We start from the raw sequence: 56,292 nt of genomic DNA, 5'->3' as shown, positions 1-56,292 counted from the left end.
CCCGCATGGAAGGGGCGGTGCAGCACTTCGAGGTGCCGGTGCCGGACTTCACCTTCAGCGTCTACCCGGCGGGCGAGCACCAGCTCACCACCGCCAGCGCCGAGATCCTGTTTGCCATCGACGAGGCCGTGATCCTCAAGCGCGGTGACGACACCCTGCGTCTCGAGAAGGGTCAGTCCGCCTTCATCCCGGCCGCCACCGGCCGCTACCAGCTGCTGGCCGAGGGCCGGGTCGCCCGCGCCGGCAACCGCTGCTAAGCCGATTCAAATCGACTCATGACCACAAGGGCCATCCAGGATGGCCCTTGTTTTTTGGCGGTCTCGTCCACCGCGCCCCTCCCCTTTGCCGACAAATTTCTTGATGTGCGGCATAAATTCATCAGATCCTGCTGTCGTCCTCTGCCGGGTTGGCTATCATGCCCGTCTGGCTATCACTGTGCCTTGACCCTCGCCGGGGCCACCACAGTCACCCGCACCAGTTCAGGAAGAACATCATGAAAGGCTACTGCGGACTATCCGTTTTATTGCTGGCGCTGCTGGGCAGCCCGGTGCATGCCGCCTGTGACAAGGGGGTAGCGCTCAGGCTGGCCAAGGCATTCTGGAACGAGCACAAGGATTTCTATTACGCCGACCCGGCGCCGCTCAAGGCGCTGCTCACCCCCGACTTCTTCGCCGTCCTGAGCAGCGAGGCCGCCTGCAACGCCGACGGCGAGGTGTGCGCCATCGATGCCGATCCCTGGATCAACACCCAGGATGGCGAGGTGAGCGAACCCGTCAGCTTCACCCTGGCCAACCAGCAAGAGCAAGGGGTAACGGTCAGGATGCAGTATCTGTTCGCCCTCTCAGACACCCAGAAAGAGCCGCAGACGGTCAGCCTCCACTTTCAAAAGAGCGGCGACAACCGCTGCTACCTGATGGATGACTTCATCCCCCCCGGCGACGGTTCCCTCAAGCAGCGCCTGCGCCAATGGCAGAGCCACAACGCCATCGAACCGCAATAAAAAAACCCCCGCCGTGCTGGCGGGGGTTTTGCATTCTGCCGGGCCGCGTGCGCCTCAGCGCCGGGCTGGCCACGGGGTTACTCCTCCACGGCCTCCGGCTGAGGCTCTTCAGCGCGGATCTGCTGCAGCTCTTCGACCCTGGCCTGCCATTTGTCGTGGGCCTGTTTGCGCTCCTGTTGCTTGAACTCTTCGCGCATGGTGTCGATCTCTTGGACCAGTTTTTCCATCGGGATGTCTCCTTACATCTGGGTGAACATGACAAGTAAAACGGGTTGACGGCACACTCCGCATCAAGGGCGTTGGCCTGTCGGTTCATCAGGTTTGACTTCCGGTTTGCCAAAACTGTCCAACTAAATAAACGATTGGATATGCAAAAAGCAATCTAAAAAATGATTAAACGTCTCTCGACAAGCCATCAAAAGGGAAGCAATACCGCCTCTTTTCGCTCCGACCAAGAAAATACAAAACATTAATTATCAAATAGTTAAGTTCACACCACTACAAATCCGCACACCCTTTTCAATCGGCCGATTATGCACTGATTTTTCATCCCCCCTTCTTGCGTTTCCTGCCACCCCGCCATCATGAGCATCCTCCACGTCCAGGCCGCCGCTTTTGCCGACCGGCTCACAATTTTACCACCCGCTCAAGCGCACAAATCTCCATCCCGCCACCTACCAGCAGCATTCAGGCTCACCACTTATTGGTCATCAGTCGCACTCGGATTAAAAATAACCATCTGTTTTAAAATGTATTTTTATAAAAACTAGATCTCCAGTACAGGCAGGACAAAATGCGAGCAGGGTCACAGGCAGGCGCCATCGGCACAAAAATCCAGTAAAGGGCACATATCTCCGATTTCGGCCGAGGCACTTGGGAGAAACAATAGGCAGGTCAACCCGTTGCACCACCGTTTTCAACAGGACCACTTCCATTCGGACGGCACCAGCCAGGAGAGAACCATGCTCACCACCCTGATAGATGAAGGATTGATCTGCCTCGAACTTGCGGCCCGCGACAAGCAGGCGCTGTTTGTCGAACTGGCCGCCAGGCTCAAGGCCAGCGGCAAGATAGCCAGTCAGGATCAGTTTGTCCGCGACCTCTGGGCGCGAGAGGAGCTGGACAACACCGGCTTCGAGCAGGGGGTCGCCCTGCCCCACGCCAAGAGCGAGGCGGTGCGAGAGCCTGCCATCGTGGTCGGCATCAGCCGCCAGGGCATCGACTACGGCGCCGAAGATGGCGAGCCCTCCAGGCTGTTCTTCATGATTGCCTCCCCGGCGGGCGGCGCCAACCACCATATCGAGGTGCTGGCCGAGCTCTCCACCAAGCTGCTGGAACCCGGTTTCATCGCCAGCATGCAGGCGGCCACCAGCCACGCCGAGGTACTCGCCTTGCTGGCCGCACCTGGGCCGTCCGCTGCCCCTGTCGCCCCCGCCCGGGCGCAACCCGCCCAGCCGGCGGAGCCGCAGGAGCGCGGCATCAAGGCTCAGCTCAACACCCTCAAGCAGCATTTGCTGTTTGGTACCTCCCACATGATCCCCTTCATCGTCGCGGGGGGCGTGCTGCTGTCGCTGTCGGTGATGATCAGCGGCAAGGGCGCCGTGCCCGAGGCGGGCGTGCTCAAGGACATGGCCGACATGGGCATCGCCGGGCTCACCCTGTTTACCGCCGTGCTGGGCGGCTACATCGCCTACTCCATGGCAGACAAACCGGGCCTGGCCCCCGGCATGATCGGCTCCTGGATTGCAGTGCAGCAGTTTCACACCGGTTTTCTCGGCGCCATCCTGGTGGGCTTTATCGCCGGCCTCATCGTCAACCAGCTCAAACGGATCAAGCTGCCGGATTCCATGAGTTCGCTCGGCTCCATCTTCATCTATCCCCTCATCGGCACCTTCTTGGTGTGCGGCATCGTGATGTGGGTCATCGGCGCCCCCATCGCCGCCATGATGGAAGGGATGAACCACTGGCTCTCCAGCATGGCGGGCTCTGGCAAGGTGATGCTGGGGGCCATCCTCGGTGGCATGACCGCCTTTGACATGGGCGGCCCCATCAACAAGGTGGCCACCCTGTTCGCCCAGACCCAGGTCAACACCCAACCCTGGCTGATGGGCGGGGTCGGCATCGCCATCTGCGTGCCGCCGCTCGGCATGGCGCTGGCGACCCTGCTCTCGCCCAAGCGTTACAAGAAAGAGGAGCGTGAAGCGGGCAAGGCAGCCGCCATCATGGGCATGATCGGCATCAGCGAGGGGGCCATTCCGTTTGCCGCCGCCGACCCGGTGCGCGTCATCCCGGCCATCGTCGCAGGCGGCATCGTCGGCAACATCACCGGCTTCATGATGCACAGCATCAACCACGCCCCCTGGGGCGGCTGGATCGTGCTGCCGGTGGTGGAGGGCAAGATGGGTTATATCCTCGGCACCCTGCTCGGCGCCCTCACTACGGCCCTTATCGTCAACCTGCTGAAAAAGCCGGTCAGCGACACCGAAGAGAGCAACGAGCGCCTGGAGGAGTACCAGATCATCGAGGCGGAAGGGGAAGCCGAGGTGCTGGCCATCACCGCCTGCCCCTCCGGCGTGGCCCACACCTTCCTGGCCGCCAAGAGCCTGCAAAAAGCGGCCGCCAAGGCTGGCATCAAGCTCAAAGTGGAAACCCAGGGCGCCAACGGCATCATCAACCGCATCAGCGCCAAGGACGTGGCCAACGCCCGCTGCGTCATCCTGGCCCACGACGTGGCCATCAAGAACAAGGAGCGCTTCGCTAATATCGAGGTCATAGACGTCAAGACCCGGGAAGCCATCCACAACCCGGAAGGGCTGCTGGCCCGCACCCAGCCGGGGCGCCAGGTGGCCTGACAACGGCAGTTGAGAGAGATATGACAAAAGGGGCCCTGGGCCCCTTCTTTTATCTCGGCATCAGGCAACAGCAAACCCCCTTCGTCAGCCGCCCGAACGGGGATAGCGCCCTCCCCCTCAGGATCGATAAGATAGGAGCCATATTGTGCCTTCGCCTGCCAGCCGGCCTCGCGACCGCACCTGGACGGAGCCTTGCAAAACATGGAATTGACGGACGTACTGCTCACCCTGGCGGGTCTGGTGACCGCCGGCATCATTCTCAAGAATCGCGCGGTGACCCAGCCTGACTGGGACAAACTACCTACCCTGCCCGAGTACCTCGCCCGCCATCCCGAATGCGCCACCGACGACAGTGAAAACGCCAGTTGCTGTGCCTGCGGCTCCCACAAGGTGCTGTTCAGCCCGCTGACCGGCGCCGGCGATTACCGTTTGCGCCACACCTGCCTGGCCTGCGGCAAGGTGCTGTTTCGCAGCCGCGCCATTCTCTGACAGATTCATGTATCAACTAGATGAGTGAAGGGACGCCCAGTGAGTGACCGAACCGCCGCCGCCCGTTGGTGCTGGCTTCGCCAACATATAAAAACATTGCGCAATGCTGAGCTGGAACCCGAAGAAAAGGGGACGACTTGGCGCTTTGCGGGATTGGTCGTGGCAGCCATTCCTGCCCTGACAGCAGCGACCTACCTCCTGGGGATGGCCTATCACTATGGCTATACCCTGGCGTTTAACCTCGACTATGCCGAATTTTCTCCACCGGCGGATTATCTGCTGGCCCTCGGCCTTCTCACGACTCTCAATATGCTCAAACCCTGGATGTGGCCTGTATTGGGTAGCATCTTCACGATTTTTTCAGTGGCGATCACCCTACTCATCTGCGCTCGCTGGCGAATTCATCTCACATGGCTGTGGCAAAGCTCAATGTTCTATCGTTGGCTGATCAAAAGAGCCAAAAAGATTGGACGCTACCCCGCCCCCTCTCTTTTCAGAGCATTTGTTTGGATGGGGAATAACTATTACAAATTTGCCTTCTTGTCGTTATCCGTATTGATCCCCGTCATGGGTGCGCTCTGGTTCTTTGTGAAAGGTGTTGAAGAGGCACAAACACAGATCACCCGCCTCGAGCAAGACAAGTGGCCGCAGAGAGAGGCCCATAGTCAGTCGCTCCTGCTGGGAGATGAGCCCCATATTCGCATCGCCTGCAACGCTTCCCACTGCGCCTATCGCCTCAAGGGGGGCGATACCCTGATCCTGCGCTTTGATCAGATAGAAGAGACCCGCTATCGGCCTGACAAGGCTGCCTCGAAATAGCAACCGCCGCCTGAGGGCGGCGGCGTTCTATCTAACCAGCAGCTCTTGCAGTGCGCTGATAAGGGCGTCGAGGCCTTTATCTACTTTCGAGCGAGGGCAGCCGACGTTGAGGCGAAGATAGCCTTTGCCTTCTGGGCCGTAGGTGTCGCCGCGCATGATGGCGACCCGGTATTTTTCCACCAGCAAGGTTTGCAGCGCATCCATCCGCTCGGTGGAGTCGATGCCAAGGCCGCGCAGATCAATCCAGGCGAGATAGGTCCCCTCGGGCACCCGATAATCGATGGCGGGGAAGACTGCGTTGAGCCGCGCCGCCACCTGAGCGAGGTTGCCATGCAGATAGGATTTGAGCGCATCAAGCCAGGCCCCGCCATCCCGATAGGCGCTGATATGGGCCAGCACCCCGAGAATGGGGGGCGATGAGAGGCCATGGGCCGCCTTGAGCCGCAGCAGATAGCCGGCCCGCGCCTCGGCGTTGGCAATAAAGGCGTAGGCGCCGCCAAGGGCCGGAATATTAAAGGATTTCGAACCCGAGCTCACCAGCGCCCAGTGATTGTCCAGCGCTACCTCGCTCCACGGCAGGTAGCGGGCAAAGCTCACATCCATATGGATGTCGTCCGAGATGACCTTGACCCCGTGGCGCTGGCAGATGGCGGCCATCCGGCAGAGCTCATCCCGCGTCCAGACCCGGCCGGTGGGGTTGTGGGGGCTGCAGAGCAGCAGGATGCGGCAATCGGGGCGAGCCGCCTGTTGCTCGAAGCATTGCCAGTCGATCTGGTAGCTCCCCTCTGTTTTTTTGAGCGGGCAAGGCAGCAGCACCCTGTCGTTGGCGGCCAGCATATTGCCGAAGGCGTCGTAGGCGGGGGTATGCACCAGCACGCCTTCGCCGGGCGCCGACCAGAGGCTCACCAGCTGGGCGATGATGTAGATGACCGAAGGGCCGTAGACCAGGGTGTCAGGGTCGAGCTGCGCCCCGTAACGGCTGGCGAACCAGTCGCTCACCGCCCCCTTGAAGTCGTCGTGATTCCAGCGGCTGTAGCCAAAGACCCCGTGTTCGAGGCGCCTAGCCAGGGTCTGGCGAATGCAGGGGGCAGTCTCGAAGTCCATGTCGGAGATGGTAAAGGGGAGCAGGTCGGCGTGGCCGAAGCGGTCGGCCACATAGTCCCACTGGGTGCAGTAGGTGCCGTGGCGATCGACGACGCGATCAAAATCAAAGGATTCGGTATTGGGCATCACTTTCTCACCAGCAAAAACAGCAATGAACAAGGGGGCATGACGCCCCCCGAGGTAGGGTAACAGAGGGCAGACTCAGGCCCCCATCAAGCTCTGCAGCTGGTTTTTCACCAGATGGACCTGGGGCCCGATCACCACCTGCAAGTTGTGCTCGTCGAGCTTGATCACCCCGATGGCGCCGTTCGCCTTCAATACCTTGTCATCGACCCGGCTCATGTCCTGCACCGACATCCGCAGGCGAGTGATGCAGTTATCGAGCGCCAGGATATTGTCGGCGCCGCCCAAGGCGTTCAGGATCACCTCGCCGTTATAGCCGCTGTTGCCAGCCTTCTTGCCCGCGGGCTGGGCAGCCTCGCTGGCCTCAATCTCGCGGCTCTCTTTTTCACGGCCAGGGGTTTTGAGGTTGAAGCGCACGATGGCGAAGCGAAACACCCCGTAGTAGATGGCAAACCAGATGGCCGCAACGACCGGCACCAGATACCACTTGGTGGCGGTGCCTTGCAGCACGCCGAACACCAGAAAATCGATGAGGTTGCCGTCGGTGTTGCCGATGGTGACGCCGAGCAGCCCCATGGTCATAAAGCCGAGCCCGGTCAGGATGGCGTGAATGACGTAGAGCACCGGCGCCACGAACAGGAACAGGAACTCCAGCGGCTCTGTGATGCCACCGATGACGCAGGCCACCACACCGGAGACCAGCAGTGCCTTGATCTTGCCGCGATTTTCCGGGCGGGCGCAGTGATACATGGCGAGCGCCGCCCCCGGCAGACCGCCGAGGAAGGCCGGCATCTTGCCCTGAGAGAGGAAGGAGGTGGCCGACACCGAGAACTGGGTAGTATCGGCGCAAGAGAGCTCGGCGTAGAAGATGTTGAGGGCGCCGCTCACCTCGTTGCCGCACACCAGCGACGTGCCGCCCGCCTCGGTAAAGCGGATGAGCGCCACCAGTATGTGGTGCAGACCGAGCGGCAGCAGCAGCCGCTCACCGGTACCGAACAGGAAGGGACCGAAGGGGCCGGCGTGGGAGATGAGCGTCCCGATGCCGTTGATGCCGGCGGCAAACCAGGGCCAGACCAGAGGCACCACCAGACCGACCACCCCCAGCACGATGGCGGTAATGATGGGCACGAAGCGGGCGCCGCCAAAAAAGGCGAGCGCATCGGGCATCTGGTAGGTGTAGAAACGGGCGTGCAGTTTGGCGACGATCACCCCGACGATGATGGCCCCCAGAATGCCGGTGTCGATGGAGCTGATGCCGAGGATGGATTTCACCCCGTAGGCCTTCTCTGCCGCCCCGTCACCGATGACGTTGACCACCGTGAGGTAGAAGTTGATGGAGAGATTGAGCGCCGCATAGCCGACGAAACCGGCAAAAGCCGCCACCCCCTTCTCTTCGCGTGCCAGCCCGAGCGGAATGGCCACCGCGAACATCACCGGCAGGTAGATAAAGGCCACCAGCCCCACCTTGGTCATCCAGAGGAACAGCAGTTGCAGCACGGTATTGTCGAGGAAGGGCATGCTCTGCTTGACCGCATCGCTGGTGAGCGAGCTGCCGACACCGAGCAGAATGCCCGAGAAGGCCAGCAGGGCGACCGGCAGCATGAAGGTCTTGCCGAGGCTCTGCAGGAACTCCCAGATGGTGGATTTGGCGGGGGACTTGGCCATGTGTCAGATCCTTGTGAGGTGAGGGTCATTCGATACGCCTGCCCGGTAGCCTCCCTGACGGATGGCAACGGCGAGCCGTATCTGGTTTTGCTGGATGATAAAACGTTTTATCAACTCACAAGTGCCGACAGGATCACAGTTCAACCGCCCTGCTGGCCGCTGTTCCTCAAATTTGTGAGGCAGATCCATGGGCGTGGGATGTAACGTTTCACTCGGCAATCCAAGCGGGTATGCTGTGCACCTCGTCTCTTCGCCTTGATCGCCACCGCCTGCCTATGTCGCCCAAACCGCTGCTCGCCAACAACCCCAAGATCACCGACGTGGCCCGGCTGGCCGGGGTCTCGGTCACCACCGTCTCCATGGTGCTGCGCGGCAAGGGGCGCATCTCGCCGGCCACCGCCGAGCGGGTGCAGCAGGCGATAAAAGAGCTCGACTACGTGCCCAACAGCGCCGCCGCCAACCTGCGCAGCCAACAGTCCAACCTGGTGGGGCTGATCCTGCGCGACATCACCGACCCCTTCTACACCGAGGTGACCGCCGGGGTGAGCGAGGTGCTGGAGCAACAGGGCTATCTGCTGTTTCTGACCCAGTGCGGCCACAGCCCCGAGCGGTTGCAGCAGAGCATCCAGTCCCTGTCGCGCCAGGGGGTGGCGGGCATCATCTTCAACCCGGTGCGCGGCGCCGCCGCCAAGCCGCTGGAGAACCTGCTCGGCTCGGCGCTGCCGCTGGTGTGCGCCGCCCGTTCCTACTATCGGGACGACGTGGACTTTATCGGCCCCGACAACACCCACGCCGCCCAGCAGGCCACCACCTATCTCATCGAGCAGGGCCACCGCCATATCGCCTACGTCGGCGGGCGGGCCGACTCCCTCACCCGCGCCGAGCGCATCGGTGGCTACTGTGCCAGCCTGCTGCAATACGGGTTGCCCTTCAAACCGGAGTGGGTACTGGAGTGCGAGCGCACCCAGCGCAGCGCCGCCGACACCATCGCCCAGCTGCTGCACCGGCACCCCAAGGTGACTGCCGTGCTCTGTCACTACCCGGAGGTAGCCCTCGGCGCCATCTACGGCGTCGAGGCAAGCGGGCGCAGCGTGGGCAAGGACAACTACGTCGGCCAGCAGGTGGCCCTGCTCGGCTTTGACGACGTGGCGGAGGCCGAACTCACCTTCCCCGCCCTCACCTTCGTCAGCTCGCCGGCCCGCGACATCGGCCGCCAGGCCGCCCTGCGCCTGCTGACCCGATTGCAGCAACCCGAACTCGCCCCCAACCGCCATCTCATCATCCCCAGCCTGCAAAAGCGGGCATCGGCCTGAGTTGGCTGGGTGGCAAGCCCCCCTTCACTTTTCCTGCGCCTTGATCCAGCGTCTATAGCGGGCGTTGCCAAGCAGGGTCTGCCACTGCTGGCAGGCCAGCGCCAGGGCGGGCGCGATCTTGGGGCGGCTCGGCTGGCCGCGCCCTAGCCGCCGCAGCTGGTATTTCACCATCGCCATATAACCTACCGAGGCCAGCACCTTGTTGCGCCAGGGGATGGGCCTGAGCTCGGCACTTGCCGCCTGCTCACGGTGCCATCTGGCGGGCAGATCCGGGGCGATGGCCAGCGCAGTGGCCATGCCGGCGACCGCCACCCCGCTGCCAAGCACCTGCTCCACCACCGGGTAGCGGCGAATTCCCCCGGTCACCATCACGGGCATATGGGCAACAGAGACGATCTCCCGAGCGAACTCCAGAAAATAGGCCTCCCGCGCCAGAGTCCGACCATCGCGGGCCTGGCCGTGCATGGCGGGCGCCTCGTAACTGCCGCCGGAGAGCTCCACCAGATCCACCCCGATCGGGTTGAGCATCTCCACCACCGCCTTTGCATCCTCGGTGCTGAAGCCGCCACGCTGAAAGTCGGCGGAGTTGAGCTTGACCGACAGTGCGAAGCCGCTGCCCGCCTGCTGGCGGATCCCTTCAACTATCTCCAGCAGCAAGCGGGCGCGATTCTCAAGGCTGCCGCCCCAACGATCGCGGCGCTGGTTGGTAAGTGGCGAGAGGAACTGGCTCAGCAGATAGCCGTGCGCGGCATGGATCTGTACCCCGTCAAAACCGACACGCTGTGCCAGCAGCGCCGTGTTGATGAAGCGCGCCTTCACCTCGGCAATGTCGGCCTCGCTCATGGCTCTGGGCGGAGAGAACTGCCTCGAGAAACTGCCGAGCGCCATGGGTACGGCGGAAGGGGCCAGGGTGGGCTGCCCCAGCGCCGCCGGCATCTGGCGACCGGGGTGGTTGATCTGCATCCAGATCTGGGCGCCCCCGCTCTTGGCCGCCTCGGCCCAGGCACTGAAACGCTCGGCCAGCGCTGGGGAGAGATCGTGGGAATCTAGTACCACGCCCCCCGGCCCCGTCATGGCGTGGCCGTCCACCATCACATTGCCGGTGATGAGCAGGCCGGCGCCACCCTCTGCCCAAGTCCGATAAAGCTGGATCAGCGCCTCTGAGGGAGCATGGTCACGGTCGGCCATGTTCTCTTCCATGGCGGCCTTGGCGAGGCGGTTGATAAGCTGGCTGCCATTGGGCAGGGTCAGGGGAGTAAATGGGTTCATGGCGATCTCCTCGGTAATGAGGACCCCACCATAAGTTTGAAGCTGACTTGAAGGTCAAGCCCCCTTATCGGGATGCCGTCGCGATGGGAGAAATGGTATCCACCCGCACAGCCCATAGGACCGTTGACATTCAAGCGGGCTTTAACCCTAGAATTCCCCTTGAGCCCCCCTTTCGGCGGGCAGACCCGCCAACCCGCAGCCCAGGAGGCAAGATGAAGATCGGTGAACTGGCCAAACAGACCGGCATGGCGGCCTCGGCCATCCGCTTCTACGAAGCCAGAGGCCTGCTCAGCAAGGTACGGCGGGGTGCCAATGGCTATCGCGACTACCCGCCCGAGACGGTACCCTTGCTGACCATCATCGGCCAGGCGCAACAGGCGGGCTTCTCCCTCGACGAGATCAAGCAGTTGGTGCCCGCAGATATCAGTTCTTGGCAACACGCCCCGCTACTGGCGGCGCTCGAGGCCAAGGTGAGCGACATAGAAGCGCTGGAGGCAAGACTTGCCCACAGCAAGCAGCAATTGCAGGCCCTGATCCGGCTGGTGGAGTCCAAACCCGACGAGATGCCGTGTGAAGAGAACGCCGCCCGGGTATTGGCCAGCATGGGTATTCCCTCCCCCGAGGGCATCGCAAAAAAAACCATCGCAACCAAGCCCGTTACGCACCCCAAAAAGTGATCCCGCTCGCAACCAGCACACGCCCCCAGCATGGGGGATTGAGAGCCAACTGAAGAAGACTATGATGGGCGCGCCATCCATAACAGGTCATCATCATGACAACAGAGTGCACCGCCCAACCCCAAAGCGAACCACCAAGCGAAATCCATCGCTGTGACAAATGCCGGGAGCGCACCCGCCATATCGTGGTGCTGGTCGCCCGCGATCACACTCAGGACATCATGCCCAAGGACCCCCGCAAAGCCTTCTGGCAAGCCTTTACTTCCAGCAGCATCACCAACTGGGCGTTTGGCGAAACGCTGGCTTACCAGGCCACCCATGTAAAGCACCTGATTTGCGAGCGCTGCGGCGAGAAGTTTCTGGAGTATTGAGGCCCAGAGGACGGCGCGCCCCGGACCGTCACAGCGAGATAAAAGCGAGATAAAAGATGACGTTTGTCGAGATGGACCCCAACCAACTGCCGCTGGCACTGCTGCTGGAGGCAGATCCCGCAGAGCAGCGCATTGCCGCCTATCTGCCCGGCGCCTGGGGCTTTGCCGCCCTGGCGGGCAACGAGGTAGTTGGCGCCTGCGTGGCGGGTCTGGTGGGGGAGCAAACGGCCGAGCTCTTCAATATCGCCGTTGCCCCCAACCGCCAGCAGCAAGGCATCGGCTCCGGTCTGCTGCGCTTCGTACTGACCAGCTTGGCCGGGAAAGGGGTATGCCGCGTCGAGCTCGGTACCGGCAGCTTTGGCCACCAGCTCACCTATTACCAGCGCCACGGCTTTCGCGTCGATGCCGTCGTAAAGGATCACTTCCTTATCCACTACTCCGAGCCCCTGATAGAGCACGGCATCCAGCACAAGGATATGCTGCGGCTCTCGCTGGTGCTGGAGCCCAATCCCCCGCTCCATAGCGGTCAGTAACCCGTTGCTACCGGCAGGCGGCGGCCAATCAACGCCCTTCCTTATTAAGTAATTTGTTGATCTGCGGCTGATTTTTATCAGCTTCCTGTTTTGCTATCCAATCACCTTGGCCAAGATGCCCACTTGGCAACCATTCTTGCAGAGACACATCTGTGCAGCCGTTTCGCCATCCTCCACATCGCCGGATGACCACAGCAAGCTGGAGGCTGTAATCCACGGTCGGTAGCGTGGAATTCCGCCTCTTTATTCAACTCAATTTAAGACGCTCCGAGACAGTAAATAAACGACGCAAGCAACACTTTACAAAAGTTCAAGTGGCAGGATAAATCAACATGAAATTACTTATCATCATCACAACTTTATTACTATGCTTCTCCATTTCTGCAAAAGCAGACGCCACATTTATAATTGACGGAGTGAAAATAGACATTAAAAAAGAGGGTGAATGCTTTTACTTGATAACAGCAGGAAAAGAAAAGCAGCAACTTAAATGTATTGATGATAATTTGGAGTCTGATATTGTTATACAGGATTTCAACTTTGATGGTTATAAGGACATTGCCATTACCAACTATCTTGGCATGGTAAATAATATTTTTCATGTGTTCTTATATGATCATATGAATGCAACATTCAAAGAGCTAAAATTTGCAGACTCGAAGACGCCAAAATCTGCCTGTGGCGATATCTATAACCTTGTTGTTCAACTAGATTCTCTTTCTTTAGTTAGCTCTTGCCGCTCTGGCCCCGTCTGGTATTACGACTCTTACCGATATAACGCCCAAGGTGAACTCTGGCTATATAAAACAACAGAGTATCAGATCCAAAACTCCGAAATTGATACCTTCCCTCTTTACGAGCACACATTTAATCAGAAGGGAGAGAAACTGGACACAGTTGCGATTGATTTTGATGGCAAGAAAATTCTCTGGTCAGTCACATCCGAGAAAGCCTTCCTCTACTCATCACCTGAAAAAACATCAAAGACCAAAGCCTATCTTATTCATAACGACAAAGTAGAAATTCTCGAGCAGAAAGATGACTGGATTAAGATCCGATTTGCCTCCAGAAAAGGCCCCCTTGTCCGCTGGCTCTATCTTCCAGAAGCAATAGCCAAAAGTTAACCTAGAACTTTTAATACCCAAGCATACTTAGACATTCGCGTCATCAATTCGGTAGGGTGCAATAAGCGCTGCGCATTGCACCTCTACCTTTCCTGCCTCCAAACAAGCGGTGCAATTCACTTCGTTCATTGCACCCTACAGTGCCAATGCCTGTGGTTTCATTCGCCCGTTGTGGTGAGCTATCTGGCTCCAATGGCTCAATCCATTTCTCCACCTTTCCCCTCGCCAGCCTCCCCTTACCAAGCGCCCCACCACCGCCATTTATGTGCGACAGCTCACACCCCGCGCCCTCTTTTCACCTCACAAATTTACAGTTTCACACCGCTTCCTGGCCGGATAACATCACCCTCCATCATAAAAGCATGTTGAAAGAATCAACATCAAGATACTGATTTTTAAAAATAAAAAATAACTTATCGATTCAATCCAGACCCATTTTGTCAGCTGGTCTGCTGTGCGATCGGGGTCACACTCGGGGCGACTCTGCACAAAAATCCAGTATTTCGCAGTTTTGTCCGATAGGTGTGATGCCTAGTGGGCGGGATAATAGTCGGGTCACTTTTGTCTGCATGTCCTGGGCGATAGCCCAGGAAAAGATGCCAACAGGCTCCGGCCAGGAGCAGGGAGAACGCCATGATCACCACCCTTATCAACGAGCAACTGATCGCGCTCGATTTAAAGGCCACGCGCAAGGAGGAGGTCTTCACCGAGATGACCAGTCTGCTCGCGGCGCAAGGCAAGGTCAGCGACGAGCAGCAGTTCGTCAAGGATCTGTGGGCCCGTGAAGAGCTGGACAACACCGGCTTTGAAGAGGGCGTTGCCCTGCCCCACGCCAAGAGTGCGGCAGTAAGCACCCCGGCGGTGGCCATCGGCATCAGCCGCGCCGGTATCGAGTACGGCGCCGAGGATGGCAAGCCCTCCCGGCTGTTTTTTATGATTGCCTCCCCGGCCGGTGGCGCCAATCACCATATCGAGGTGCTGGCCGAGCTCTCCGCCAAGCTGATTGAAGAGGGCTTTATCGATGCCCTGCTGGCAGCCAAGACGTCTACCGATGCGCTGGCGCTGCTGCTCGAGAAGAAAGAGCCGCAAGTGGCCGCCCCGGCCGCCGACAAGGGGCTGATCATCGGCGTCACCGGCTGCCCGGCCGGCATCGCCCACACCTATCTGGCGGCAGAATCCCTGGAGCGCGCCGCCAAGGAGCTGGGCTTTGAGGTGAAGGTGGAGACCAACGGCTCCATCGGCGTCAAGAACAGCCCGACTGCGGCCGAGATCGCCCGCGCCAGCGCCATCGTGGTGGCCTGCGACAAGCAGGTGGACATGGCCCGCTTCAACGGCAAGCCGCTGATCAAAACCGGCGTGAAGGCCCCTATCAAGGATGGCAAAGGGCTGATCGAGCAGGCGCTGAAGGCCCCCGCCTATGTGGCGGACAAGGATGAGCGCAAGAGCGAGGAGAAGAGCTCAGGCGGCAGCTCGGATCTTTACCGTTATCTGATGAACGGCGTCTCCCACATGATCCCGTTTGTGGTCACGGGGGGTCTGCTGATCGCCCTGGCACTGGCCATCGGCGGTGATCCGACCCCAAGCGGTATGCAGATCCCGGCAGGGAGCATGTGGAACCAGATCCTCAACGTGGGCGTGGCCGCCTTCACCCTGATGATCCCCATTCTGGCGGGTTACATCGCCTACGCCATCGGTGATCGCCCTGCGCTGGCACCAGGCTTCATCGGCGGCTGGATCGCCAACAACGGCAGCTTCTACGGCGCCGACGCCGGCACCGGCTTTATCGGGGCCATCATCGCGGGCCTGCTGGTCGGTTACCTGGTGCGCTGGATTGCGACCCGCCACTACCACAAGATGGTGCAGCCGCTGGTGCCGATCCTGATCGCCCCCATCGTCGGGTCGCTCTTTATCGCTGCGGTCTTCATCTTCATCATCGGTGCCCCCATTGCCGACATGATGACGGGTCTGAACGCCATGCTGCTCTCCATGAGCGGCGGTAGCCTGGTGCTGCTGGGGATCGTGCTGGGCGGCATGGCCGGCTTTGACATGGGTGGCCCGGTCAACAAGGTGGCCTTCCTCTTCTCTGTCGGCATGATCGCCTCCGGCCAGACCCAGTTTATGGGTGCCATGGCCTGCGCCATCCCGGCCGCCCCCCTTGGCATGTCGCTGGCTACCGTGCTCGGTCGCAAGCTCGGCATCTTCGACGCCACCGAGATTGAAGCGGGCAAGGCTGCCGGTGCCATGGGTCTGGTCGGTATCTCAGAGGGCGCCATTCCGTTCGCCGCTCGCGACCCGCTCGCCGTCATTCCCGCCAACGTGCTGGGCAGCATGACCGCCGCCGTGATGGCCTTCCTGTTCGGCATCACCAACAGCGTCGCCCACGGTGGCCCCATCGTGGCCCTGCTCGGTGCCGTCAACAAGCCGCTGCTGGCCCTGCTCTGCATGATCTGCGGCGCCATCGTCACCGGCGTGGTCGCGGTTGCCCTGAAAAAGCTGCGAGTCAAAAAGAGTGATGAGGTGACCCTGGCCAAGGCCGCCTGATCCCCGTCCAATCAAGCCGCCCCCTACGGGGCGGTGACCAAACCGAACGAGGCCACCTGCGGGTGGTCTCGCCTTTGTCGGATTCGAGAGAGCCCGTTCACCTCTGCTGTACGACGCCGGCTTGTGATCCTCTTCACGCTTCGCGGCCGGATCCCGCCAAACTAGGAAATTTTCCTACCCCCCTAGGGATGGCTCTCACGCCATTTGCAGCGCGCCTCATTAAAGTCACGCTACCTGATGTCGTTACCCGACCCGCGCCATGGCGCAAGGGACGGGCATGGGTTCAATCGACAGGGGCTCGCCGCGCACCGCGCCCGCTTCCTGTTGTTCTTTCCGTGGCGTGACCTCCAACTCCAATCAAAAAGGGAGGAACGCGGCGGAAACAGCGTCTATCTCGCAGAGGATGAACGAAGATGTTTAAACTGCTCGAACAGGTCCGGGTCCCCACCCTGAACCTGCCGGTCGAAGCCCGGCGCAAGCTCTGGTTCAAACCGTTTATGCAATCCTATCTGGTTGTGTTCATCGGTTACCTGACCATGTATCTGATCCGCAAGAACTTCAACATTGCGCAGAACGACATGATCCAGGAGTACGGTCTCTCCATGACCGAGCTCGGCATGATCGGCCTTGGCTTCTCCATCACCTATGGGGTGGGCAAGACCATCGTCTCCTACTATGCCGATGGCAAGAACACCAAGCAGTTCCTGCCGCTGATGCTGATCCTCTCCTCCCTCTGCATGCTGGGCTTCAGTGCCAGCATGGGTGGCACCGGTTTCAGCCTCTACCTGATGATCTTCTTCTACGCGGCCAGCGGTTTCTTCCAGAGCTGCGGCGGCTCCTGCAGCTACTCCACCATCACCAAGTGGACGCCCCGCAACAAGCGCGGCACCTACCTCGGCATGTGGAACCTCTCCCACAACGTGGGCGGGGCCGGTGCGGCCGGTGTGGCGCTGTTCGGTGCCAACTACCTGTTCGATGGCAACGTGCTTGGCATGTTCATCTTCCCCTCCATCATCGCGCTGATCGTCGGCTTTATCGGCCTGCGCTTTGGTAGCGATTCGCCGGAAGCCTATGGCCTCGGCAAGGTGGAAGAGCTGTTTGACGAAGTGGCCAGCGAAGAAGATATCGCCACCGAAGAGCAGCAGCTGACCAAGTGGCAGATCTTCGTCAAGTACGTGCTGATGAACAAGGTGATCTGGCTGCTCTGCTTTGCCAACATCTTCCTCTACGTGGTGCGCATCGGCATCGACCAGTGGTCCACCGTCTATGCCCACCAGGAGCTGGGCTTCTCCAAGGAAATCGCCATCCAGGGCTTTACCTTCTTCGAAGTGGGCGCCCTGGTCGGTACCCTGATGTGGGGTTACCTCTCTGACCTGGCCAACGGTCGCCGTGGTCTGGTGGCCTGCGTGGCACTGGCGCTGATCATCGCCACCCTGGGGCTCTACCAGCACGCCACCACCCAGTTCATGTTCCTGGGCTCCCTGTTCCTGCTGGGCTTCCTGGTATTCGGTCCGCAGCTGCTGATCGGCGTGGCCGCCGTGGGCTTCGTGCCCAAGCAGGGCATCAGCGTGGCCGATGGCGTCAAGGGCACCTTCGCCTACCTCATCGGTGACAGCTTCGCCAAGCTGGGTCTGGGCATGATCGCCGACGGCACCCCCATCTTCGGCCTGACCGGCTGGACCGGTACCTTCGCGGCGCTGGACATGGCCGCCGCCGCCTGTCTGGTGCTGATGGCTTGCGTCGCGGTTGCCGAAGAGCGCAAGATCCGCCGCATCAAGCGGGAGCTGAAAGCTGCCACTTTGGCGACCCAGTCCGTCTGAGCCTCGGCTGACCGGGCAGTAGCTGCCCGGTAACACGATTTCACTCCGTAGTGTGCATTCGGCCCGCCCTCTGGCGGGCCGTTTTTTATCCCTCTTTTCGCCACTAGCCCCTTTTGGGGCCGCAAAGGCGCTCACCCCTTGCCCATCCCTTCAGCAGAGCGCAGTCGGGATCCCATTTTTGCCTTCGCCCCTTTGGCAAGGCCGTCCCTTGGCGCTATCTTGTTGCCCCACCCGAATTTGCCGTGAGAGCCCATGAAGATCCTCGCCGTCACCGCCTGCCCCACCGGCATCGCTCACACCTACATGGCCGCCGAGGCGCTGCAAAAAGCCGCCGACAAGCTGGGGCTCAAGATCAAGGTCGAAACCCAGGGGGCCATGGGGCTGGAGAATATCCTCACCGCCCGCGACATCGCCAGCGCCGATCTGGTGCTGATCGCCTCCGATATCGAGATTGAGCAAAAAGATCGCTTCCTCGGCTGCCCCATTCACCAGGTGGCGCTGGAGGCGGTGCTGCTCGATGCGATGGCCGTGCTCAAAACCGCCGCACCCGGCGTCTGAATGCTGATCCGCGAGATCTCCTTTCACTGCCGGCTGGGGCTCACCATCACCCAGGCCAAGCAGCTGAGTCGGCTGGCCGGGCTGTTCAAGTCCCATATCCAGTTCATCAACGTCACCCGCCGTCAGGCGGTAGAGGCGACCAACCAGCTCTCCCTGCTCACCCTGGCCACCCAGCCCGGCGATCTCTGTCTGCTGCTGATCGAGGGGCTGGATGCCGAGCTCGCCCACATGGCCTTCACCTGCTGGTGCGTGGAGCTGGGCCAGCCGCTGGGGCGCCCCGGCAGCGCCGCCCTGGCCGAGCAGCGCCTGGGCCAAACACTGCCCGACTATTGCTTCACCCTGGCTCAACTTGGCCATGCCACGGCGCCCCTCGACAAGGCCCAGGCACTGGCGGTGCTGGTGGATCTGCTGCCCGCCGCGCTGATAAGCGACAGGCCAGCGCTGGAGCAGGCCATCGCCGCGCGCGAGCAGCTGGCCGCCACCATCATCCGGCCCGGGCTCGCCATGCCCCACGTCATCTGCCCCGCCATTCGCCGACCCGCGCTCTCGCTGCTCAGCAGCAGCGAGCCCATCGAATGGGGCTCCGCACTCGGGCCGGTGCAGACCCTGATTTTGCTGGCGGTGCCCGCCGGCCTGGCTCCCGAGCAGTTGCGCCCCCTCACCCGGCTGGCCCGCGCACTGATGGACGAACAGGTGGGCACAGCGCTGCTGCACGCGAGCTCCGCCCCCGCCCGTCAGGCCATCGTCATCGACGGCCTGTTCGGCTGAGCGGCTGGCCTCCCGCCCCCGTCGTTCATGCCCGCGACAGCCCCCTGTGGTACACTCGCCCTTCCCCTGTTTTTGGTATGCATGCGATGAAATCAACCCGCCCCCGTCTCTCCCTCTCCGCCCGTCCTGACGCCGAGCGTTCGGCCAGCAGACCCGCCGCCACGGCGCGCCCAGCCCAACGCCGGGAGGCGCAGCACGCCATGAGAGACAAGGAGAGCGAGCGCAAACCGGCCCCCGCCCCGGCCGATCGCAAGCTGCTGCTCTTGAACAAGCCCTACATGGTGCTCTGTCAGTTCACCGACGAGGCGGGCCGCGAGACCCTCAAGGATTACATCACCGAGCCCGGCATCTATGCCGCGGGCCGGCTCGACCGCGACAGCGAGGGGCTGTTGCTGCTCACCAACGACGGCAAGCTGCAGGCACGCCTCACCCAGCCGGGAGAGAAGACCCCCAAGACCTACTGGGTACAGGTGGAAGGAGTGCCGAGCGAAGAAAAACTGGCTGCCCTGCGCGCCGGGGTCGAGCTCAACGACGGCATGACCCTGCCCGCCGGGGCGCGCATCATGGATGAACCGGCCGTGTGGCCACGCAACCCGCCCATTCGCGAGCGCAAGGAGATCCCCACCTGCTGGCTGGAGATCAAGATAGTGGAGGGGCGCAACCGCCAGGTGCGGCGGATGACTGCCCATATCGGCCACCCCACCCTGCGCCTTATCCGCTACGCCATCGGCGACTGGACCCTCGACGCGCTGGCACCGGGGGAGAGCCGCGCCCTGCCCGCTCCCGAGCTGGCCCCTGCGCCACGGCCAGCTGCCACGCAAGGGAAAGCACGGACATCCGCCAAGCCGCAAGGGACAGGCAGCCACAGCGCACCGCGAGCGGCTCGCCGCCCCCAGCATCAGGGCCAAGAGCAAGCACCCGGCCAAGGACGGGGCAGCCGCGAGGCCGAGCCGCGCCCCGGCCATCGCAGCGGCGGACGCGGCACCGCCCGTCGCCCGGCCCGCAGCAAGCCGTCGGAATAACACGCGTAAGCCATTTGGCCAGCGTGCCGTCACCTGAACAGCACACTTGCATCCAGCGCCCCACCGGGGCACCGCCAACCAGACAAGGAGTCCTTATGAGCGATCACCCACCGCTGCCCACCCGCCTCACCGTGGCCGCCCTGGTCCACTGGCAGGGCCGCTTCCTGCTGGTGGAAGAGGAGATCAAGGGCCAGCGCCGCTTCAACCAGCCCGCTGGCCATGTGGAGCCGGGAGAAGATCTCATCCAGGCGGCCTGCCGCGAGCTGAAGGAAGAGACCGGGCTCAGCGCCGCCCCCACCGGCTGGCTCGGGGTCTATCTCTACAAGCCGGCGGACAGCGAGGCCACCTTTGTGCGTACCGCCGTCATCTTCGACCTTGAAAAGGCACCGGGTCAGCACCATCCAGAGGATCCTGACGGCGACGTGCTGGCCTGCCACTGGCTCACCCTGGCGGAGATCGCCGAGTGCAAGCCGGCCCTGCGCAGCCCCCTGGTGTGGCAGTGCATTCAGGACTATCTGGCCGGCACCAGGCTGCCACTGTCGGCCCTCAAAGCCTTTATCTGAGAGCCTGCCCATGCTCTTACTGCGAGACCGTGATCAAGGCTCATGTGCTGCTCGGAATCCTCACGTATATCTATACGTTCCGGTTCCTGCGCTGCTCTTTACCTTGCTGACGGCCTCTCGTGACAGATCGTGAACAGGCTATACGGGACCGTTTGGCCCCACTTTTTCATCATGGCGCCGACAAATAGAAAAACGATTTCCTGCTGCCGGGTTCCTGATGGGAACGGCGGCATGGATATGTGACCGGGGGCGCGAAATTCTGGTAGAATACGCCCCGTTTAAACGAACTGGTAACTTCGACTAATGACAGACAACAGCCAAATCAAGGTGATCGTCGGCATGTCCGGCGGCGTGGATTCTTCCGTCTCGGCCTACCTGCTCCAGCAGCAGGGCTATCAGGTCGAAGGCTTGTTCATGAAGAACTGGGAAGAAGACGACACGGACGAGTACTGCTCTGCCGCCCAGGATTTGGCTGATGCCAAGGCTGTTTGCGACAAGCTGGGGATGAAACTCCACACCATCAACTTCGCCGCCGAGTACTGGGACAACGTGTTCGAGCACTTCCTCGAAGAGTACAAGGCTGGCCGTACGCCGAACCCGGATATCCTGTGCAACAAGGAGATCAAGTTCAAGGCGTTCCTGGAGTTTGCCGCCGAAGAGCTGGGAGCCACCTACATCGCCACCGGCCACTATGTGCGCCGTGACGACAGCACCGGCCGCCCGCGCCTGCTGCGCGGTCTCGATACCAACAAGGATCAGAGCTACTTCCTCTACACCTTGAGCGAAGCTCAGGTGGGTCAGAGCCTGTTCCCGGTCGGCTGCCTGGAAAAACCCGAGGTGCGCCGCATCGCCGAGCAGCTGGATCTCATCACCGCCAAGAAGAAAGACTCCACCGGTATCTGCTTTATCGGCGAGCGCAAATTCAAGGACTTCCTGGCCAAGTTCCTGCCCGCCCAGCCCGGCCCCATCGAAACCGTCGATGGCAAGGTGATCGGCGAGCATCAGGGCCTGATGTACCACACCCTGGGCCAGCGCAAGGGGCTTGGCATCGGTGGTCGCAAAGATGCCACCGAAGAGGCCTGGTACGTGGTCGACAAAGAGGTGGAGCGCAACACCCTGGTGGTGGCGCAGGGTGAGCATCCCCGTCTCTACTCCGATGGCCTGATCGCCAGCCAGCTGCACTGGGTGGATCGCACCCCCATTCGTGCCCCGCGCCGCTGCACCGTCAAGACCCGCTATCGGCAGGAAGATATCCCCTGCCTGATCCAGCCCATCGACGATGAGACTATACGGGTCATCTTCGACGAGAAACAGGCGGCGGTCACCCCGGGTCAGTCCGCCGTCTTCTACGACGGGGAAGTGTGTCTGGGCGGCGGCATCATCGAACAACGTTTCAGCCATCCGGTCTAAGGGCTGGGCGCTCACGAGCGTCCGCGCTGTACTCCCTTCTCCCCTCGCGGGAGAAGGGTTGGGGATGAGGGGATAACCACCCTCACCCTGACCCTCTCCCTGAGGGAGAGGGGACAAAGATAAAACAGCACAAGGCAGCGATACATGATTGGCAACTTCCAGGCCGGCTCATGGCATCGGCCGGTGAATGAACAGAACAGGGCTGTGAAGATATGAGCGACAAATTCCAAGACAGAACCATGGCCTTTGCCGGCATCTGCCAGGCCGCCTATCTGGTGCAGAAGGTGGCCCGTGACGGCAGCTGCGACGAAGCGGCCCTGCGCGAGAGCCTCTCCAGCATTCTGGTGACCAACCCGAGCCAGCCGCTCGAGGTGTTCAACAACACCCATCTGGCCATTCGCGACGGCTACCGCGCGCTGGTCGAGCAGCTGGGCGCCGACGGCAGCCAGAAGAATGCCGAGCTGACCCGCTACGTGGTGAGCCTGATCGCGCTGGAGCGCAAGCTGGCCAAGCGCAAGGATATCCTCAACATGCTGGGTGAGCGGATCAGCCAGATTGGCCGCCAACAACAGCACTTCGATCTGCTCGACGAGCAGATCCTGGCCAACATGGCGAGCATCTACAGCGATCTCATCAGCCCCATCGGGCCGCGCATTCAGGTGGCGGGTACCCCGCTGTTCCTGCAGCAGCCGCTGGTGCAGCACAAGGTGCGTGCCCTGCTGCTGGCCGGCATCCGGGCCTGCGTGCTGTGGCGTCAGCTCGGCGGCAGCCGCACCCAGATCATCTTCGCTCGCAAGAAGATGGTGGAGCTGGCCAAACGTTACTAATCATCGGCTCATGCGCGGGCCGAGGGACGACAGCAAGGCGGGCAGCCGCACATCCCCTTGCTGACGACCCGGGCCCACGCGCGAGTGGATACGGATCCCCCACACCAATCATCAGGAGTTCACCCCATGGAGCTGTCCGCGCTGACTGCTGTTTCCCCGATTGACGGTCGTTATGGCGACAAGGCCGATGCCCTGCGCCCTATCTTCTCCGAATTCGGCCTGCTGCGTTTTCGCGTCGAAGTCGAGGTGCGCTGGTTGCAAAAACTGGCCAGCCACGCCGGGATCCCGGAAGTCCCTGCCCTGAGCGCGGCCGCCAGTGCCCTGCTCGACGGCATAGTCCAGAGCTTCAACGAGCAGGATGCCGCCCGCATCAAACAGATCGAGCGCACCACCAACCATGATGTGAAAGCGGTGGAGTACTTCCTCAAAGAGAAAGTCGAAGTGAACCCGGAGCTGGCCGCCATCAGCGAATTCATCCACTTCGCCTGCACCTCGGAAGACATCAACAACAACTCCCACGGCCTGATGCTGAAAACCGCCCGCGAAGAGGTCATCAAGCCTTACTGCGAGAAGCTGATCTCCGAGCTCAAGCGCCTGGCCGTTGAGTACCGCGACATGCCGCTGCTGTCCCGTACCCACGGCCAACCCGCCACCCCGAGCACCATGGGCAAGGAGATGGCCAACGTCGCCTACCGACTGGAGCGCCAGTACAAGCAGATCATGGCGGTGGAGATCCTCGGCAAGATCAACGGCGCGGTCGGCAACTACAACGCCCATATCAGCGCCTACCCGGATGTGGACTGGCACCAGTTCTCCGAGGAGTTTGTGACCTCCTTGGGCCTTTCCTGGAACCCCTACACCACCCAGATCGAGCCGCACGACTATATCGCCGAGCTGTTCGACGCCATGGCCCGCTTCAACACCATCCTGATCGACTTCGATCGCGACGTGTGGGGCTACATCTCCCTGGGCCACTTCAAGCAGCGCACCATCGCCGGCGAAATCGGCTCCTCCACCATGCCGCACAAGGTCAACCCCATCGACTTCGAGAACTCCGAAGGCAATCTGGGTCTGGCCAACGCCGTGTTCCAGCATCTGGCGAGCAAGCTGCCCATCTCCCGCTGGCAGCGAGATCTGACCGACTCGACCGTGCTGCGCAACCTGGGTGTAGCGGTTGGCTACTCCCTGATTGCCTATCAGGCGACCCTCAAGGGTATCTCCAAGCTGGAAGCCAATGACGCCGCCATGGCTGCCGATCTGGATGCCAACTGGGAAGTGCTGGCCGAGCCGATCCAGACCGTGATGCGCCGTTACGGCATCGAGAAGCCCTATGAGAAGCTCAAAGAGCTGACCCGTGGCCGCCGCGTCGATGCCGAAGGGATGCGTACCTTTATCGACACCCTGGAGTTGCCGGAAGCGGTCAAGGTCGAGCTGAAGAAGCTGACCCCGGCCAACTACATCGGCGACGCCCAGCGTCTGGTCGATCTGCTGAAATAAGCGGATAAGTGACACCACCGGGGCCCTGTGCATGATCTGCAACAGGGCCCCGGTTATTTTATGTGGCACCCTATACACCTTTGCAAGAGGTCTTGCCCGAGGCCAGCCACCGCCTCCGGCAAGACCTCTCTTGACCTTTGTCGAACCCTTTGACGAGAAGATCTATGTACCAACTCAATCTGGATATCGCTCACTTCCTCGAGCACTACTGGCAGAAGCGCCCACTGCTCATCAAGGGCGGCTTCACCGACTTTCAGGATCCCATCAGCCCGGACGAGCTGGCGGGTCTGGCCATGGAAGAGGTGATTGAATCTCGCCTGGTCACCCGCTTCAACAACAAGTGGGAGGCGGCTCACGGCCCCTTCGAATCCTACGATCACCTGGGTGAAGAGAACTGGACCGTGCTGGTGCAGGCCTGCAACCACTGGGCCCCCGAGGTCAACGAGCTGGCAGTGCCGTTCCAGTTCATCCCGGGCTGGCGTTTTGACGATGTGATGGTGAGCTTCTCCACCCCTCACGGCGGGGTCGGTCCCCACATCGACAACTACGACGTCTTCATCACCCAGGGCCAGGGCAAACGCCACTGGCGCGTCGGCGATGCCAAGCCCTTGAACGAGTTCGCCGCCCACGCGGCCCTGCTGCACTGCGAGCCGTTCGAGGCGATCATCGACGTCATCATGGAGCCGGGCGATATCCTCTACATCCCGCCTGGATTCCCCCACGAGGGCTATGCCATCGAGCCCTCCCTGAACTTCTCGGTGGGCTTCCGCGCGCCGGATGCCAAGGCGCTTATCTCCTCCTTTGCCGATCACCTGATCGACAACGAGGTGCGCACCGAGCGTTATGGCGACGCGGATCTCAAACCTCGCGCCCGCCACGGCGAGATCCAGCCCCACGAGCTGCACCGTCTGCGCGAGCTGATGCAGCAGGCCCTCGATGACGAGACCCTGTTCAAGGAGTGGTTCGGCACCATGATCTCCGAGGCCAAGCACGATCTGGACGTCAATCCGGTGGAGCCGGACTATAGCGCCGAGGAAGTGGCCGACCTGCTGACCCAGGGCGAGCCCGCCATCAAGGTGCCGGGTCTGCGCACCGTCTGGTTCAGTGGCGAGAGCCAGCAGTGCTATATCGACGGCGAAGCCTGGACCCTGCCAAGCGAAGATGCGGCCGCCATTTCGCTCTTGTGTGACAAGGACATGGTCACCCAGGCCGACATGGTGGAGCTTGCCGATCAGGCCGGCTTCCTGCAGCTGCTGACCCGCTTGGTCAACCGCGGCTACTGGTTCTTCAGCTGAGCTGACGGACAGAGATAAAAAAGGCGCCCGGGGGCGCCTTTCTTGTTATTTGCAGCCGATGTGGATGCACCTGGTTTTCGTACATGGGCCGGTTCAATAATGACGGCTCATGGCCAAGCGATGGACAAGGGAGTCACCTCCGCTATTTCGGAATAAACGCATTCTTGTAGAAGGATCGGAATCCATTGTCCGGTACCTGAAACTCAACCCCGTTGTACAACGACAATGAGGCATCATCAGTCTTACTCATAATTGCGCCATAGCGGGCATAGCCACTTTTGCCATCGTGATACATAAAATCCATCCGCGAAACCAGATCGCTGGTTTTCTTGAACAACCTGCCAACAATCGGCGAGTCTGAGGACAGGGGGTTATTGATGGTCCGCAGTAATTTCATACGGGTATAGTCACCATTGTCATCCCGGGTCAGCAGATAATGGTAGCGGGTCTCGGGAGCCTGCAGACCATTTAACCGATAGATCAAATTCACGTTGGTACCGAGTGCCAGGGCATTCAGGCCATAGGTTATCGGTGCATCGCGCTGACCGACAAAGTCAGAGATTATCCTGCGCGCTACACCAGCTTTCACTTGATAGATATGTCGGGTAGTGAAGATAAGGAACATAGTCTCATCAAGGCCATTGATGGCAACCACATCCAGCGGATATTCTTGCCACTCCAGATTTAATTGACTCGTCAGCTCATTGCTGTTTGTCGGGGCATCTTCCAGATGAGACGTCAAGAAAGCGCGTGAAAAGCTTGAGTTGTTTCCCAGCGCCACAAATATTGCGGCGCGACTATTATTGCTTGACTGACTCTCAACAGCATGCAAACAGGTCTGCAAATCACTCCCCGGCCGCCAGTTACTGATCGGTGTGGTGGCTCCCGCAGTGAAGAAATTCGATATATTTCCGTAACCTGGTCTTTGAATATTGGCAAAGTTATAAATCCTGCCATTTCTCGGCGAGGTCACCAGAGCCCCTGGCTGAGTATAAATCGGATTATCATGATCAGCGATACTTGGGACATAATCCCAATCGGTATTCATGGTCCTTGCATCGAATGCGCACACCAGAGTACGCTTCCAGTAACTGGATACCCGGCAAATATATGCACCAAGATCTTCATACTCAAGTCCCCGTGGCTTAATATATTCGTTGGTATATCTAGCGATCGGGGTAGGTTTGACCTCTTCTTTTTTAAGTAAGGTGTAGATCCACTGGGCAATGGCCACCACTATGCCTATCACCGCGACAATGATACCCAAGGGGCCGGCAATGGCAAACCCCATAAAAGAGGCAATGGCGACGCCCAACGCCACCGTGGCGACCAGCATATTGATTGCCGCAAATATAATATCCCCAATATCGCCGCCCTCGACAGCCTGATACAGGTTATACGCGGCCAAAGCCGCCCCCAGTGCCGCCAAGCCAACAAAACATATATTGATGACTCGTGTAATATTTTGTGTGGCGAGAAACATCTTGCTGGCTATCTGCCGCTCTACCACATTCGTGAGATGCTGGCCTTTGGCGGTAAGGTTGCTCAAGAATTGACTGAATTTCCCCATATTGATGGCAATGCTATTGATGATGCCTTCACCATTGCCATAAATAAACATGGTCACTTTATCAAGGAACCGACCGAGCTGGATCAGATTCAAGGTCACATCAAACAGGGCTGCCCCCAACTCCATCAAAGGAACAGGGTTGCTCCATTCCTCCCGATCGGTCGCCGTCAACCAGGTAAAGTTGCCCACCCCCAGCAACAAGGTGAACACGGAAAGGAATGAATCTATGGGGAAGGCTGCGGGAGCCACACCGGAGAAAGCAGTGGGTGCCATACTGCCCGCAGCCCCTGCCAGAGCAGGATATCGTTGAAGGATACGCTGCCGGGCAGCCCCATCCTGCAAGGTGCTCGTTCTCAAGCCCATATTATTCAGTTCATTCCAGAAGCTATCCGGACTATTCTGGTTGAAGAAATTGTTCCAGAAGGTGCGCTGCGTACCGCTTTCATTTCTCAGCAAGGTCACCACATCATCGAAATTTCTCCTGTTGGCCAGGACTGTGTATTTCTCGCTTTGCTGACCCCAGCTCATGTTCATGGCAAACCCGCTGTAAACAGATCCCGCCATGGTACGTTCAAATTTTTTCAGCTCATCTTCGGTGATGCGACGACCGGATGAAATATTGAGCGCTCTTACTTTATTGATGGTGTTGTACACTTGCCACATCGCCTTTTCAAACGATGAGCCTGACCCCAGATACTCCTGAACTTTAAAAGAGCTGATAAGTTCGTCTAACACCTCATTCTTGGAGTAGTGCTCGATAAGTTGACGAGCCCAGCTTTCTCCTCCTGCTTTGTAGGCGGTTAACTTTCCACTTTGACAATAATGGGTGGCGACAGAGTATAGCTGATCGATAATCTCCTTAAACTGTGCCCCCTTTTCTGCTTGCTTGATATTCGCATTTACCTTCACCATATCCCAGGAGTTATACAGCTTGCGGTCAGCTACTGTGACATTGGTTTGCTTGCTATATGAGTTCTGTAACAGGCCACTCACGTACTCAACCATATTATCGGTAAAATAGCGTCGATTGCTGCTGTAAATAGCATTGACCGAGCGGATGCCATCACTCATTGTCAGCACATTATTATTAGGCTTCATGCCAGGGCCTAATGCTTCGCTTAATGAGCTGTTCTGATACTGGAATTCGTACTTCATCAACTCTTGAAACATCACCTGGGCAAGATATTGCGCTTCATCGGTTTCTTGTACAAAGTTGACCCGATTTGAATCAACGACGGGCTGGTTAGACGCCATCACGTAAAAATTTATCGTATCCAGCTCAGCAAAATTACCACTATTCAAGACAGCAATGGCAGCCTTCACCGGGGCTGGGAAAACGCTGCTGGCAGCCAGACCAATCAGCGACATGGAGGAAAACGTCAGAAAATCACGACGTCCTTGTGAAACCTCACGATGGATTATTGCTGAGAGTTTTTTCATATGATGTATCCCTATCGGTGCTCAATTTATTCCAGATTGCCCGATATTTTCAGGCAATAGCTGGGCAGGCCATATCATCATGACCGAGCATATGGTGGTTATTTTTGGGTGTAAGATGAGGACAGGTTACCGCGCCAGCATTATTGATATGCAAACGTGATAAACTCTATCGATATATAAGACAAGGGCGGGTATGAATAATTAAAGTCATGGCAATCGCACCAGGCCTCCTTGTTTATATATTCAACAACCTACCTTTGCATCCTCATTTGAGTCAAACATCAATAATGAGGTCAAACCAAAAAATGTTACCCGTTAGACAAAAACAGATCTTACCGATAAAAGATTTGTAACAAGACATTGCAACAGAATACCTCCGGAAAAAGCAACGGCCAGCCCTCAGGCAGCAGACCCCATATTCAGAGAATATGGTGGCGCGCTCCATATATCCCGACACAGATTCAAGAGATGTTTGCTCAATGGCATGGGCGTGGATACTGCCCAGGATGATGGAGTGGAGGAGCACAACGACTCATCGCTTATTCAAGGGGAAAGGCGCAGCACCTGCTGCTCATGCAGATAACAAAACGGCAACCCGCAGGCTGCCGTTTGCGTTGCTCATTGTTCTTCGGGAAGCTCGTCAAATAGCGGGTGGTAGAGCACTTCGCCCTGCATCCCGGTCAGGCCGCCTTCCTGCAGCTCCATCGCCATGAAGCAGTCGGCGGGCACTTCGTAGATGCAGTGCAGGCCGAATTCGCTGGCGGGACGAAAACCGAAGCGGCTGTAATAGGTCGGGTCACCCAGCACCACCACCGCCTTCCAGTCCATCTCCAGAGCCGTGTCCAGCCCCTCGCGCACCAGATCCGACCCTATGCCCTGCCCCTGCCAATCGGGATGGACCGCCACGGGCGCAAGACCGAGCCAGGGCCCTTCCATGCCGTTAATGGTGATCGGGCTCAGCATCAGGTGCCCCATGAACTCGTACTCCTCCTCCTCGACCATGGTCACCACGGCGGCGCCACATTCGCGCAGGCGATTGACCAGTTCGGCCTCGTCGGAACGGCCAAAGGCGGCGCTCACCAGGTCATAGACCGGCAGCATGTCGCCGGGGCGCTCGGTTCTCAGCATACAGCGTTACTCCTCGTACAGCAGAGCGGGCATTATTCCACAAACTGACCGCCGCCCTGAGCACCTTTGTCGAGAAATGGGAGGGTGGACTCAGGAAACCGCACGGTCAGCAGGCGCAGCAGTGCTTGCAGATCGCTCGGTTGCAGGGTGGTGATGGCCGCCCGATAGGCCGCAAACAGTTCGGCATCCGTCTGCTCCAGCCAGCTCAGCGTCTGGTCTGGTCCGCGATGCCAGCGCCCGGCCAGCTCGTCGATGAGGGCGGGCAACTCCACCAGCAGCCAGAGCTGGTGATAACGGCGACTGACGCCATTCCCCTGTGTGTTCTCGCCGCTCGCCCGGCGGGCCAAGGTGCCCAGCCAGCCGAGCCGCTGACGCCGCTCCGCCAGCGTGAGCGGTACTGGCCCCTGACGCTGCAGGCTGGCCAGCTGCTGCAGATAGGCTAGCCCCTGCTCTTCATGGTCCTTGAGCAGCAGCCCCCGGTAGAGATAGAGCTGGTCCGGCTCGGCCTGCGCCAGCGCCTCCTGATCGTGATACTCCACCGCCAGCGGCCCATCACTCTCCTGCTCGGGCAGGTACTCGACAGCCAGTCCGCTCTCTGGCTCCGACTGCGCCAGAAAGAGGGCCAGCCGCCTCCGTTCCCCCTCCTCGGCGCCTGCTTGCAGGATGGCCACCACCTGTTCGTCGGCCAGCAGAGGAGCCAACTGCCGTGTCAGCGGCGCCGCCAGCATCTGGCCTCGCTCCAGCTGCCAGTAGCTCACCTCGCACGGCGGCTGACCACTCAGCTCGCGCCGACCGCAGTAACGCATGCCAAGCTTGGCCATCACCCGGCCGGAGGCCAGGTTGCCCGGCATATGGCGGGCGGTCAGCACCGGCAGTTGCAGCCGGTCAAACGCAAAGGCCTTGACCAGCCGGGCGGCCTGGGTCGCCAGCCCGCGATTTTGCCAGGGCACGCCTACCCACCAGGCGAGCTCGCCATTCCAGTGCAGCGAGATCACCCCCACCAGCGGCGCCTGGCCCTCTCCCCCCGGCAGGGTCAGCGCCCAGCTCCAGCCCAGCCCAAGCGCCGCCTTGCGCCAGCAGCCGGCCAGCCAGTCGCGAGCCGCCTCCGGCGGGTAGGGATGGGGGATGTTGAGGGTGTAGCGGGCGAGCGCCGCATCGCTGCAATAGCGCACCACGTCGGCCTCATCGCACGCCAGCAGGGGACGCAGTTGCAGGGCAGGCCCCGACGGCGAGGCGGGCTCGGCCAGCACCGGCACCGTCAGGCGGCGGGCCAGCAGGCGGTTGAGTACGGCGCCCAGATCGTCTTGCGCCGTCAACGTCAGATCGGCGCCCTGTGGCCCCAGCGTCAGCAGCCCCTCCTCCCTGGCCAGGGTCAGTAGGGAGGCCGAGCCGCTGATGAGGATCTGGCAACTCGGATCCCTCGCGGGCTGGGCAGTCAAGTCACCATCCAGCCAGGCGGCCAGCAGCGCGTTGGCCGAACGCACGCCATCGGGTGGACAACAGGACCAGAGTCCGCCGGTGTCGCTCGGCAAACCCTCATCGGCCTTGCTCTGCAACAGCAGCCAGCAGCCGCCCTGCCGTTGCCAGGCCTGCAGTACCGGCGCCCAGTGGGGCTGCCACAGGGCCCGCTCGATCAGCAGCTCCATCAGCCGGCCTGACAGGCGGCCGGCAGGCTCAGGTGGCGAGGATGCGCCTCGATACGGGCGATCCAGTCGCGAATAGCTGGCCAGCCCTGCAGCGAGAAGATCCCCTCCTCCGCCACATGGGTGTAAGCGTAAAGCGCGATGTCGGCGATGGTCGGGGAATCACCGCACAGGTAGGGACTCTGCTTGAGCTGCTGCTCCAGCACCGCCAGCGCCTTCTCGCCACCGGCTTTGAGCCCGTCGAGGCGCGCCTCCTGAGACTCCGGCCGCCCCAGATAGTGCACGATAAAACGGGCTACCGCGATATAGGGCTCATGGCTGTACTGCTCGAAGAACAACCACTTGAGCACCTCGGCCTGCTGACGCGGCTCAGCTGGCCACAGGGGCGATCCCTGCGCCAAATAGAAGAGGATGGCGTTGGATTCCGCCAGGGTATCGCCGTGGGCCAGCTCCAGCACCGGGATCTTGCCGTTGGGGTTGATGGCCAGAAAATCGGGGGTACGGGTCTCCCCCGCCAGCACATCCACCGGCACCCAGTCGAGGGGCAGTTCAAGCCAGCGGGCCAGCAACCAGGGCTTGTAGCAGTTGCCGGACTTCAGGTCGCCATACAGACGCATACAGACTCCTTGTCAGCGGCAGCGGGCACTCAGGGCGCCAGCCGCTCGATGTGCCAGCCTTCCCCCTCGCGGGTGTAGTAGAAACGGTCGTGCAGGCGATGTTCGCCCCCCTGCCAGAATTCGACCGTGTCGATCCGCACCCGAAAACCGCCCCAGAAGCTCGGCAGCGGCACTTCGCCATTGGCAAACTTCTGCTTGAGCTCGAGGAATTTGGCCTCCAGCACGCCGCGCGCCGAGATGCGGGTCGACTGCTGGGAAACCCAGGCGGCGATCTGGCTGTCCTTGGGACGACTGTGGAAGTACTTCATCACCTCGAAGGTGCTCATCTTCTCCACCCGGCCGGTCACATGCACTTGTCTATCCAGCGTGTGCCAGGGAAACAGCAGGCTGATGCGGGGGTTGCCCTCCAACTGATGCGCCTTGCGGCTGCCCATGTTGGTGTAGAACACCATACCCTCTGCATCGTAGTGCTTGAGCAGCACGGTGCGCTGCCAGGGCTGGCCGTCGGCATCGACGGTGCCCACCACCATGGCGGTGGGATCGGTCAGCTTGGCCTCGCACGCCTGGGCCAGCCACTTCTCGAACAGGGCAAGGGGCTCGGCCGGCAGATCGGCCCGGTGCAATCCACCCCGGGTGTATTCGCGGCGCAGATCGGCTACATCCATCATCTTGATTTTCCTTCTCTCTTTGCCGCCCATGCGGCCATGCGTGCTGGCATTGTGCGACGAGCACGCCATGGGTACAAGCCTTGTGACCGGCAAATGGCGGCTGCAAAAAAAGAGGGGGGCTCACGCCTCCCTCCCTTGGTATGCCCTTCGCATGCTCTTGGTACGTAATGCCCACCGGCAGGCTTATTGCTTGCCAGAGGCAGCGGGGCAATGCGCCAGCATGCGCCGGTTGTAATCAGCCGCGTAGGCCGCCAGCTTGGCCTGGGCCTCTTCCTGCCCGGGCTTGATGACATCCCCCAGGCCATCGAGGTAGCGCACGCCGCAGCGCGCCTTGGCCGAGGCCTGCTGCTCCGGCGCGATGCCGGGCGCCACCTCGCCGCGCCCGGCCCGCACGATCAACCGGTAATCCTGCTTGGCCAGACTGGCGCTGACCGCCTGCTCCAGGGTATCGGCGTCCGCCTGGCAGCCGCCAAGCAGGGACACCAGCACCAACCAGCCAGCCCTCATCCGCGCCTCCGTTGCCAACCCAGCAGGGCCAGCGCCAGAGTCCAGAGACCGAGGGCGCCACCACCGCCGCCACCGCCCGAACTGCCGCCACTTTGGACGATCGGCAGCTTGGCCGGACTGATGGCGAAGAAGATGTTGTCGCTGCAGGCCACTTTCAGGCGGGCGGCGCTGGCCAGATCCGCCGGCAGGGTGACGGTGGCGGCGCCGCTGTTGGGCTGGCTGACCGCCAGATTGCTCCAGCTGGTTCCCTCGTTCTGGGTCAGGAGCAGGTCCATCTTGCTGCAGCTGATCGGTGCCAGGTTGGTGCCGGCCACATCCCAGCTGACCGCCTGGCTTGCCCCCGGCGTCAACGACACCCCAAGCGGGGCGGTCAGCCGGAAGGCGCTGCCGGTATTGACCACCTGGACCTTCATGTCGTCGCTGGCGACACCGCCCTTGCCGTCACGCACTGTCAACCGGAAGTTGAGATCCCGGTTGGTGGTGGGCCAGGCCTCGCCTTTGGCGAGCGTGCCCGAAAGCAAGGAGGGCAGGCTCGGCAGGAGCCGCTCCGGCGAACCGGTCGGCGACACGAAACGGAACAGCGGCCGGCTGCCGTCGTCCACCATGGTGGCCGGGCTGCTCGATTCCGTGCCCAGGTCGATCTGCTCCCAGGTGTAGGTCAGAGGATCCCCGTCCAGATCGGCGCCGGCCCCCTTGAGCACGAACGGCGTGTTGGCCGGGATGATGCGGCTGGCCCCGGCCGCCGCCTGGGGCGCATTGTTGACGAGGTTGAGGGTGGTGCCACAGGCCGGCACGGTCGCCATGTGCGCTCGCATCTGCTCGATGGACTTGCTGTGGAAATAGGGGTCGCTGTGGGGCTGGATGTTCTCGTCCCCGCAGATCCCGGCATAGGCTATGATGGAGGTACCGCTGCCCGGCTCCCAGGCTTGGGTCGCCTCCCGATTGCCACTGCCACAACTGTTGGTGGTGCCGTTGAAGGTGTGGTCGGCGCCGAACTGGTGGCCGATCTCGTGGGCCACGTAGTCGATAAAGAAGGCATCTCCCACCGGGGTGGCCGAGCCGGTCATACCCTGCGAACGGGTGGCGGTACAGAGCACACCCAATCCGGCCAGACCACCACCGCCCGTGTTGACCACATGGCCGATGTCGAACTGTCCAAGCGGTGCGCTGGGCAGGGTCTGGGCATTGGCCTGCACCACGCTGTTGATGCCCATGTCGGCATCACCATTGGTGAAGGGATCGCTGGCCGGATCGGTAAAGATGATGTTGTCGTTGCCGCTGGCCAGCTGAAACTCGGCCCCCACATCACGCTGGTACACCTCGTTGACCCGGTTGAGCAGGGTGGCGATGGCCGCGGTGGCCAGCACCTTGGAGCCACCATGGAACTGGGTGTACTCCCCCGCCGCCGAGATGGCGATGACGTAACGCTTGTGCACGTTGCCATCCACCTGCACCTTGTGCGCCAGCGCCCTGCTGGCCTCGCTGCCGATAACCTTGTCCGCGTCCTCCTCCAGCCGGCTGTAGGCATCCTGCTGGTAATAGACGGCATAACCGTCGGCATTGCGCAGCGGGTCGACGAACACCGTCTTGCCCTGATGGGTGAACATGGCGTGAAAGCCCAGCGGCCCCAGGTCAAAACGTCCCGTCTCTACCGGTGCCGCCGGGTTATGGCCCTTGAAGGTCAGGATCTCGGGGAATTTGGCCGCCTGATCGGCCGGCAGCAGATCATAGGCCTGCAGGGTGAAGGTCACCTCTCCCCCGTCGGGCAACGGCAGGGTCAGCGAACGGGCCCCGGCCTGCAGGCCGGCAAAATAATCGATGGGCACCTTGGCGACCCGAAACTGGTTGGCCCGTATTTCATAGCCGTCGGCGGCGCTGGCGCGCGCCGCCACCGTGTCCCACTCCTTGGCCGCGAGGCCACCCGAGCTCATCAGGCTGGCTACCACCAGCGCCAAGGGAGAAAATTTCATCAACTGCATCTTTTTAGTCCTTTTAAATGCACTCACCCAAACTGCAACTGGCATCATTCGCCTGCCGCCCTGCTTAGTCCAGCCCCCCTTGGCGGATATTCCCCGAATGGGGAGTGTTGCACCAACCCTGTCTAGCCCCTATCATTGCGCGGATTTATCAGTTTTTGAGCCGCGTCACCATGACGACGGTTCGTCTTTATCTGACCAAGGTTAATCTCATGCTCAAATCCCCACTGTTGCCCCGTTTCGGGGACCTGGTCGTTGCCATTGTTGACGATGTGCTGGGCCAGGGTCTCACCCTGGACCGCGCCTATGCCCGTCACTTCTCCGGCATCGAACTCAAACCGCAAGAACAGGCAAGGATTGCCCTGGTCACCGGCGATCTGCTGCGTCGCCTCAGCCTCTATTGCGCCCTGACCGGCATCCAGGTCCGTCAGGCCGAGAAGAACGTCTGGCCGCTGCTGCACAGCTGGCACGCTTTTCACAAGATAGCCCAACCCAACCATCCGACGCTGGATCGCTTCAATGAAGAGGCGTTTCGTCGCCGTCTGACCGAAGCCAAGAAGAACCCGGTGCTGATGGATGGCTGCCCGACCTGGCTGGAAAAACTCGGCAGCGAGCAACTGGGCGAAGCCTGGCCTGCCGAGCGTGCCGCGCTGGCCTGGATGCCCAAGCGTTATCTGCGGGTCAACAGCCTCAAGTGCACCCGTGAAGAGCTGCAGGCCGCACTGGCCAAAGAGCAGGTCACCACCATTCCAGTGGAAGGGGTCGACTCAGCCCTGCAAGTGACCTCGGATGCCGCCCTGTTTCGTACCAAGGCCTTTGCCGATGGCTGGTTCGAGCAGCAGGATGCCGGCTCCCAGCAGGTTGCGGCCGCGCTGGAAGTGAGCCCCGGCATGCGCGTCATCGATGCCTGCGCCGGTGCCGGCGGCAAGACCCTGCATCTGGCCGCCATGATGGAGGGCAAGGGTCGCCTGCTGGCGATGGATGTGGAAGAGTGGAAGCTGGAAAACCTCAAGCAGCGCGCCCGCCGCGCCGGGGCCCACAACGTGGAAACCCGGGTCATCACCAGCAGCAAGACCGTCAAACGCCTCAAAGAGAGTGCCGATCGCGTGCTGCTGGACGTGCCCTGCTCCGGCCTCGGCGTGCTCAAGCGCAATCCGGATGCCAAGTGGCGCGACACCGCCGAGCGGCTGCCGGTGCTGGTTGCCCTGCAGGCGGAGATCCTGCAGCGCTACAGCCAGATGGTGAAGGTGGGCGGTCTGCTGGTCTATGCAACCTGCTCCATCCTGCCGGAAGAGAACCGTCAGCAGGTGGACAAGTTCCTCGCCGCCAATGAAAACTACCGCCTGCGGGATGACCACACCGTCAGCCCAGCCGCCACCGGCTTCGATGGCTTCTACATGGCACGCATCGAACGCATCGCCTGATGCCTGTCGTGACATAAAGTTGTGAAATAAAAAAGGGGAGCCAGCGGCTCCCCTTTTTGCATGATGCGGATGCTGCCTTATTCGGCGGCAGCGTCATCCTGCTTGTGCTTGGCGGCAGTTTCCTTGATCAGGGTCTGCAGCTCGCCGGCCTGGAACATCTCGATCATGATGTCGCAGCCACCGACCAGCTCACCTTCTACCCACAGCTGGGGGAAGGTCGGCCAGTTGGCAAACTTCGGCAATTCGGCGCGGATATCCGGGTTTTGCAGGATGTCGACGTAAGCAAACGGCTCGCCACAGGACATCAGGGCCTGGGAGGCCTGGGCAGAGAAACCGCAGCTGGGTAGCTTGGGGGAGCCCTTCATGTACAGGATGATGGGGTTTTCAGCCAGCTGCTGTTTGATCTTTTCAATAGTTTCCATAGGTGCCTCACTAGAGCGATTTCGGCGGCCATTCTACTGCAATCCGGGCAGACCACAAACTGGCAAACCACCTCGGATGCAAGAAGTGATGAATCAATACGCCGCAGCTTGATCCGGATCATGGCGAGAATCAAGAGTTGTTAGCCCATCTTTGATGCTGGTACAATCGATGGGCTTTGGGCCATCTGGCCCCCTTATTTCAAGAACAATTCTTTTCAAGATAGAAAAGAGTACGCAATGTCTTGCAACCGTCGCCTTCGCACGGCCAGCCAATGGAGAGTAGAAAATGGCATTCGAACTTCCCGCTCTGCCCTATGCAATCAATGCTCTGGAACCGCACATCTCCCAGGAAACTCTGGAATACCACCACGGCAAGCACCACAACACCTATGTGGTCAACCTGAACAACCTGGTGCCGGGAACCGAGTTTGAAGGCAAGTCTCTGGAAGAGATCATCAAGACCTCCACTGGCGGCATCTTCAACAACGCCGCCCAGATCTGGAACCACACCTTCTACTGGCACTGCCTCTCCCCGAACGGCGGTGGCGAGCCCACTGGCGCTCTGGCCGATGCCATCACCAAGGCGTTCGGCTCCTTCGCCGAGTTCAAGGATGCGTTCACCAAGTCTGCCATCGGCAACTTCGGTTCCAGCTGGACTTGGCTGGTGAAAAAGGCTGACGGCTCCCTGGCCATCGTCAACACCTCCAACGCCGGTTGCCCGCTGACCGAAGCCGGTACCACTCCGCTGCTGACCGTCGACCTGTGGGAACACGCCTACTACATCGATTTCCGCAACCTGCGTCCGAAGTACATGGAAACCTTCTGGACCCTGGTTAACTGGGAATTCGTGGCCAAGAACCTGGCTGCCTGATAGCCCCCGTTCTTGCCAAAACGCCCCGCTCTTGCGGGGCGTTTTTTTATGCCTGTGCAACAGCAGAGACGAAAAAGGCGCCCGTAGGCGCCTTTGTTACATCAATCGAGCAGGATGCGCTGGCATCACTGGTCGATTTCATCCAGATAGTCGTCCAGATTGCTGTCGTCTTGCTTCTCCTGCTGCTCTTGCTTGAGCTCGGTCTGACGGCCGGTCACCTTGTTCTGGTTGTACTGCAGATAGAAGTCCTTGGTCAGGGCATAAGGATCGAGCGCGTTGTCGATGATCCGCTCCTGATCGATCAGCTTGGAACGGGTACCCAGACCATCCAGCGCCCAGTGGGTGATGCGCAGGGGCAGGGTCAGCAAGGCATAGGGGAAGTAGATGGTATCGATGGTATCCCCCACCAGCTTGCGGGTGGTGGTCGGGCCGTAGACCGGCACCATCAGGTAGGCACCATCACCGATATCGGCGCGGCCCAGCACGGTATTGAGCTCCAGCTTGTTGCGCGCAAGGCCGGCATGCTTGGCCACGTCGAAGATACCCAGCAGACCCACGGTGGTGTTGAGGGTGAAGCGACCCAGGTTGGTGCCCGCCCCCTTCAAATCGCCGGTGATGAGATGGTTGACCATGCTGCTCGGCTCGTTGAAGTTTTCCACCAGGTTTTCGATGCCGTCCTTCATTCCCTGCGGAATATAGCGGGCATAGCCATGCACCACGGGACGGGCCACATAGGGCTCCAGCACATCGTAGTTGACGGCCCACATGGCCCGGTTGGCGCCCTGGAACGGGTCACGCCCATCGCTGGCCGTGCTGGTCGCACCGGGCCGGCTCGGCGTCTCCTTGAGGTCAAGGCTCTCGGGCCCCTGCTTGGGCGGGCCGCCAGCACAGCCCCCCAGCAACAAGGCCACCATCAATGCCCCTACACGCACATACATATGGAAGTCCTAGCTTTTTATTGTGATTAATCTGAATTATAGGCAGCCCGGCCCCATCAAGGGGCCGGGCCAAAGGCGTATTAGAGGGCGTGATCGATGCGGATGTCAATCGGCGCTGAAGGAATCGAACCGGTGGCGACCGGAACGGAGACGCCTTCAAACGCCCCTTCCTTGTTCATGACGTTGCCGCCACGGGAGAGGCGCGCCTTGAACTGCAGCTCGGGATAGGCAGCCAGCTTGTTGCCTTCCATCATGGCGTCACCGTCACCCAGCGACAGGGTCAGCGGGAAGTGCGGCCCCGGGATACGCTTGACCGCGATGGGCATGGGCGGTCCGTTGGGGATCACCGCAAACACGAACAGATGGGCATCTTCCGGCAGTGCAATGCCATCGGCCAGCGTCACCTTGAGCGGGAACTCGCCTGCCTTCACCTCCAGCACCTGGTCAGAGGCCGCGTTCTGCCCGCTCGCCTCAGCCGGCACGGTAGCACTGGCCATGCCGCGCTTCTTCAACTGCTGCTCGGCGTAGTCGATGGAGCGCTCCACCATGGTGTAACGGGTCGAGCCCTTCTCCATCAGCGGCAGCATCTCGCGCCAGCGTTGCAGGGCTGTCTTGAAGTCCTCTTTTTGCAGCGCCATGAAGGCGTAGACGGAGCGCGCCTCGATATTGGCAGGATCCTGGGCAATGGCCACCCGCAGCAGCTGATCGGCCTGCGCGTCATCCCCTGTCATCATCAGCGCCTGGGCGTAGGGCACCGCCACCATCGCCTTCTGCGGGGCCAGTCCGTAGGCCCGCTCCAGCGCCTCGCGGGCCATCTCGGGATCATTGCCATCCAGTGACAGCCGACCCAGCAGCAGCCAGCCACGGTAATCATTCGGCTCGTCCTTCAGGCGGGTGCGCAGGGCCAAAGTGAAGTCCAGCAGATCCTGCTCGGTCACCTCGGCGTCCCGCTCCACCAGAATGCGGTTGCTGAGCTCGCCCAGCCGGCTGTTGGCATCCTGCCAGCGGCTGACCTCCTGCCAGGAGCCGAGCTTGTAGTAGAGCCCCAGGCTCACCACCAGTAGCACCAGCACCCCCGGGATCCAGATCATGCTCTTGCCGCCGCGGGCGGTCTGCTCCACGTCGGGGATGTCGTCCAGCAGGCTGCGTTGCAGCTCGATCAGGGAGTCCTGCTCTTCCGCCAGCACCCCTTGCTCGCGCTCTTCCCCGATCTCCAGCAGACGCTGGCGATAGAGCTGTTTGTTGAGGGCCGAGCGGCTGATGCTCTGCTTGCCCTCACCCCGCCACAACGGCAGCACCAGCGCCAGACTCACCAGCGCCAGCAGGGCCGCGATCACTATCCAAAATGCGGTCATTGTTTCTCTTCCTCTTTGAGCAGGGCAGCCAGACGACGCTGCTCCTCCGCGCTCAGGGCGCTATCCGCCGGCGTGGCAGCCGCGGGACGACGGCGACTGCGCACCACCACCATGACGACACCGATGACGATCACCAGCAGGGGGCCAAGCCAGAGGATCAGGGTCGACGCCATCAGCGGCGGGTTGTACAGGATGAAGTTGCCGTAGCGGGCGACCATGTAATCCACCACTTCCTGCTTGTCCTTGCCCTCGCGCACCATCTGGTAGGTCTTGTCCCGCAAGTCCTTGGCCAGGCCCGCGTTGGAGTCGGCGATATCCTGGTTCTGGCACTTGGGGCAGCGCAGCTCCTTGGTCAGCTCGCGAAAGGTCTGCTCCTGGGCGTCGCTGTCGAAGGTGTAGACATCGATGGCGGCCAGCGCCTGGCCTGCCCCGCCCAGTCCCGCCAGCAGCAGCAGGGACGCAATAAACATTCTCATCAGGCTCTCCCTCACTTCATGGCGTCATAGATGGGTTTGAGGGTGCTGGCCCACACCTCGGGGTTGACGTCCCCCACGTGGCGATAGCGAATGATGCCCTGACTGTCGATGAAGAAGGTCTCCGGCGCGCCGTAGACCCCCAGATCCAGCCCCAGCATGCCGTCGGGATCATAAAGATTGATCTGATAGGGATTGCCGAGCTCAGCCAGCCAGTTGATGGCCTTGGCCCGTTCATCCTTGTAGTTCATGCCGACGATGTAGATCCCCTGCCCCGCCAGCTGCTTGAGGTAGGTGTGCTCCCCATAGCAGGTCGGGCACCAGGTGGCCCAGACGTTGAGCAGCATGGGGCGCCCCTTGAGGATGCTCCTGTCATGCTGCTTATTGAGGTCGTAGATGTCCTGCAGGGTGAACACGGGCACCTCCTTGCCCACCATCACGGACTCGAGCTTGGTGGGATCGGAGTAGAGCCCCTTGAACAGAAACACGGCCCCCAGCAGAAACACGATGAAGGGGATCAGAAACAACCAGGTCTTCTTGCTCATGCCTTGGCCTCCTCGTCACGACGACCGAAACGGTAGCGCTTGTCCAGCATCGCCAGCACGCCGCCGATGGCCATGAAGACGCCGCCGAACCAGATCCAGCGCACGAAGGGTTTGTAGTAGATCCGTACCGCCCAGGCGCCGCTGTCGAGCTGCTCGCCGAGTGCCGCGTAGAGATCCCGGGTGAAGCCGGCATCGATGGCCGCCTCGGTCATCGGCATCCGGGTCACCTTGTACATGCGTTTCTCCGGCTTGAGCAGGGCGACCTGCTTGCCGTCCTTGTGCACTTCCAGTACTCCCTTGAAGCCGTCGTAGTTGGGGCCGTTCTTCTCCTTGATGCCGGTGAAGACGAACTCGTAGTCGGCAAACTGGACCCGATCGCCGGCCTGCATCCGCAGATCCTTCTCGATGCTGTAATTCTGGGTACAGGCGATGCCGATGATGCTCACTGCAAGGCCCACGTGACCCAAAATCATCGCCCAGTGGCTGTTGCCAAGGCGGCGCACGCCGACAGCGAAGCTGTGCTTGTGGGTGGCACGCACCCAGGTCTCCTGCACGCTGGTCACGATGATCCAGGCGCCAAGCCCGATACCGAGCGCAGCCCAGGGCTTGAACTCCTCGGCCAGCAGCAGCGGCAGCAAAATGGCGGCTGCCAGGCTCAATACCAGCGCCAGCACCACCTTGCCCTTGAGCTCGCCCAGCTCCTGACGGCGCCAGCGAAACAGCGGACCGACCCCCAGCAACAGGGCGAACGGAATGATCAGCCAGCTGTAGATGTGGTTGAAGAAGGGAGTACCGATGGAGATGCTGCCCAGCCCCAGCTCCTTGTGCACCAGCGGCAGCAGGGTGCCGAGCAGCACGGTCAGCAGACCCGCCACCAGCATGATGTTGTTGCACAGCAGCAGGGTCTCGCGGCTCCACAACTCGTGCTTGCCGTGGCTTCTCACCTGGGAGCCCTTGAAGGCAAACAGCAGCAAGGATGAACCGATTACCGCCAGCAGGAAGCCCAGAATGAACAGGCCGCGGGTCGGGTCGGAGGCAAACGCATGCACAGACACCAGCACGCCGGAGCGCACCAGGAAGGTACCCAGCAGGCTCAGAGAGAAGGCGGAGAGCGCCAGCAGCACCGTCCAGGCCTTGAAGGTGGCGCGCTTTTCACTGACCGCCAGCGAGTGCAGCAGGGCGGTACCCGCCAGCCAGGGCATGAAGGAGGCGTTTTCTACCGGATCCCAGAACCACCAGCCGCCCCAGCCGAGCTCGTAATAAGCCCACCAAGAGCCCAGCACGATACCCAGGGTGAGGAAGACCCAGGCCGCCATGGTCCAGGGACGCGACCAGCGCGCCCAGGTGGCATCGAGCCGGCCAGTCATCAAGGACGCGATGGCAAAGGCGAAGGCCACCGAGAAGCCCACATAGCCCATGTAGAGCATCGGCGGGTGGAAAATGAGACCGGGATCCTGCAACAGCGGGTTGAGGTCGCGCCCATCCACCGGGAAGTAGGGCAAGGTACGAATGAAGGGGTCGGAGGTAAACAGCACGAAGGCGGTAAAACCGACCGAGATGAGGCCGAGCACGCCGAGCACCCGCGCCACCGCGTCGAGCGGCAGGCGACGGCTGAACATGGCGACAGCCGCAGTCCAGCCCCCCAGGGTCAGCACCCACAGCAGCAGCGAACCTTCATGGGCGCCCCACACCGCGGAGATGCGATAGGCCAGCGGCAGCAGGCTGTTGGAGTTGGTGGCCACGTACTGCACGGTAAAGTCGTTGTCGATGAAGGCCCAGGTCAGGCACAGGAACGACAGCAACAGCAGCAGGAACTGGGCATAGGCCAGCGGGCGGGCCGCCGACATCATGCCAAGGCGCCCCCATTTGGCCCCGAGCAGCGGATAGCTGCCCAGCAGCAGGGCGGTGGCGAAGGCCAGGATCAGTGAAAACTGTCCCAATTCAGGGATCATGGCTGAACTCCTTTCAAATGAGCCGCAGCACGAACCTGTAAACCGGCTTGAAAAGGTGAAAACGGTGCGAATGCTGCCGGGATCATTGCTTGCTCCCCTTCAGTTGCGCCTCGGTATATTCCGGCTTGAAGTGCATGCCGTTGGTGGCATCGGCCACTTCCGGCGGCATGTAGTTCTCATCGTGCTTGGCCAGCACCTCGAAGGCGGCGACCGTGGTGGCATCCTTGAGGGTGCCCTGGGCAACGATACCCTGCCCCTCGCGGAACAGGTCCGGCAGGATGCCGTCAAACTCGACGGTCACCAGATGCCCGCCGTTGTCCACCAACTTGAAGGCCACCTTGAGGCTCTGGGGATCCCGCTGTACCGAGCCCGGCACCACCAGACCGCCGATGCGCAAGCGCTGTCCCTCTTCCGGCTTGATCTTGTCCGGGCCCTTGCCCTCTACCAGCTCACTCGGGGTATAGAAGAGATCGATGTTCTGGCTGAGGGCATAGAGCACCAGGCCGATCACCGCGGCAAGCCCGGCACTGATCGCCAGGATGATGGTGAGGCGTTTCTTGCGTCTCGGGTTCATAGGGTGTTCTCCATCTGCTGGGCCGCCTTGCGGCGGGCCTCGCGCGCCTGCTTGTTGCGCAGTTCACCGAGCAGGGCGCGGGTTTTCATACGGGTGGAAATGACGATGCCGACCAGGCAGAGCAGGGTCAGACCGAAAGAGAGCCAGACGTAGAAGGCGTAACCGCCCATCGCCAGAAAGTCACTGAATGAGGCAAAGTGCATGCTTACTTCTCCTGCTCGGCTATCTCTTTGACCCAGGGGCGGTGCCACTCCCGCATCAAGAGCTCGTTTCGAAAACGCATCAGGGAGAGGGCCCCGAGGAAGGCGGCAAAGGCCAGGATCATGATGAGCAGCGGCCACAGCATCTCGGGGGAGATGGAGGGTTTGTCAAACTTGGTGATGCTGGCGCCCTGGTGCAGGGTGTTCCACCACTCCACCGAGTAGTGGATGATGGGCAGGTTGATCACCCCCACCAGCGCCAGGATGCCGGCGGCACGACCAGCCAGCACCTTGTCGCTGAAGGCGTTGTAGAGGGCGATGACACCGAGGTAGAGGAACAGCAGGATCAGCTCAGAGGTGAGTCGTGCATCCCACACCCACCAGGTGCCCCACATGGGTTTGCCCCAGGCGGCGCCGGTAAACAGTGCGATGAAGGTGAACACGGCGCCGACCGGCGCGACCGCGGCCACCGTCATGTCCGCCATCCGCAACTGCCACACCAGACCGATGAAGGCGGCCACCGCCATGGTGGAGTAGGCCCCCATGGAGAGAATGGCGGCCGGAACATGGATGTAGATGATCCGGAAGGAGTCGCCCTGCTGATAATCCGCAGGTGCAAAGGCCAGCCCCCAGAGGGTGCCGATGATGAATGCCAGCAGGCTTGTCACGGCAAACCAGGGCAGCAAGGTCCCTGCCAGCTGGTAAGCGCGCTCGGGTTTAGCGTAAGGGTGCAACCATTTCCACATAGCTCACAAAACCTTTCTGTTATTAATATCGTGGCGAGGCCTACCATACCCACTGCCGGAAAACATCACATCCCCCGAAAGCAATAAGCAGCCATCCTCTTGATCTATCTCAATTATATTTTTTATAACGGCCCTTCCATGGCCACTTTTTCAGACGCTTTCGTCAATTCACGCTGACCCTCAGCGCCGCCGAGACCGCCAGTGGGGTCAGGGTCAACGCACCGGCCAGCATGGCCCCCAGAATCGCCAGCTGCCCCGAATAGGGCAGCCCCATCCCCGCCGCATCGATGGCGGAGGTGGCAAAAATCAGTACCGGAATATAGAGCGGCAGGATCAGCAGGCTGAGCAGTACCCCCCCCTTGCGCAAACCGACCGTCAGGGCGACGCCGACCGCCCCGAGCAGGCTCAGCACGGGTGTCCCCAGCGCCAGGGTGGCGACCACCGCCAGATAGGTGTTCATGTCCAGCGACAGCAAAATGGCGAGCAGCGGGGAGATGAGCAGCAGTGGCAGGCCGGTCAGCAACCAGTGAGCGATCACTTTGGCCAGCGCCAGCAAGCCCAGCGGATGGGGCATCAGCATCATCTGCTCCAGCGCACCGTCGCCGAAGTCGTCGCGAAACAGCCGCTCCAGCGACAACATGGCCGCCAGCAGGGCGGCCACCCAGATGATGCCAGGGGCGATGCGGGCCAGCAGCTTGGGCTCGGGGCCGATCCCTAACGGAAACAAAGTGATGACGATGAGGAAAAACCAGAGCGGGTTGAGGATGTCGGAGCGCTGGCGCAAGGCCATCAACAACTCGCGGTGGATCAGGTGCATTACGGCGCGCAACATCAGAACTACTCCTGCAGCAAGGGCGTGAGAGAGAGGGTCTTCAACCGTCCCTGCATCAGGGTCATGTCCTGATGGGTGGTGAGGATCACCATGCCCCCTCGTTCGGCGTGGGTCAGGAACAGCCGTTCCAGCACCTTCACCCCCTGCTTGTCGATGGCGGTAAACGGCTCATCCAGGATCCAGAGCGCCGGCTTGTCACTGAGCCACAGGCGGGCCAGCGCGACACGCCGCTGCTGGCCGGCAGAGAGCTGACCGGTGGGGTTGTCTTCAAACCCGGCCAGACCGACCAGGGCCAGTACCCGCCACAGATCCACGCTGGTATCGGCCGCATGGTGCAGTTTCTGGTAAAAGGCGAGGTTTTCGAGCGGTGTCAGGGCAGCCTTGACGCCAGGCTGGTGACCGAGATAGAGCAGATTGGCGTGATATTCATCGCGGCAACTGCGGATATTTTCGCCATTCCAGCACACTTCACCGGCAAAGGGTTGAGACAAGCCGGTCAGCAAGCGTAGCAGGCTGGTCTTCCCTACCCCGTTGGGGCCTTCAATTTGCACCAGATCACCGGGAGCCACCGCAAAGGAGAGATGTTCAAACAGAGTGCGATCTTCACGCACGCAGCTCAGATTGTGAATTTGAAGCAGCATGAGGATGTAATCAGTGAAAAGAAGCGGCCTGCATATTAACACAGTATCGGGAAGCGTCTTTTCAAAGATGCCAATTATCAGCAGGATTTGTGGGGGAGATCCCGCCTTGAAGAGAGGGGAGGAAAATCAGGAAGGCGGATGCCTTCCCGAACATTCATGAGCGGCCTTTTCGCAATGAAATCAACAATTCAGCCTCGGCCTTAGGCAATTCACATTCGTTCATGACCTCATCGAGGTCGGCACCGAGTTCCACCATCTTGGCAGCGCGGCTGTACAGGCGGCGTTCCGGATCCTGCAGGGTCAGCTCCTGCTGGCGATCGTTGATCTGCTGCATGGCCCCTTCGACGGACTGCAGACGCTGGCCCATGCCGATGGCCCCGGTATGCAGCTCCATCATCTGCTTGCGCAGGCTCTCGAGCTGCCCTTGCAGCGTCTCCACCCTGGCCTCGGACTCTCGCTGGCCACGTCGGCTGCCGATCACCCCATACAGGGCCAGCACCAACGCCAGCAAGGACAACCCCAAGGCGGCAATTTCAATCATCGACACATTATCTTCCTATCAGAGGGAACCGATATCTTCCCACTCTTCATCGGAGAGCAGCTTGTTCAGATCGACCAGGATCAACAGCTGACCATCGCGGTTGCTGACGCCCTGAATGAACTTGGCACTCTCTTCGGTACCCACCGCCGGGGCCGCGTCGATCTCGGAGGAGCGCAGATAAACCACCTCAGCCACGCTGTCGACCATGATGCCGATCACCTGCTTCTCCGCCTCGATGATGACGATGCGCGAGTTTTCACTCACATCGCCGGAGGGCAGGCCGAAACGAGAACGGGTATCGATGACGGTCACCACGTTGCCGCGCAGGTTGATGATGCCCAGTACATACTCGGGCGCACCGGGCACAGGAGCGATCTCGGTGTAGCGCAGCACCTCCTGCACCTGCATCACGTTGATGCCGTAGGTTTCATTTTCCAGCTGGAAGGTGACCCATTGCAGCACTTCATCTTCGGCCAGATTCTGTGCAATATTGCGCTTTTCTGTCATGTTTTTATTCCTTTTATGAAAACGTCTACTGGTAAAACTAGCAATAAAACAGCCCGAGTGCAGAAGTTATCAGCGACCTTCTATGTTGACCCCGCGCTCCAGTAACAGGAGCAATTCCTTCACGTGCAGCAGGGCACACATCTTCTCCTTGACCATGCCCGCTAGCCAGGGGCGTTTGCCCTCCTGATGGCGCCATTTGACCTGGTCACGATGCAATAACTCCGTTCCCTTCAGATGATGGCAGGCAAGTCCCCAGGGAGATTCACCCAGCATGATCAAATACTTGTAATCAGGCACTTCCAGATGCTGGCCAGGCATGACCCACTGTGCCGTGTCCACCACGTTCATCTTCTGTTCGCGGGAAGTCATGATCCCCTTGTACCAGCCTGGCTGACCAAACAGGGTGTTCACTTCTCCCAGTTGATGAATACCGCCAAGCTCGGTCAACGGCACCGCAAAGGTGACACCGGCAACCTCAAAGAACAGCGCCTGAAACTCCTTGCCGGTATCGATATTCTCCCAGGTGGAGGGGGCGACCTCCTCCTGCGGTGCCAATGCAACATCGGTTTCCGTCACCACCAGCGTGGCAGGATCCGCAGCTGCAGGCTCAGGCATCACCTCGGGCCAGACTGGCTCGACGGGCAGCAGGGCATCCTCGGCCTCAATCTGGAGTGGCTCGCTGACGACCTCTTCATGACTCAGCGCATCGATTTCAAACTGCACCTGACCGACCTGAGCCAGCAATTCACTCAACTGCTCCAGCCGTTGATCCGCTTCCAGATAGGGTTGCGCCACCTTATCGGCAACCGGCTGGGGCTGACGCTGCAACTGGATGACGGGGGCAGAGTCAGACTCGTCAGACGAATCCAGCAGCAGCGCATCATCCAGCAACAGGGAGTGGAAGTAATCATCCATGGCCCGAACTTGGGTGGTATCTCTCATGATGTCACCTCATGAGCACGCTGACGCTCTTGCGCATCAAGATAGTTGAGCAGGGTCTCATAGGCATAGGTGCCACGGCTGCTCGGCGAATAGATGGAGGGAGGTATGTGAAGCAAACTGGCATCCCGGAACTTGGTATCTATGGGTATGACGGCATTCCATACCGCATTGCCATGCTGCTCCTTGATGGACTGCAGAGTCATCAACGAGGCACGGGTTCGCTTGTCAAACATGGTGGGAATGACGGTATAGCGGAACTTCTCCCGCTTGGAGCGCTGCATGATTTCAAACGTCTTCATCATCCGCTCCAGCCCTTTGAGCGCCAGAAACTCGGTCTGCACCGGTACCAGGATCCGGTCACACGCCGCCAGCGCATTGACCATCATGACCCCCAAGACAGGCGGGCAGTCGATCAGCACGTAATCGTACTGATCCTGAATGCGCAGCAACGCCCGCTTGAGTACCAGCCCCATCCCTTCCCGATTGCCCATCACCCGATCCAGGGTCGCCAGGGTGATTGACGCGGGCAGCAGATGAATGTTGTCAAACTTGGTGCGCAGCGTCAGTTTATTGACGAGCTCTGCCGTTGGTTTGACCGCCTGAAACAGCTCATAAAGAGTGCCATCCAGCCGGTCGGAATCAAAATCGAGATAAGAGGTCAGGGAGGCATGAGGGTCGGTGTCAATCAACAGCACCCGCTGACCGCGCTGGGCCAGAATACCGGCCAGCGAGACCACTGTAGTGGTTTTACCGACCCCACCCTTTTGGTTGGCAACCGTCCAAACAATCACTGTATCAATCCTGCCTCGTTGTTATGCGTATGCCACCACCTGGCAGCGTGATCACCTTGACCTCTCCTGCCTCGACCGCCTGTTGCACTGCCGGCACTGGTGTCTCCGTTACAGGCTGCACCGAGGGAGTTGATACCGGTACGGGTGGCACCCAGGCGAACTTGGAAATAGCGACCACCACCTTGCGATTCTGTAAACGTCCCTGCTCGGTACTGTTGTCCGTGAAGGGAGAAAACTCCCCGTAAGCTTCATAGGCCAACCGCTGCGGCGCTATCCCTTTGGCGATGAGTGCGGTGAGCACGGCTTCCGCCCTTGCCGCAGACAACGTCCAGTTGGAACGAAAAATTTCATTATTTATCTGCTGGTTATCGGTATAACCGCGCACTCTTACATAGTTATCGACCTGCTTCAGAATACTTGAAAGAGTATTTAGCACGGGATCGGCATTGGTACTCATGAAGGCGCTGCCACTGCCGAACAACAGACCCGAGCTCAGCTCGACGGTCAACCAGTTGTCATTGAGCGTCAGCTTGACTACCCCGGCATCGACCAGAGAGCCCATGCTCTCCTGCAATTGCGTATCGATCTTCGCAAGAGTCATACCATCTTGTGCGATGGGAACACCTGAGATGGGAGCCAAAGAGGGTGAGCGCGCTTTGGCGCTCTCCGGAACCGAGGAGGCGGCAGATACCTCGTTGTTCAACAACGACTTCCCCTGCCCTTCCAGCAAACCGTCGCTGCGTGGCTGCATGACGTTGAATGCCTGGGTCATGCCATCGATGACCGCGCGATACTTGTCCTTGTTGACCAGTGCCACCGAATAGAGCACCACGAACAGGGCGAAGATCAGCGTCATGTAATCGGCGTAGGAAACCAGCCAGCGGTCGAGATGTTCCCGGCCTTGCAGATGCAAACGGTAGCGCTTGCGCATGGCTATTCTCCCTTCAGATAAGCCTTCAACCGCCGTTCAACCTGAGGACCATTTTCGCCGTGGGCGATTGCCATCAAGCCTTCCAGCGTCATCTCCTGAAACAGGGCGTAATGATAGTGAAAAGCCCGCAACCGGTTGGCAATCGGCAGGTATAGCAGGTTGGCAAAGCCAACCCCGTAAATAGTGGCGACAAACGCAACGGCGATACCAGCACCCAGCGAGGCGGGTTCTTCCAGATGAAACATGGCCTGGATAAGTCCAATCACGGCACCGATGATACCTATGGTCGGACTATAGCCTCCCATGGCTTCAAAGACTCTGGCGGAGTGTTCGTTTCGCTCCTGCTCGATGTCGATATCCGCTTCCAGCAACATGCGAATATCATCTATCGACACCCCGTCCACTATCATGGTGAGCCCCTGCCGGGTAAATTCGTCGCTCTCCTGATCAGCCTGGTTCTCCAGCGCCAGCAGCCCTTGCTGACGTGCAAACACGGCCCAGGCTTGCAGTCGTTCAGCTTGTGCGACCAGATCCCAGGCGGGAGGTAACAGCATCCAACGGGTCTGTCTTATCGCTTCCAGTAGAAACTTGCGTGGCGTCTGCAAAATGACAGCCCCCCAGGTTCCTCCTACAACGATGACGAAAGCAGGCCCATCAAGCAGGGTGAGCAGGTTGCCGCCATGCCATAACTGGGCAATGGCGATGGCTCCCAGTGCCAGGATCAGGCCGAACATGCCCATCGTTAGCGGCCCAGCTCAACCAGGATTCGTTGTGCAACCCGATCCAGCGGCAGTGATTCCGTGGCGATGCCGGCTTTGGCAACCGCTTGTGGCATGCCATATACCACGCAGGAGGCTTCGTCCTGTGCCCAGATGGTAGAGCCCTGCTCCTTGAGCAGACGCGCACCATCCCGACCATCCGCCCCCATCCCGGTCAATACGATGGCGAGCACCTTGTCGGCATAGGTTTTGGCAGCAGACGCAAAGGTGATGTCGACACATGGCTTGTAATTCACCTTGTCATTGCCATCGACAATCCGGATGCGGGCACCCGCACCACGCCCCTCCAGCAGCATCTGTTTGCCGCCCGGAGCCAAGTAGGCATGACCAGGTTTGAGCACATCGCCATCTTCCGCTTCCTTGACTCCGATCTGGCACAGACCATTAAGTCGAGCGGCAAACGCGGCGGTAAAGGTTGCCGGCATATGCTGGATCAACAAGATGGGATGAGGGAAATCACCGGGTAATTTGGTCAACACGTTCTGCAGCGCAACTGGGCCACCCGTCGAGGTACCGATGGCCACCAGCTGATAGCTCTTGCCACTGCGTTTGAAGGCAGCCGCAGGCATGGCGCGCGGCGGCTCGGCCTGACGCTCTGCCGGCCGGGTGATTGAGCTGCCTAGCGGGGAACGGGCGGCGGGCTCAGGCGCTTTGGGACGAGCAGGCGCAGCCATCAGGAAACGCTTGCGAGAAATCTCCTTGACTCGCTGCTGCAACAGGCGAACGGCTTCATCCTTGTCACGGGCGATATCTTCAAATTTCTTGGGCAGGAAATCGAGCGCCCCGGCATCCAGCGCATCCAGCGTCGCCTTGGCCCCCTCATGAGTCAAAGAGGAGAACATCAGGATCGGAGTCGGACACTTAGCCATGATCTCGCGTACGGCACTGATGCCATCCATCACGGGCATCTCGATGTCCATGGTGATCACATCCGGGCGCAGCTGGATCGCCTTGTCCACGGCTTCGCGTCCATTTTGAGCCGTATCGATCACCATCAGCATGGGATCCTGAGTGATGATCTCGCTGACCCGACGACGGAAGAAGCTCGAATCGTCGACAACTAATACCTTGACTGCCATTGTTATTTTTCTAACTCCTTGGGCCTGGGCTATCAATGTCTACGGGCATACGCCTTGAGCAGACTCGGCACATCCAGAATGAGTGCAATACCGCCATCGCTGGTGATGGTGGCTCCCGCCATGCCAGGGGTACCTTGCAACAGGCTGTCCAGCGGCTTGATCACCACTTCTTCCTGGCCAATCAGGTTATCCACGACAAAACCGATCTGCTGCGTGCCAATCTGCACGATGACCACATGACCCGTATCCTGCCGTGACTTCTTCTGTTTTCCTCTGACCAGCCAGTTGTACAGATAGAAGAGCGGGATGGCTTTTTCGCGCACTATGATAGTGAGCTGTCCATCCACCATGTTGGCCTTCTTGAGGTCCAAGTGAAAAATCTCGTTCACGCAGCCCAGCGGCAGCGCAAATGTCTGCTCACCCACTTCCACCATCAGGGTAGGCAGAATGGCCAGGGTCAGCGGCACCTTGATTTCAAGACGGGTGCCCTTGCCCCAGGTCGAATCGATATGCACCGAGCCATTGAGGCTGACGATACTGGTCTTCACCACGTCCATCCCGACACCACGGCCGGAGATGTCCGAGATCTCGGACTTGGTAGAAAAACCGGGGGCGAAGATCAAGTTGTAGGCATCGTTGTCACTCATTCGCGCCGCCGTATCGGCATCCAGCACACCACGGCTGATAGCGATGGACTTGAGCTTCTCGGGATCCATACCAGCACCATCATCTTCGATGCACAGCAAGATATGATCGCCCTGCTGGGAAGCGCTCAGGGTAATGGTGCCCTGCCGTGGCTTGCCAGCTTTCTCGCGGACATCCGGCATTTCAACGCCATGGTCACAGGAGTTGCGCACCAGGTGAACCAGCGGGTCAGCCAGCGCTTCAACCAGGTTCTTGTCCAGATCCGTCTCTTCCCCGACCATCACCAGCTCAATTTCTTTCTTGAGGGTACGAGCCAAATCACGAACAACGCGCGGGAAGCGACCAAACACTTTCTTGATGGGCTGCATGCGGGTTTTCATCACCGCACCCTGCAGATCTGCCGTCACCACATCCAGGTTGGCAACCGCTTTTGACATGTCTTCATCGTTGCTGGCAATACCAAGGCTGACCAGTCGGTTGCGCACCAATACCAGCTCACCCACCATGTTCATGATGACGTCCAGCGTCTTGGTATCCACCCGAACGGTGGTATCGCTTTGCACTGCGTTGTCAGCAGGAGCAGGGGCCGGTTGCTTGGCTGGCGCAGGGGCTGGTGCCGGTTTTGCCGGTGCAGCAGCCGGTTTGGCGGCGGCCGATGCCGGGGCTGGCTTGGCTGCCGGAGCTGGCGTGGCGGCAGCGGGTGCTACCGCGGCCTGCACAGGCGCTGCTGGCGGCGTAATACTGGTTTGCGGCCCCTGGCCACGACCGTGCAGTTCATCCAGCAGACGCTCGAATTCATCGTCATCGATCAGTTCATCGACTTCTTTTTGTACTGATTTCAATGGATTGCTTTCAGGGGCACCGCCATGTTGGCCCTGACCATGCAACTGATCGAGCAGAGCCTCGAATTCATCGTCGGTAATATCACCAGAGCTTGCCACCACCGGGCTGGCGGCTGCAGTTGGTGCGCCTCCCACCCCATGCAGTTCATCGAGCAGGCGCTCGAACTCATCGGCGGAGATCTCGTCGATGGATCCCCCACCGCTGACGACGGAAGAAGCGGGGACGGGATCGGCGACAGGTTCCGGGATGGCTGCAGCCACCTCGACCACCTCTTCAACGGCAGGAGCCATCTCTTCGGACGCCACACTGCCACCCGCAGAAGCAGTCAACAGCTGCTCTTCCCCTTCAGGCTTGCAGAGCTCATGCAGGTCGTGCAGGATTTCAGCGGAAGCCGGGCTTGGCGGTTCGCGATTCTGCACCTGGGCAAACATCACATTGATGGCATCCAGCGCCTGCAAAATGACATCCATCAACTCGGCGGTAACGGTCCGCTTGCCATTGCGCAAGATATCGAACACGTTCTCGGCACCGTGACAAACATCCACCAACTCGGTCAGCGAGAGAAAACCGGCACCGCCTTTGACGGTATGGAAGCCGCGAAATATGGCATTCAACAGATTCTTGTCATCGGGTCGCTTTTCCAAGTCGACCAGTTGTTCAGACAACTGTTCCAATATTTCGGATGCTTCGACCAAAAAGTCTTGCAGTATGTCTTCATCAACTTCGAAGGCCATGCGTCACTCCATTAAAATCCCAGGCTAGACAGCAGATCGTCCACATCATCCTGACCATTGACCACATCGGAACGAGTCTCAGGGTTCATGATGGGGCCTTCAGCTTCAATCCCGCTTACAGGAAGGCTGCGAGAAGAATGCTCAGCAGATGCCTCACCAAACATAGTCAGCATTTCTATTAATTTAGTTTCAACTTCCTGAACTAACTTGATGACCTTGCGGATCATCTGGCCGGTCAAATCCTGAAAATCTTGCGCCATCAGGATTTCTGTCAGCAGTTGCCGTAATTTATCGGCATCAGATTCAGAAGCCTTAATGAAATCATCCAGTTGGTGACACAAAGACTTGAACTGACCAACACTCATCTCTCTGCTCATCAGGGCATTCCAGTTGGGCAGAACAAGCTGAATATTGTCATTTAGTCGATCGGCAATCGGTAAACTGGCTTCCACGGCATCCATGGTGCGATTGGCAGCTTTGTCCGTCATGTCGATGACATAACTGAGTCGCTCCCGCGCATCGGGGATTTCGTGAGTGGCCAGATCGGGGATCCGGGGATCTAGCCGAAAATCTTGTAGGGAATCATGCAGTTGTCGGGTCAACTGACCCACTTTGTCAAACAGGGCCGCCGCATTGGGAGCACACGCATCGGCGATGAGAGTGTCGGCCTGTTCAAATTCACCTTGCTCAAGATGGGCAACAAGCATCCTTGCCTGATCGAGCGAAATCATTGCACTCGTTTTGGCCTTCATCCCTGCTGCTCCTTAGCCGATTCGTTCAAAGATTTTGTCGAGTTTCTCTTTGAGCGTTGCAGCAGTGAAAGGCTTGACGATATAGCCATTGACGCCGGCCTGGGCAGCTTCAATGATCTGCTCGCGTTTCGCTTCGGCAGTCACCATCAGCACCGGCAGGTGTTTGAGTTTGTCATCGACGCGAATAGCCTTGAGCAGGTCGATACCTTGCATGCCCGGCATGTTCCAGTCGGTCACGACAAATTGAAAATCACCATTTTTCAACATTGGCAAGGCCGTGTTGCCATCGTCTGCTTCGTGGGTGTTGTTGAATCCCAAGTCACGCAGCAAGTTCTTGATAATCCGGCGCATCGTTGAAAAATCGTCAACAATGAGGATTTTCATGTTCTTGTCCAAAATTCCCTCCTAAATAGCCGCCAGAGCGGCTCACTTACATGATGCAGATCGCAGGTTTTGTTTTGCGGATTATGCCTTAGAGTTTTGTTTCAGTGTAGCCAGTACAAACACTTATACATGCCAATCTCTTAAACGCGCGCGTAATCTGTGCATCGCCTGACTGTGTATCTGGCTCACGCGAGACTCGCTGACGTTCAATACCTCGCCTATTTCACGCAAGTTCAGTTCTTCATCGTAGTAAAGGGAGAGCACCAGCGCTTCCCGCTCCGGCAGGCGGCCGATGTGTTCGGCCAACGCCCCTTGAAAACGCTCGGCGGCCAGTTCATCAAACCCGTTGCTGCCCGGCTCGTCATCGGGATGACCGATGACATCCTCGCTGACGCCAAGATCTTCGATGCCGATGATCTTGCCGCAGGAGACATCCTGCAGCATGGCGTGATACTCAACAAGGCTGACTCCCATCTGGGCGGCTACCTCGCTATCACGGGCATCACGGCCATGGGCTTGTTCAACATTTTCGATGGCTTCGGCGATGGTGCGGCTGTTGCGGTGCACCGAACGCGGCACCCAGTCACCCCGCCGGATCTCGTCGAGCATGGAACCGCGGATGCGGATCCCGGCGTAGGTTTCAAAGCTCGCCCCCTTGCTGCCGTCAAAATTGCGGGAGGCTTCGAGCAATCCAATCATACCTGCCTGGATCAGGTCATCCAGCAAAACACTGCTTGGCAGGCGAGCCAACAAATGCTGGGCGATCCGTTTCACCAGCGGAGCATGACGCTCGACCAGCACATAGGAATCCTGATGACGCAAGTACGCTTGGGCTTTATTCACGGGAACCTTCCTGTGCTATGACCGGCTTTTGCAGCAAATTTTCCAGGAAAAATTCGAGATGACCGCCGGGTTGGTTAGGAATGGGCCAGCTTGCCGCCTTGTTGGCCAGCGCTCTGAACGCCAGCGCGGCCGGGGACTTGGGGAAGGCTTCGACAATCAGCTTCTGCTTGCGCACGGCGGCTCGCAGATTGGTGTCGTAGGGGACGCAGGCAACCAGCTCCAGCGAGGTATCCAGGAAACGGTCGGTGACCCGGGTCAGCTTGGCATAGAGTTCCTGCCCTTCACGCAAGGAGCGAACCATGTTGGCCACCACCTTGAAGCGGAAGACGCCGTGCTCCTTGGAGAGGATCTTGATGAGG

Annotated in this window: 56 protein-coding genes (2 of these 56 cut by a window edge); 22 read left to right on the top strand and 34 right to left on the bottom strand. The window is 60.1% G+C overall.

Going from position 1 to position 56,292, the window contains the following annotated elements:
• Both manA and E5E97_RS11990 read left to right on the top strand, forming a co-directional pair.
• Positions 1 to 257 carry the final stretch of a mannose-6-phosphate isomerase, class I gene (gene manA, locus E5E97_RS11995; RefSeq protein WP_118881609.1) on the top strand. 943 nt of this gene lie to the left of the window's left edge, so the window shows 257 of its 1,200 coding nt (coding positions 944–1,200); its start codon lies off the left edge, out of view; it ends in the stop codon at positions 255 to 257.
• A gap of 236 nt (positions 258 to 493) precedes the next feature.
• Complete coding sequence (locus E5E97_RS11990) at positions 494 to 1,000, top strand: hypothetical protein (RefSeq protein ID WP_171280291.1); 507 nt, start codon at positions 494 to 496, stop codon at positions 998 to 1,000.
• A gap of 77 nt (positions 1,001 to 1,077) precedes the next feature.
• On the opposite strand, the gene E5E97_RS11985 is transcribed toward E5E97_RS11990, so the two are convergent.
• The gene (locus tag E5E97_RS11985; protein WP_011705333.1) at positions 1,078 to 1,227 is read right to left on the bottom strand and encodes a hypothetical protein; all 150 of its coding nucleotides are present in this window, start codon (positions 1,225 to 1,227) and stop codon (positions 1,078 to 1,080) included.
• A 735-nt stretch (positions 1,228 to 1,962) separates the two neighbouring features.
• Here E5E97_RS11985 and E5E97_RS11980 point away from each other — a divergent pair.
• From E5E97_RS11980 to E5E97_RS11970, 3 genes are all read left to right on the top strand, one after another.
• Positions 1,963 to 3,852, top strand: a complete 1,890-nt coding sequence (locus E5E97_RS11980; protein ID WP_171280290.1) for a PTS fructose transporter subunit EIIC — start codon at positions 1,963 to 1,965, stop codon at positions 3,850 to 3,852.
• Positions 3,853 to 4,053: 201 nt separating this feature from the next.
• A complete protein-coding gene (locus E5E97_RS11975) occupies positions 4,054 to 4,341 on the top strand; it encodes a hypothetical protein (RefSeq protein ID WP_017409991.1) in 288 nt (95 codons plus the stop codon).
• A gap of 39 nt (positions 4,342 to 4,380) precedes the next feature.
• On the top strand, positions 4,381 to 5,160 hold the full coding sequence (locus E5E97_RS11970) for a hypothetical protein (RefSeq protein ID WP_240332642.1): 780 nt from the start codon (positions 4,381 to 4,383) through the stop codon (positions 5,158 to 5,160).
• A gap of 27 nt (positions 5,161 to 5,187) precedes the next feature.
• Here E5E97_RS11970 and E5E97_RS11965 read toward each other — a convergent pair whose 3' ends face one another.
• Entirely contained in the window at positions 5,188 to 6,390 is a 1,203-nt protein-coding gene (locus tag E5E97_RS11965) for a MalY/PatB family protein (protein WP_118881614.1), read from the bottom strand.
• Between the two features lie 75 nt (positions 6,391 to 6,465).
• Positions 6,466 to 8,052 carry a maltose/glucose-specific PTS transporter subunit IIBC gene (gene malX / locus E5E97_RS11960; protein ID WP_118881615.1) on the bottom strand — a complete coding sequence of 529 codons (1,587 nt, stop codon included), beginning with the start codon at positions 8,050 to 8,052 and terminating at the stop codon, positions 6,466 to 6,468.
• 275 nt (positions 8,053 to 8,327) lie between these two features.
• On the opposite strand from malX, the gene E5E97_RS11955 reads away from it, so the two are divergent.
• Positions 8,328 to 9,365, top strand: a complete 1,038-nt coding sequence (locus tag E5E97_RS11955) for a Mal regulon transcriptional regulator MalI (RefSeq protein ID WP_113994002.1) — start codon at positions 8,328 to 8,330, stop codon at positions 9,363 to 9,365.
• 24 nt (positions 9,366 to 9,389) lie between these two features.
• Here E5E97_RS11955 and E5E97_RS11950 read toward each other — a convergent pair whose 3' ends face one another.
• Positions 9,390 to 10,634, bottom strand: coding sequence for an NADH:flavin oxidoreductase/NADH oxidase family protein (locus E5E97_RS11950; protein WP_118881616.1), 1,245 nt, complete (start codon positions 10,632 to 10,634; stop codon positions 9,390 to 9,392).
• Positions 10,635 to 10,846: 212 nt separating this feature from the next.
• Between E5E97_RS11950 and E5E97_RS11945 the strand changes: the two genes are divergently transcribed.
• The 14 genes from E5E97_RS11945 to E5E97_RS11880 all read left to right on the top strand — a co-directional run bounded on the left by E5E97_RS11945 (position 10,847) and on the right by E5E97_RS11880 (position 25,640).
• Positions 10,847 to 11,311, top strand: coding sequence for a MerR family transcriptional regulator (locus E5E97_RS11945; protein ID WP_118881617.1), 465 nt, complete (start codon positions 10,847 to 10,849; stop codon positions 11,309 to 11,311).
• A 95-nt stretch (positions 11,312 to 11,406) separates the two neighbouring features.
• Positions 11,407 to 11,682: a hypothetical protein gene (locus tag E5E97_RS11940; protein WP_043124233.1), complete on the top strand. Its 276-nt coding sequence runs from the start codon at positions 11,407 to 11,409 to the stop codon at positions 11,680 to 11,682.
• Between the two features lie 56 nt (positions 11,683 to 11,738).
• Positions 11,739 to 12,215 (top strand): GNAT family N-acetyltransferase, encoded by a 477-nt coding sequence (locus E5E97_RS11935; RefSeq protein ID WP_118881619.1) that lies wholly within the window; start codon positions 11,739 to 11,741, stop codon positions 12,213 to 12,215.
• Positions 12,216 to 12,547: 332 nt separating this feature from the next.
• Positions 12,548 to 13,339 (top strand): hypothetical protein, encoded by a 792-nt coding sequence (locus E5E97_RS11930; RefSeq protein ID WP_118881620.1) that lies wholly within the window; start codon positions 12,548 to 12,550, stop codon positions 13,337 to 13,339.
• Positions 13,340 to 13,972: 633 nt separating this feature from the next.
• The gene (locus E5E97_RS11925; protein WP_118881621.1) at positions 13,973 to 15,880 is read left to right on the top strand and encodes a fructose-specific PTS transporter subunit EIIC; all 1,908 of its coding nucleotides are present in this window, start codon (positions 13,973 to 13,975) and stop codon (positions 15,878 to 15,880) included.
• Between the two features lie 413 nt (positions 15,881 to 16,293).
• The gene (gene uhpT, locus E5E97_RS11920; RefSeq protein WP_043124246.1) at positions 16,294 to 17,700 is read left to right on the top strand and encodes a hexose-6-phosphate:phosphate antiporter; all 1,407 of its coding nucleotides are present in this window, start codon (positions 16,294 to 16,296) and stop codon (positions 17,698 to 17,700) included.
• A gap of 252 nt (positions 17,701 to 17,952) precedes the next feature.
• The gene (locus E5E97_RS11915) at positions 17,953 to 18,258 is read left to right on the top strand and encodes a PTS fructose transporter subunit IIB (protein ID WP_101616025.1); all 306 of its coding nucleotides are present in this window, start codon (positions 17,953 to 17,955) and stop codon (positions 18,256 to 18,258) included.
• Positions 18,259 to 19,026, top strand: coding sequence for a PTS sugar transporter subunit IIA (locus E5E97_RS11910; RefSeq protein WP_118881622.1), 768 nt, complete (start codon positions 18,259 to 18,261; stop codon positions 19,024 to 19,026).
• Positions 19,027 to 19,103: 77 nt separating this feature from the next.
• Positions 19,104 to 20,048, top strand: coding sequence for a 23S rRNA pseudouridine(2457) synthase RluE (gene rluE / locus E5E97_RS11905; RefSeq protein ID WP_118881623.1), 945 nt, complete (start codon positions 19,104 to 19,106; stop codon positions 20,046 to 20,048).
• Positions 20,049 to 20,143: 95 nt separating this feature from the next.
• Complete coding sequence (locus tag E5E97_RS11900; RefSeq protein WP_118881624.1) at positions 20,144 to 20,611, top strand: NUDIX hydrolase; 468 nt, start codon at positions 20,144 to 20,146, stop codon at positions 20,609 to 20,611.
• A 303-nt stretch (positions 20,612 to 20,914) separates the two neighbouring features.
• Positions 20,915 to 22,021 (top strand): tRNA 2-thiouridine(34) synthase MnmA, encoded by a 1,107-nt coding sequence (mnmA, locus tag E5E97_RS11895; RefSeq protein WP_029303560.1) that lies wholly within the window; start codon positions 20,915 to 20,917, stop codon positions 22,019 to 22,021.
• A gap of 212 nt (positions 22,022 to 22,233) precedes the next feature.
• The gene (gene hflD / locus E5E97_RS11890; protein WP_005334622.1) at positions 22,234 to 22,848 is read left to right on the top strand and encodes a high frequency lysogenization protein HflD; all 615 of its coding nucleotides are present in this window, start codon (positions 22,234 to 22,236) and stop codon (positions 22,846 to 22,848) included.
• 126 nt (positions 22,849 to 22,974) lie between these two features.
• Positions 22,975 to 24,345, top strand: coding sequence for an adenylosuccinate lyase (purB, locus tag E5E97_RS11885; RefSeq protein ID WP_029303561.1), 1,371 nt, complete (start codon positions 22,975 to 22,977; stop codon positions 24,343 to 24,345).
• 164 nt (positions 24,346 to 24,509) lie between these two features.
• The gene (locus E5E97_RS11880) at positions 24,510 to 25,640 is read left to right on the top strand and encodes a cupin domain-containing protein (protein ID WP_016350075.1); all 1,131 of its coding nucleotides are present in this window, start codon (positions 24,510 to 24,512) and stop codon (positions 25,638 to 25,640) included.
• 142 nt (positions 25,641 to 25,782) lie between these two features.
• On the opposite strand, the gene E5E97_RS11875 is transcribed toward E5E97_RS11880, so the two are convergent.
• The 7 genes from E5E97_RS11875 to E5E97_RS11845 form a co-directional block, all read right to left on the bottom strand.
• Complete coding sequence (locus E5E97_RS11875; protein ID WP_171280289.1) at positions 25,783 to 28,650, bottom strand: hypothetical protein; 2,868 nt, start codon at positions 28,648 to 28,650, stop codon at positions 25,783 to 25,785.
• Between the two features lie 618 nt (positions 28,651 to 29,268).
• Positions 29,269 to 29,778, bottom strand: coding sequence for a GNAT family N-acetyltransferase (locus E5E97_RS11870; protein ID WP_039215280.1), 510 nt, complete (start codon positions 29,776 to 29,778; stop codon positions 29,269 to 29,271).
• 32 nt (positions 29,779 to 29,810) lie between these two features.
• Positions 29,811 to 31,424 carry a GNAT family N-acetyltransferase gene (locus E5E97_RS11865; protein WP_171280288.1) on the bottom strand — a complete coding sequence of 538 codons (1,614 nt, stop codon included), beginning with the start codon at positions 31,422 to 31,424 and terminating at the stop codon, positions 29,811 to 29,813.
• Positions 31,424 to 32,038, bottom strand: coding sequence for a glutathione S-transferase family protein (locus tag E5E97_RS11860; protein WP_029301468.1), 615 nt, complete (start codon positions 32,036 to 32,038; stop codon positions 31,424 to 31,426). Before E5E97_RS11860 ends, E5E97_RS11865 begins: the two co-directional genes overlap by 1 nt.
• Positions 32,039 to 32,067: 29 nt before the next feature.
• Complete coding sequence (gene pdxH / locus E5E97_RS11855) at positions 32,068 to 32,706, bottom strand: pyridoxamine 5'-phosphate oxidase (RefSeq protein ID WP_011705310.1); 639 nt, start codon at positions 32,704 to 32,706, stop codon at positions 32,068 to 32,070.
• Between the two features lie 183 nt (positions 32,707 to 32,889).
• The gene (locus E5E97_RS11850) at positions 32,890 to 33,213 is read right to left on the bottom strand and encodes a hypothetical protein (RefSeq protein WP_024943890.1); all 324 of its coding nucleotides are present in this window, start codon (positions 33,211 to 33,213) and stop codon (positions 32,890 to 32,892) included.
• Positions 33,210 to 35,192: a zinc-dependent metalloprotease family protein gene (locus E5E97_RS11845; protein WP_171280287.1), complete on the bottom strand. Its 1,983-nt coding sequence runs from the start codon at positions 35,190 to 35,192 to the stop codon at positions 33,210 to 33,212. The genes E5E97_RS11850 and E5E97_RS11845 overlap by 4 nt, the downstream gene beginning before the upstream one ends.
• A 209-nt stretch (positions 35,193 to 35,401) precedes the next feature.
• On the opposite strand from E5E97_RS11845, the gene E5E97_RS11840 reads away from it, so the two are divergent.
• Positions 35,402 to 36,613, top strand: a complete 1,212-nt coding sequence (locus tag E5E97_RS11840; protein WP_029303566.1) for an RsmB/NOP family class I SAM-dependent RNA methyltransferase — start codon at positions 35,402 to 35,404, stop codon at positions 36,611 to 36,613.
• 77 nt (positions 36,614 to 36,690) lie between these two features.
• Here the strand turns inward: E5E97_RS11840 and E5E97_RS11835 are convergent, their stop codons facing one another.
• Positions 36,691 to 37,035 carry a Grx4 family monothiol glutaredoxin gene (locus tag E5E97_RS11835; protein WP_010673955.1) on the bottom strand — a complete coding sequence of 115 codons (345 nt, stop codon included), beginning with the start codon at positions 37,033 to 37,035 and terminating at the stop codon, positions 36,691 to 36,693.
• A gap of 286 nt (positions 37,036 to 37,321) precedes the next feature.
• On the opposite strand from E5E97_RS11835, the gene sodB reads away from it, so the two are divergent.
• Positions 37,322 to 37,906, top strand: a complete 585-nt coding sequence (sodB, locus tag E5E97_RS11830; protein ID WP_011705306.1) for a superoxide dismutase [Fe] — start codon at positions 37,322 to 37,324, stop codon at positions 37,904 to 37,906.
• A 125-nt stretch (positions 37,907 to 38,031) separates the two neighbouring features.
• On the opposite strand, the gene E5E97_RS11825 is transcribed toward sodB, so the two are convergent.
• The 22 genes from E5E97_RS11825 to E5E97_RS11720 form a co-directional block, all read right to left on the bottom strand.
• Positions 38,032 to 38,844 (bottom strand): VacJ family lipoprotein, encoded by an 813-nt coding sequence (locus E5E97_RS11825; RefSeq protein ID WP_029301472.1) that lies wholly within the window; start codon positions 38,842 to 38,844, stop codon positions 38,032 to 38,034.
• Between the two features lie 80 nt (positions 38,845 to 38,924).
• Positions 38,925 to 40,199 carry a c-type cytochrome biogenesis protein CcmI gene (gene ccmI, locus E5E97_RS11820; protein WP_118881631.1) on the bottom strand — a complete coding sequence of 425 codons (1,275 nt, stop codon included), beginning with the start codon at positions 40,197 to 40,199 and terminating at the stop codon, positions 38,925 to 38,927.
• Entirely contained in the window at positions 40,196 to 40,675 is a 480-nt protein-coding gene (locus tag E5E97_RS11815; RefSeq protein ID WP_011705303.1) for a cytochrome c-type biogenesis protein, read from the bottom strand. Before E5E97_RS11815 ends, ccmI begins: the two co-directional genes overlap by 4 nt.
• A gap of 11 nt (positions 40,676 to 40,686) precedes the next feature.
• Positions 40,687 to 41,217 carry a DsbE family thiol:disulfide interchange protein gene (locus E5E97_RS11810; RefSeq protein WP_005298853.1) on the bottom strand — a complete coding sequence of 177 codons (531 nt, stop codon included), beginning with the start codon at positions 41,215 to 41,217 and terminating at the stop codon, positions 40,687 to 40,689.
• Complete coding sequence (locus tag E5E97_RS11805) at positions 41,214 to 43,169, bottom strand: heme lyase CcmF/NrfE family subunit (protein WP_011705302.1); 1,956 nt, start codon at positions 43,167 to 43,169, stop codon at positions 41,214 to 41,216. Before E5E97_RS11805 ends, E5E97_RS11810 begins: the two co-directional genes overlap by 4 nt.
• 82 nt (positions 43,170 to 43,251) lie before the next feature.
• Positions 43,252 to 43,743 (bottom strand): cytochrome c maturation protein CcmE, encoded by a 492-nt coding sequence (gene ccmE, locus E5E97_RS11800; protein ID WP_011705301.1) that lies wholly within the window; start codon positions 43,741 to 43,743, stop codon positions 43,252 to 43,254.
• Positions 43,740 to 43,946 carry a heme exporter protein CcmD gene (ccmD, locus tag E5E97_RS11795; RefSeq protein WP_011705300.1) on the bottom strand — a complete coding sequence of 69 codons (207 nt, stop codon included), beginning with the start codon at positions 43,944 to 43,946 and terminating at the stop codon, positions 43,740 to 43,742. Before ccmD ends, ccmE begins: the two co-directional genes overlap by 4 nt.
• 2 nt (positions 43,947 to 43,948) lie before the next feature.
• Positions 43,949 to 44,689, bottom strand: a complete 741-nt coding sequence (locus E5E97_RS11790; protein WP_011705299.1) for a heme ABC transporter permease — start codon at positions 44,687 to 44,689, stop codon at positions 43,949 to 43,951.
• A 163-nt stretch (positions 44,690 to 44,852) separates the two neighbouring features.
• Complete coding sequence (gene ccmB / locus E5E97_RS11785) at positions 44,853 to 45,521, bottom strand: heme exporter protein CcmB (protein WP_011705298.1); 669 nt, start codon at positions 45,519 to 45,521, stop codon at positions 44,853 to 44,855.
• A 5-nt stretch (positions 45,522 to 45,526) separates the two neighbouring features.
• On the bottom strand, positions 45,527 to 46,162 hold the full coding sequence (gene ccmA / locus E5E97_RS11780) for a cytochrome c biogenesis heme-transporting ATPase CcmA (protein ID WP_171280286.1): 636 nt from the start codon (positions 46,160 to 46,162) through the stop codon (positions 45,527 to 45,529).
• A gap of 154 nt (positions 46,163 to 46,316) precedes the next feature.
• Positions 46,317 to 46,703: a DUF2802 domain-containing protein gene (locus E5E97_RS11775; protein ID WP_011705296.1), complete on the bottom strand. Its 387-nt coding sequence runs from the start codon at positions 46,701 to 46,703 to the stop codon at positions 46,317 to 46,319.
• Between the two features lie 18 nt (positions 46,704 to 46,721).
• Positions 46,722 to 47,210 (bottom strand): chemotaxis protein CheW, encoded by a 489-nt coding sequence (locus E5E97_RS11770; protein ID WP_005298836.1) that lies wholly within the window; start codon positions 47,208 to 47,210, stop codon positions 46,722 to 46,724.
• Positions 47,211 to 47,279: 69 nt separating this feature from the next.
• Entirely contained in the window at positions 47,280 to 48,152 is an 873-nt protein-coding gene (locus E5E97_RS11765; RefSeq protein ID WP_118881632.1) for a chemotaxis protein CheW, read from the bottom strand.
• A complete protein-coding gene (locus E5E97_RS11760; protein ID WP_011705294.1) occupies positions 48,149 to 48,943 on the bottom strand; it encodes a ParA family protein in 795 nt (264 codons plus the stop codon). Before E5E97_RS11760 ends, E5E97_RS11765 begins: the two co-directional genes overlap by 4 nt.
• Before the next feature lie 4 nt (positions 48,944 to 48,947).
• Entirely contained in the window at positions 48,948 to 49,874 is a 927-nt protein-coding gene (locus tag E5E97_RS11755) for an OmpA family protein (protein ID WP_118881633.1), read from the bottom strand.
• A gap of 2 nt (positions 49,875 to 49,876) precedes the next feature.
• On the bottom strand, positions 49,877 to 50,614 hold the full coding sequence (locus E5E97_RS11750) for a flagellar motor protein (protein WP_024943899.1): 738 nt from the start codon (positions 50,612 to 50,614) through the stop codon (positions 49,877 to 49,879).
• A 2-nt stretch (positions 50,615 to 50,616) separates the two neighbouring features.
• On the bottom strand, positions 50,617 to 51,732 hold the full coding sequence (locus E5E97_RS11745) for a chemotaxis response regulator protein-glutamate methylesterase (RefSeq protein WP_118881634.1): 1,116 nt from the start codon (positions 51,730 to 51,732) through the stop codon (positions 50,617 to 50,619).
• A 32-nt stretch (positions 51,733 to 51,764) separates the two neighbouring features.
• Positions 51,765 to 53,954, bottom strand: coding sequence for a chemotaxis protein CheA (locus tag E5E97_RS11740; protein ID WP_118881635.1), 2,190 nt, complete (start codon positions 53,952 to 53,954; stop codon positions 51,765 to 51,767).
• 11 nt (positions 53,955 to 53,965) lie between these two features.
• On the bottom strand, positions 53,966 to 54,706 hold the full coding sequence (locus E5E97_RS11735) for a protein phosphatase CheZ (RefSeq protein WP_011705289.1): 741 nt from the start codon (positions 54,704 to 54,706) through the stop codon (positions 53,966 to 53,968).
• A 12-nt stretch (positions 54,707 to 54,718) separates the two neighbouring features.
• Entirely contained in the window at positions 54,719 to 55,102 is a 384-nt protein-coding gene (gene cheY / locus E5E97_RS11730) for a chemotaxis response regulator CheY (protein WP_010634617.1), read from the bottom strand.
• Between the two features lie 111 nt (positions 55,103 to 55,213).
• Positions 55,214 to 55,933: an RNA polymerase sigma factor FliA gene (locus E5E97_RS11725; RefSeq protein ID WP_118881636.1), complete on the bottom strand. Its 720-nt coding sequence runs from the start codon at positions 55,931 to 55,933 to the stop codon at positions 55,214 to 55,216.
• Positions 55,926 to 56,292, bottom strand: the 3' end of a protein-coding gene (locus tag E5E97_RS11720) for a MinD/ParA family protein (protein ID WP_010634619.1). It continues 509 nt past the right edge of the window; only the last 367 of its 876 coding nucleotides appear in the window; its start codon lies beyond the right edge, outside the window; the stop codon is at positions 55,926 to 55,928. Before E5E97_RS11720 ends, E5E97_RS11725 begins: the two co-directional genes overlap by 8 nt.

The sequence above is a fragment of the Aeromonas sp. 2692-1 genome (genome assembly GCF_013085505.1).
Taxonomy (GTDB): Bacteria; Pseudomonadota; Gammaproteobacteria; order Enterobacterales; family Aeromonadaceae; genus Aeromonas; species Aeromonas hydrophila.
The sequence above is the reverse complement of the archived record's forward strand: the minus strand, read 5'-3'. Positions and strand labels throughout refer to the sequence as shown.

What these genes read in the sequence shown, in the direction of transcription:
- E5E97_RS11990 (WP_171280291.1), top strand. Translation starts at nt 494, where the DNA reads ATGAAAGGCTACTGCGGACTATCCGTTTTATTGCTGGCGCTGCTGGGC.
- E5E97_RS11985 (WP_011705333.1), bottom strand. Translation starts at nt 1,227, where the DNA reads ATGGAAAAACTGGTCCAAGAGATCGACACCATGCGCGAAGAGTTCAAG.
- E5E97_RS11980 (WP_171280290.1), top strand. Translation starts at nt 1,963, where the DNA reads ATGCTCACCACCCTGATAGATGAAGGATTGATCTGCCTCGAACTTGCG.
- E5E97_RS11975 (WP_017409991.1), top strand. Translation starts at nt 4,054, where the DNA reads ATGGAATTGACGGACGTACTGCTCACCCTGGCGGGTCTGGTGACCGCC.
- E5E97_RS11965 (WP_118881614.1), bottom strand. Translation starts at nt 6,390, where the DNA reads ATGCCCAATACCGAATCCTTTGATTTTGATCGCGTCGTCGATCGCCAC.
- malX (WP_118881615.1), bottom strand. Translation starts at nt 8,052, where the DNA reads ATGGCCAAGTCCCCCGCCAAATCCACCATCTGGGAGTTCCTGCAGAGC.
- E5E97_RS11955 (WP_113994002.1), top strand. Translation starts at nt 8,328, where the DNA reads ATGTCGCCCAAACCGCTGCTCGCCAACAACCCCAAGATCACCGACGTG.
- E5E97_RS11950 (WP_118881616.1), bottom strand. Translation starts at nt 10,634, where the DNA reads ATGAACCCATTTACTCCCCTGACCCTGCCCAATGGCAGCCAGCTTATC.
- E5E97_RS11945 (WP_118881617.1), top strand. Translation starts at nt 10,847, where the DNA reads ATGAAGATCGGTGAACTGGCCAAACAGACCGGCATGGCGGCCTCGGCC.
- E5E97_RS11940 (WP_043124233.1), top strand. Translation starts at nt 11,407, where the DNA reads ATGACAACAGAGTGCACCGCCCAACCCCAAAGCGAACCACCAAGCGAA.
- E5E97_RS11935 (WP_118881619.1), top strand. Translation starts at nt 11,739, where the DNA reads ATGACGTTTGTCGAGATGGACCCCAACCAACTGCCGCTGGCACTGCTG.
- E5E97_RS11930 (WP_118881620.1), top strand. Translation starts at nt 12,548, where the DNA reads ATGAAATTACTTATCATCATCACAACTTTATTACTATGCTTCTCCATT.
- E5E97_RS11925 (WP_118881621.1), top strand. Translation starts at nt 13,973, where the DNA reads ATGATCACCACCCTTATCAACGAGCAACTGATCGCGCTCGATTTAAAG.
- uhpT (WP_043124246.1), top strand. Translation starts at nt 16,294, where the DNA reads ATGTTTAAACTGCTCGAACAGGTCCGGGTCCCCACCCTGAACCTGCCG.
- E5E97_RS11915 (WP_101616025.1), top strand. Translation starts at nt 17,953, where the DNA reads ATGAAGATCCTCGCCGTCACCGCCTGCCCCACCGGCATCGCTCACACC.
- E5E97_RS11910 (WP_118881622.1), top strand. Translation starts at nt 18,259, where the DNA reads ATGCTGATCCGCGAGATCTCCTTTCACTGCCGGCTGGGGCTCACCATC.
- rluE (WP_118881623.1), top strand. Translation starts at nt 19,104, where the DNA reads ATGCATGCGATGAAATCAACCCGCCCCCGTCTCTCCCTCTCCGCCCGT.
- E5E97_RS11900 (WP_118881624.1), top strand. Translation starts at nt 20,144, where the DNA reads ATGAGCGATCACCCACCGCTGCCCACCCGCCTCACCGTGGCCGCCCTG.
- mnmA (WP_029303560.1), top strand. Translation starts at nt 20,915, where the DNA reads ATGACAGACAACAGCCAAATCAAGGTGATCGTCGGCATGTCCGGCGGC.
- hflD (WP_005334622.1), top strand. Translation starts at nt 22,234, where the DNA reads ATGAGCGACAAATTCCAAGACAGAACCATGGCCTTTGCCGGCATCTGC.
- purB (WP_029303561.1), top strand. Translation starts at nt 22,975, where the DNA reads ATGGAGCTGTCCGCGCTGACTGCTGTTTCCCCGATTGACGGTCGTTAT.
- E5E97_RS11880 (WP_016350075.1), top strand. Translation starts at nt 24,510, where the DNA reads ATGTACCAACTCAATCTGGATATCGCTCACTTCCTCGAGCACTACTGG.
- E5E97_RS11875 (WP_171280289.1), bottom strand. Translation starts at nt 28,650, where the DNA reads ATGAAAAAACTCTCAGCAATAATCCATCGTGAGGTTTCACAAGGACGT.
- E5E97_RS11870 (WP_039215280.1), bottom strand. Translation starts at nt 29,778, where the DNA reads ATGCTGAGAACCGAGCGCCCCGGCGACATGCTGCCGGTCTATGACCTG.
- E5E97_RS11865 (WP_171280288.1), bottom strand. Translation starts at nt 31,424, where the DNA reads ATGGAGCTGCTGATCGAGCGGGCCCTGTGGCAGCCCCACTGGGCGCCG.
- E5E97_RS11860 (WP_029301468.1), bottom strand. Translation starts at nt 32,038, where the DNA reads ATGCGTCTGTATGGCGACCTGAAGTCCGGCAACTGCTACAAGCCCTGG.
- pdxH (WP_011705310.1), bottom strand. Translation starts at nt 32,706, where the DNA reads ATGATGGATGTAGCCGATCTGCGCCGCGAATACACCCGGGGTGGATTG.
- E5E97_RS11850 (WP_024943890.1), bottom strand. Translation starts at nt 33,213, where the DNA reads ATGAGGGCTGGCTGGTTGGTGCTGGTGTCCCTGCTTGGCGGCTGCCAG.
- E5E97_RS11845 (WP_171280287.1), bottom strand. Translation starts at nt 35,192, where the DNA reads ATGCAGTTGATGAAATTTTCTCCCTTGGCGCTGGTGGTAGCCAGCCTG.
- E5E97_RS11840 (WP_029303566.1), top strand. Translation starts at nt 35,402, where the DNA reads ATGCTCAAATCCCCACTGTTGCCCCGTTTCGGGGACCTGGTCGTTGCC.
- E5E97_RS11835 (WP_010673955.1), bottom strand. Translation starts at nt 37,035, where the DNA reads ATGGAAACTATTGAAAAGATCAAACAGCAGCTGGCTGAAAACCCCATC.
- sodB (WP_011705306.1), top strand. Translation starts at nt 37,322, where the DNA reads ATGGCATTCGAACTTCCCGCTCTGCCCTATGCAATCAATGCTCTGGAA.
- E5E97_RS11825 (WP_029301472.1), bottom strand. Translation starts at nt 38,844, where the DNA reads ATGTATGTGCGTGTAGGGGCATTGATGGTGGCCTTGTTGCTGGGGGGC.
- ccmI (WP_118881631.1), bottom strand. Translation starts at nt 40,199, where the DNA reads ATGACCGCATTTTGGATAGTGATCGCGGCCCTGCTGGCGCTGGTGAGT.
- E5E97_RS11815 (WP_011705303.1), bottom strand. Translation starts at nt 40,675, where the DNA reads ATGAGAATGTTTATTGCGTCCCTGCTGCTGCTGGCGGGACTGGGCGGG.
- E5E97_RS11810 (WP_005298853.1), bottom strand. Translation starts at nt 41,217, where the DNA reads ATGAGCAAGAAGACCTGGTTGTTTCTGATCCCCTTCATCGTGTTTCTG.
- E5E97_RS11805 (WP_011705302.1), bottom strand. Translation starts at nt 43,169, where the DNA reads ATGATCCCTGAATTGGGACAGTTTTCACTGATCCTGGCCTTCGCCACC.
- ccmE (WP_011705301.1), bottom strand. Translation starts at nt 43,743, where the DNA reads ATGAACCCGAGACGCAAGAAACGCCTCACCATCATCCTGGCGATCAGT.
- ccmD (WP_011705300.1), bottom strand. Translation starts at nt 43,946, where the DNA reads ATGCACTTTGCCTCATTCAGTGACTTTCTGGCGATGGGCGGTTACGCC.
- E5E97_RS11790 (WP_011705299.1), bottom strand. Translation starts at nt 44,689, where the DNA reads ATGTGGAAATGGTTGCACCCTTACGCTAAACCCGAGCGCGCTTACCAG.
- ccmB (WP_011705298.1), bottom strand. Translation starts at nt 45,521, where the DNA reads ATGTTGCGCGCCGTAATGCACCTGATCCACCGCGAGTTGTTGATGGCC.
- ccmA (WP_171280286.1), bottom strand. Translation starts at nt 46,162, where the DNA reads ATGCTGCTTCAAATTCACAATCTGAGCTGCGTGCGTGAAGATCGCACT.
- E5E97_RS11775 (WP_011705296.1), bottom strand. Translation starts at nt 46,703, where the DNA reads ATGATTGAAATTGCCGCCTTGGGGTTGTCCTTGCTGGCGTTGGTGCTG.
- E5E97_RS11770 (WP_005298836.1), bottom strand. Translation starts at nt 47,210, where the DNA reads ATGACAGAAAAGCGCAATATTGCACAGAATCTGGCCGAAGATGAAGTG.
- E5E97_RS11765 (WP_118881632.1), bottom strand. Translation starts at nt 48,152, where the DNA reads ATGAGAGATACCACCCAAGTTCGGGCCATGGATGATTACTTCCACTCC.
- E5E97_RS11755 (WP_118881633.1), bottom strand. Translation starts at nt 49,874, where the DNA reads ATGCGCAAGCGCTACCGTTTGCATCTGCAAGGCCGGGAACATCTCGAC.
- E5E97_RS11750 (WP_024943899.1), bottom strand. Translation starts at nt 50,614, where the DNA reads ATGGGCATGTTCGGCCTGATCCTGGCACTGGGAGCCATCGCCATTGCC.
- E5E97_RS11745 (WP_118881634.1), bottom strand. Translation starts at nt 51,732, where the DNA reads ATGGCAGTCAAGGTATTAGTTGTCGACGATTCGAGCTTCTTCCGTCGT.
- E5E97_RS11740 (WP_118881635.1), bottom strand. Translation starts at nt 53,954, where the DNA reads ATGGCCTTCGAAGTTGATGAAGACATACTGCAAGACTTTTTGGTCGAA.
- E5E97_RS11735 (WP_011705289.1), bottom strand. Translation starts at nt 54,706, where the DNA reads ATGAAGGCCAAAACGAGTGCAATGATTTCGCTCGATCAGGCAAGGATG.